46 protein-coding genes (1 of these 46 only partly in view) are annotated in these 57,671 nt (G+C 55.6%); 21 read left to right on the top strand and 25 right to left on the bottom strand.

All coding sequences use genetic code 11. From position 1 onward, the window contains the following. Together HMPREF2796_RS01695 and gnd are read left to right on the top strand one after the other, a co-directional pair. Positions 1 to 1,346: the 3' portion of a ribonuclease catalytic domain-containing protein gene (locus HMPREF2796_RS01695; protein WP_070630458.1), read on the top strand. Its footprint begins 523 nt before the window's first position; only the last 1,346 of its 1,869 coding nucleotides appear in the window; the start codon falls outside the window, past its left edge; the stop codon is at positions 1,344 to 1,346. Positions 1,347 to 1,662: 316 nt separating this feature from the next. Then, positions 1,663 to 3,129: a decarboxylating NADP(+)-dependent phosphogluconate dehydrogenase gene (gnd, locus tag HMPREF2796_RS01690; protein ID WP_070630457.1), complete on the top strand. Its 1,467-nt coding sequence runs from the start codon at positions 1,663 to 1,665 to the stop codon at positions 3,127 to 3,129. Positions 3,130 to 3,333: 204 nt separating this feature from the next. Here the strand turns inward: gnd and lpxC are convergent, their stop codons facing one another. Next, entirely contained in the window at positions 3,334 to 4,251 is a 918-nt protein-coding gene (gene lpxC, locus HMPREF2796_RS01685; RefSeq protein WP_067439975.1) for a UDP-3-O-acyl-N-acetylglucosamine deacetylase, read from the bottom strand. 196 nt (positions 4,252 to 4,447) lie between these two features. Here lpxC and waaC point away from each other — a divergent pair, with 196 nt between their 5' ends. The 12 genes from waaC (at position 4,448) to lpdA (ending at position 20,038) form a co-directional block, all read left to right on the top strand. Next, positions 4,448 to 5,437 carry a lipopolysaccharide heptosyltransferase I gene (gene waaC / locus HMPREF2796_RS01680; RefSeq protein WP_070630455.1) on the top strand — a complete coding sequence of 330 codons (990 nt, stop codon included), beginning with the start codon at positions 4,448 to 4,450 and terminating at the stop codon, positions 5,435 to 5,437. A gap of 119 nt (positions 5,438 to 5,556) precedes the next feature. Then, complete coding sequence (locus tag HMPREF2796_RS01675) at positions 5,557 to 6,306, top strand: electron transfer flavoprotein subunit beta/FixA family protein (RefSeq protein WP_070630452.1); 750 nt, start codon at positions 5,557 to 5,559, stop codon at positions 6,304 to 6,306. 10 nt (positions 6,307 to 6,316) lie between these two features. Then, positions 6,317 to 7,252 (top strand): electron transfer flavoprotein subunit alpha/FixB family protein, encoded by a 936-nt coding sequence (locus HMPREF2796_RS01670; protein ID WP_070630450.1) that lies wholly within the window; start codon positions 6,317 to 6,319, stop codon positions 7,250 to 7,252. 115 nt (positions 7,253 to 7,367) lie between these two features. Then, positions 7,368 to 8,006, top strand: coding sequence for an IMPACT family protein (locus HMPREF2796_RS01665; RefSeq protein ID WP_070630448.1), 639 nt, complete (start codon positions 7,368 to 7,370; stop codon positions 8,004 to 8,006). Positions 8,007 to 8,072: 66 nt separating this feature from the next. Next, positions 8,073 to 9,338 carry a phosphoribosylamine--glycine ligase gene (gene purD, locus HMPREF2796_RS01660; RefSeq protein WP_070630446.1) on the top strand — a complete coding sequence of 422 codons (1,266 nt, stop codon included), beginning with the start codon at positions 8,073 to 8,075 and terminating at the stop codon, positions 9,336 to 9,338. A 177-nt stretch (positions 9,339 to 9,515) separates the two neighbouring features. Then, entirely contained in the window at positions 9,516 to 14,324 is a 4,809-nt protein-coding gene (gene hrpA, locus HMPREF2796_RS01655; RefSeq protein WP_070630445.1) for an ATP-dependent RNA helicase HrpA, read from the top strand. 90 nt (positions 14,325 to 14,414) lie between these two features. Continuing rightward, positions 14,415 to 15,404: a hypothetical protein gene (locus tag HMPREF2796_RS11005; RefSeq protein WP_141749128.1), complete on the top strand. Its 990-nt coding sequence runs from the start codon at positions 14,415 to 14,417 to the stop codon at positions 15,402 to 15,404. Further along, positions 15,401 to 15,904 (top strand): hypothetical protein, encoded by a 504-nt coding sequence (locus HMPREF2796_RS01645; protein WP_070630439.1) that lies wholly within the window; start codon positions 15,401 to 15,403, stop codon positions 15,902 to 15,904. Before HMPREF2796_RS11005 ends, HMPREF2796_RS01645 begins: the two co-directional genes overlap by 4 nt. A gap of 296 nt (positions 15,905 to 16,200) precedes the next feature. Next, positions 16,201 to 16,524, top strand: a complete 324-nt coding sequence (locus tag HMPREF2796_RS11805; protein ID WP_371327457.1) for an SWIM zinc finger family protein — start codon at positions 16,201 to 16,203, stop codon at positions 16,522 to 16,524. A 169-nt stretch (positions 16,525 to 16,693) separates the two neighbouring features. Further along, entirely contained in the window at positions 16,694 to 17,455 is a 762-nt protein-coding gene (locus HMPREF2796_RS01635) for a toxin-antitoxin system YwqK family antitoxin (RefSeq protein ID WP_070630437.1), read from the top strand. 160 nt (positions 17,456 to 17,615) lie between these two features. Then, positions 17,616 to 18,503: a toxin-antitoxin system YwqK family antitoxin gene (locus tag HMPREF2796_RS01630; RefSeq protein WP_070630436.1), complete on the top strand. Its 888-nt coding sequence runs from the start codon at positions 17,616 to 17,618 to the stop codon at positions 18,501 to 18,503. A 104-nt stretch (positions 18,504 to 18,607) separates the two neighbouring features. Beyond that, a complete protein-coding gene (lpdA, locus tag HMPREF2796_RS01625; protein WP_070630434.1) occupies positions 18,608 to 20,038 on the top strand; it encodes a dihydrolipoyl dehydrogenase in 1,431 nt (476 codons plus the stop codon). 268 nt (positions 20,039 to 20,306) lie between these two features. Here lpdA and HMPREF2796_RS01620 read toward each other — a convergent pair whose 3' ends face one another. The 13 genes from HMPREF2796_RS01620 to hemA all read right to left on the bottom strand — a co-directional run bounded on the left by HMPREF2796_RS01620 (position 20,307) and on the right by hemA (position 33,513). Further along, positions 20,307 to 20,972 carry a YiiX/YebB-like N1pC/P60 family cysteine hydrolase gene (locus tag HMPREF2796_RS01620; RefSeq protein WP_070630432.1) on the bottom strand — a complete coding sequence of 222 codons (666 nt, stop codon included), beginning with the start codon at positions 20,970 to 20,972 and terminating at the stop codon, positions 20,307 to 20,309. 2 nt (positions 20,973 to 20,974) lie between these two features. After that, the gene (locus HMPREF2796_RS01615; protein ID WP_070630430.1) at positions 20,975 to 21,379 is read right to left on the bottom strand and encodes a DUF4878 domain-containing protein; all 405 of its coding nucleotides are present in this window, start codon (positions 21,377 to 21,379) and stop codon (positions 20,975 to 20,977) included. A 144-nt stretch (positions 21,380 to 21,523) separates the two neighbouring features. Beyond that, a complete protein-coding gene (locus HMPREF2796_RS01610; protein ID WP_070630429.1) occupies positions 21,524 to 22,207 on the bottom strand; it encodes a hypothetical protein in 684 nt (227 codons plus the stop codon). A 50-nt stretch (positions 22,208 to 22,257) separates the two neighbouring features. Beyond that, entirely contained in the window at positions 22,258 to 23,031 is a 774-nt protein-coding gene (locus tag HMPREF2796_RS01605; protein WP_023887486.1) for a ParA family protein, read from the bottom strand. A gap of 60 nt (positions 23,032 to 23,091) precedes the next feature. Beyond that, on the bottom strand, positions 23,092 to 23,721 hold the full coding sequence (rsmG, locus tag HMPREF2796_RS01600) for a 16S rRNA (guanine(527)-N(7))-methyltransferase RsmG (RefSeq protein ID WP_003824470.1): 630 nt from the start codon (positions 23,719 to 23,721) through the stop codon (positions 23,092 to 23,094). 123 nt (positions 23,722 to 23,844) lie between these two features. After that, positions 23,845 to 24,270, bottom strand: a complete 426-nt coding sequence (locus HMPREF2796_RS01595; RefSeq protein WP_070630427.1) for a PACE efflux transporter — start codon at positions 24,268 to 24,270, stop codon at positions 23,845 to 23,847. A gap of 56 nt (positions 24,271 to 24,326) precedes the next feature. Further along, a complete protein-coding gene (gene gluQRS, locus HMPREF2796_RS01590; protein WP_070630424.1) occupies positions 24,327 to 25,238 on the bottom strand; it encodes a tRNA glutamyl-Q(34) synthetase GluQRS in 912 nt (303 codons plus the stop codon). Positions 25,239 to 25,322: 84 nt separating this feature from the next. Beyond that, positions 25,323 to 26,567 (bottom strand): NAD(P)/FAD-dependent oxidoreductase, encoded by a 1,245-nt coding sequence (locus HMPREF2796_RS01585; protein ID WP_070630422.1) that lies wholly within the window; start codon positions 26,565 to 26,567, stop codon positions 25,323 to 25,325. A 223-nt stretch (positions 26,568 to 26,790) separates the two neighbouring features. Next, positions 26,791 to 27,288 carry an SH3 domain-containing protein gene (locus HMPREF2796_RS01580; RefSeq protein WP_070630420.1) on the bottom strand — a complete coding sequence of 166 codons (498 nt, stop codon included), beginning with the start codon at positions 27,286 to 27,288 and terminating at the stop codon, positions 26,791 to 26,793. A gap of 161 nt (positions 27,289 to 27,449) precedes the next feature. Beyond that, positions 27,450 to 29,762 (bottom strand): MMPL family transporter, encoded by a 2,313-nt coding sequence (locus HMPREF2796_RS01575; protein ID WP_070630418.1) that lies wholly within the window; start codon positions 29,760 to 29,762, stop codon positions 27,450 to 27,452. Continuing rightward, complete coding sequence (locus tag HMPREF2796_RS01570; protein WP_070630416.1) at positions 29,755 to 31,410, bottom strand: ApeI family dehydratase; 1,656 nt, start codon at positions 31,408 to 31,410, stop codon at positions 29,755 to 29,757. The genes HMPREF2796_RS01575 and HMPREF2796_RS01570 overlap by 8 nt, the downstream gene beginning before the upstream one ends. Positions 31,411 to 31,502: 92 nt before the next feature. Further along, entirely contained in the window at positions 31,503 to 32,099 is a 597-nt protein-coding gene (locus HMPREF2796_RS01565; protein ID WP_070630414.1) for a LolA family protein, read from the bottom strand. A 157-nt stretch (positions 32,100 to 32,256) separates the two neighbouring features. Further along, positions 32,257 to 33,513 (bottom strand): glutamyl-tRNA reductase, encoded by a 1,257-nt coding sequence (gene hemA / locus HMPREF2796_RS01560; RefSeq protein WP_070630412.1) that lies wholly within the window; start codon positions 33,511 to 33,513, stop codon positions 32,257 to 32,259. A 126-nt stretch (positions 33,514 to 33,639) separates the two neighbouring features. On the opposite strand from hemA, the gene pdxH reads away from it, so the two are divergent. Beyond that, complete coding sequence (pdxH, locus tag HMPREF2796_RS01555; RefSeq protein WP_049259363.1) at positions 33,640 to 34,272, top strand: pyridoxamine 5'-phosphate oxidase; 633 nt, start codon at positions 33,640 to 33,642, stop codon at positions 34,270 to 34,272. A 320-nt stretch (positions 34,273 to 34,592) separates the two neighbouring features. On the opposite strand, the gene HMPREF2796_RS01550 is transcribed toward pdxH, so the two are convergent. From HMPREF2796_RS01550 to HMPREF2796_RS01510, 9 genes are all read right to left on the bottom strand, one after another. After that, positions 34,593 to 36,173: an inorganic phosphate transporter gene (locus HMPREF2796_RS01550; RefSeq protein WP_070630410.1), complete on the bottom strand. Its 1,581-nt coding sequence runs from the start codon at positions 36,171 to 36,173 to the stop codon at positions 34,593 to 34,595. Between the two features lie 164 nt (positions 36,174 to 36,337). Continuing rightward, a complete protein-coding gene (gene galU, locus HMPREF2796_RS01545; protein ID WP_070630408.1) occupies positions 36,338 to 37,222 on the bottom strand; it encodes a UTP--glucose-1-phosphate uridylyltransferase GalU in 885 nt (294 codons plus the stop codon). 134 nt (positions 37,223 to 37,356) lie between these two features. Further along, positions 37,357 to 38,643: a glutamate-1-semialdehyde 2,1-aminomutase gene (gene hemL, locus HMPREF2796_RS01540; RefSeq protein WP_070630405.1), complete on the bottom strand. Its 1,287-nt coding sequence runs from the start codon at positions 38,641 to 38,643 to the stop codon at positions 37,357 to 37,359. 257 nt (positions 38,644 to 38,900) lie between these two features. Next, positions 38,901 to 39,218 (bottom strand): hypothetical protein, encoded by a 318-nt coding sequence (locus HMPREF2796_RS01535; protein WP_070543476.1) that lies wholly within the window; start codon positions 39,216 to 39,218, stop codon positions 38,901 to 38,903. A 128-nt stretch (positions 39,219 to 39,346) separates the two neighbouring features. Continuing rightward, complete coding sequence (locus HMPREF2796_RS01530; RefSeq protein ID WP_070630403.1) at positions 39,347 to 40,141, bottom strand: 3'-5' exonuclease; 795 nt, start codon at positions 40,139 to 40,141, stop codon at positions 39,347 to 39,349. Positions 40,142 to 40,425: 284 nt separating this feature from the next. Then, positions 40,426 to 41,433: a hypothetical protein gene (locus HMPREF2796_RS01525; protein ID WP_070630401.1), complete on the bottom strand. Its 1,008-nt coding sequence runs from the start codon at positions 41,431 to 41,433 to the stop codon at positions 40,426 to 40,428. Between the two features lie 73 nt (positions 41,434 to 41,506). Further along, on the bottom strand, positions 41,507 to 43,783 hold the full coding sequence (locus HMPREF2796_RS01520) for a Tex family protein (RefSeq protein WP_070630400.1): 2,277 nt from the start codon (positions 43,781 to 43,783) through the stop codon (positions 41,507 to 41,509). Positions 43,784 to 43,828: 45 nt separating this feature from the next. Continuing rightward, positions 43,829 to 44,566, bottom strand: a complete 738-nt coding sequence (locus tag HMPREF2796_RS01515; protein ID WP_070630398.1) for a hypothetical protein — start codon at positions 44,564 to 44,566, stop codon at positions 43,829 to 43,831. Positions 44,567 to 44,595: 29 nt separating this feature from the next. After that, positions 44,596 to 45,573, bottom strand: a complete 978-nt coding sequence (locus HMPREF2796_RS01510; protein ID WP_070630396.1) for a virulence RhuM family protein — start codon at positions 45,571 to 45,573, stop codon at positions 44,596 to 44,598. Between the two features lie 201 nt (positions 45,574 to 45,774). On the opposite strand from HMPREF2796_RS01510, the gene yjgA reads away from it, so the two are divergent. From yjgA to HMPREF2796_RS01495, 3 genes are all read left to right on the top strand, one after another. Further along, positions 45,775 to 46,332 (top strand): ribosome biogenesis factor YjgA, encoded by a 558-nt coding sequence (gene yjgA / locus HMPREF2796_RS01505; RefSeq protein ID WP_070630394.1) that lies wholly within the window; start codon positions 45,775 to 45,777, stop codon positions 46,330 to 46,332. 540 nt (positions 46,333 to 46,872) lie between these two features. After that, the gene (locus HMPREF2796_RS01500; protein ID WP_070630665.1) at positions 46,873 to 48,327 is read left to right on the top strand and encodes an AmpG family muropeptide MFS transporter; all 1,455 of its coding nucleotides are present in this window, start codon (positions 46,873 to 46,875) and stop codon (positions 48,325 to 48,327) included. 292 nt (positions 48,328 to 48,619) lie between these two features. Continuing rightward, the gene (locus HMPREF2796_RS01495; RefSeq protein WP_070630392.1) at positions 48,620 to 49,648 is read left to right on the top strand and encodes an ACP S-malonyltransferase; all 1,029 of its coding nucleotides are present in this window, start codon (positions 48,620 to 48,622) and stop codon (positions 49,646 to 49,648) included. 325 nt (positions 49,649 to 49,973) lie between these two features. On the opposite strand, the gene HMPREF2796_RS10690 is transcribed toward HMPREF2796_RS01495, so the two are convergent. Then, entirely contained in the window at positions 49,974 to 51,806 is a 1,833-nt protein-coding gene (locus HMPREF2796_RS10690; protein ID WP_083308612.1) for an AIPR family protein, read from the bottom strand. A 53-nt stretch (positions 51,807 to 51,859) separates the two neighbouring features. Continuing rightward, the gene (uvrA, locus tag HMPREF2796_RS01490) at positions 51,860 to 54,709 is read right to left on the bottom strand and encodes an excinuclease ABC subunit UvrA (RefSeq protein WP_070630391.1); all 2,850 of its coding nucleotides are present in this window, start codon (positions 54,707 to 54,709) and stop codon (positions 51,860 to 51,862) included. A gap of 61 nt (positions 54,710 to 54,770) precedes the next feature. On the opposite strand from uvrA, the gene HMPREF2796_RS11000 reads away from it, so the two are divergent. The 3 genes from HMPREF2796_RS11000 (at position 54,771) to HMPREF2796_RS01480 (ending at position 57,510) form a co-directional block, all read left to right on the top strand. Continuing rightward, positions 54,771 to 55,022 (top strand): hypothetical protein, encoded by a 252-nt coding sequence (locus HMPREF2796_RS11000; protein WP_141749127.1) that lies wholly within the window; start codon positions 54,771 to 54,773, stop codon positions 55,020 to 55,022. A gap of 29 nt (positions 55,023 to 55,051) precedes the next feature. Beyond that, a complete protein-coding gene (gene mnmG, locus HMPREF2796_RS01485; protein WP_070630389.1) occupies positions 55,052 to 56,947 on the top strand; it encodes a tRNA uridine-5-carboxymethylaminomethyl(34) synthesis enzyme MnmG in 1,896 nt (631 codons plus the stop codon). 95 nt (positions 56,948 to 57,042) lie between these two features. Beyond that, the gene (locus tag HMPREF2796_RS01480) at positions 57,043 to 57,510 is read left to right on the top strand and encodes an XAC2610-related protein (RefSeq protein WP_070630387.1); all 468 of its coding nucleotides are present in this window, start codon (positions 57,043 to 57,045) and stop codon (positions 57,508 to 57,510) included. Positions 57,511 to 57,671: the final 161 nt, after the last annotated feature.

Genomic DNA, 57,671 nt, shown 5'->3' with positions numbered 1-57,671 from the left:
TCACCTACAAAGCCTTTACCAAAGCCGCGGCCGAACTGAAAATTTCCGCCTATCAGCTGGCTCGGCAAACCGGCGGTGTCAACTCATTGCCGCAATACCTGCTTGATGGCTTCTGCTGCAAACACTTCCCGCAAGGCACTGCAGCACCGGAAATCGCCGTACCTGCTATCCCCGAACTGCCAGATGCCGCCGATTTGCTCACATTCTCCATTGATGATGCCGAAACCAGCGAAATCGATGACGCTTTATCGGTGCAGGATTTGCCAGACGGCAGCAAACGTGTCGGTATCCACATTGCTGTACCCACCTTGGCTATTACTAACGGTAGCCCGATTGAAACCCTTATCAAACAACGACAAAGCACGGCTTACTATCCTGGCGGCAAAATCACCATGCTGCCAGACAATTGGATTAAAACCTTCAGCTTAGATGAAGGCAAACGGCCGGTATTGAGCCTGTATGTAGAAGTGGATGCCGATTTTCAGGTAGCCTCCACCCCGCAAACCCGCCTCGAAAATCTAACCATCAAGCATAACCTGCGTATTCAAGACATCGAACCGCACTTCAATGCCGATACCGGCCTTGCTGAGAGCGATCCGGTGCAATTTCCCTGCCAAACACAACTGCGCTGGCTATACCGCTTTGCCATCGAACGCCAAAAACAGCGCGACCGCTACGAAGAAAACCGCGCCCCGCAATACGACTACGGCATCGAATTCAATCCCGACGGCAGCGTGCGCATCAGCCGCCGCGAGCGCGGTTCACCCATCGATACACTAGTATCTGAAATGATGATTCTGGCCAACAGCACCTGGGCGCAAATGCTGGATGAAAACGGCCTGCCCGGTTTATTCCGCGTGCAAACCAGCGGCAAAGTACGCATGAGCACCCAATCCGAGCCGCACATCGGCATGGGCGTGGCGCATTACGGCTGGTTCACCTCTCCATTGCGTCGTGCAGCCGACTGCATCAACCAGCTACAGCTGCTCAGCTTAATCGAGCCCGATTTGCCGCCGCGTTTTGAAAAAAACAGCAGCGATCTGTTCGCCGCCCTGCGCGATTTTGACGCCACCTATACTGCTTATGCCGACTTCCAACGCCAAATGGAGGCTTACTGGAGCTTAATATATCTGGAACAAGAACAATGCCGCGAGCTGACTGCCGTATTGTTGAAAGAAGACCTGGTACGCATCGATGGTCTGCCGCTGGTCAACCGCGTACACGGTATACCAATCGACATTCAACCTAAAACCCGCATGAAACTGGCCGTTACCCAATTAGATGCCGAACAGCAGCTATTGTCTTTAAAATATCTGAATGTGTTGCCGCCTGAACCAGCTGCTTAAATGATAGGGTACTGGCTCAATACAACAACGGCTTATTTCCACTATTCTCTGCGGACAAAGCAGGCAAATAATCGATTTATCCACAAACAGCCAATTAACCCAGCCACTATTCCACAACAATCCACAGTTAAATTACAACCAAACAACAAGGTTTACTTAGTCTATCTAAATGGTTTTAATGAATTTTCTGGATAATACACTATTTCTGTACTGCTCCAATATAAACAACAAAAATAAATTAGAAAATTAGATATAAAAACGACTTAGTTCAACTTACCCCGATACTAAATTTCAAACTTCGTAATCTAAAAGTATCATGCAAAACCCTCTTCACAATAAAAGCGATATTGCCGTTATCGGCCTGGCCGTTATGGGACAAAACCTGATTCTGAATATGAACGATCACGGTTTCCAAGTGAGTGCTTACAACCGCACGGCGGCCAAAACTGAACAATTCCTTAATGGCCCAGCCAATGGCACAAAAATTATCGGTGCCTACAGCTTGGAAGAACTAATTAGCCAATTGAAGCAGCCCCGCAAGGTGATGCTGATGGTGCAGGCTGGGCGGGCAGTAGACGAATTGATTGCGCAGCTGGTACCGCTCCTGGATAAGGGCGACATCATCATCGATGGTGGCAATGCCCATTATCCCGATACCGAACGGCGTACTGCTGAGCTGGCTGCACAAGGTATTTTATTTATTGGTACCGGTATTTCCGGTGGTGAAGAAGGCGCGCGCCATGGGCCGTCTATTATGCCTGGCGGCAACACGGAAGCTTGGCCGGCAGTGAAGCCGATTTTGCAGGCTGTAGCCGCCAAAACGGCCAGTGGTGAGGTATGTTGCCACTGGGTGGGCAAAAATGGTGCCGGCCATTTTGTGAAAATGGTGCACAACGGCATCGAATACGGCGATATGCAGCTTATCTGCGAAGCCTACCAGTTTATGAAAGACGGCCTGGGTATGAGCCATGCTGAGATGCAGGCTGTCTTTGCCGAATGGAATAAGACAGAGCTCAACAGCTATCTGGTTCAAATTACCGCCGATATTTTGGGTACAAACGACACAGATGGCACGCCGCTGGTAGAGAAAATCCTTGACCGTGCCGGTCAGAAAGGCACCGGGAAATGGACCGGTATCAATGCCTTGGATTTGGGCACGCCGCTCACGTTGATTACCGAAGCGGTGTTTGCTCGCTGTATTTCCGCCCTAAAAACCCAACGGGTGCAGGCTGCAACGGTTTTCGGGCATAAAATCGAGCCGGTGGCCGGAAATCGGGAAGAATGGCTGGCTGCTTTGCGCCAAGCATTGCTGGCTTCTAAAATTATTTCTTATGCCCAAGGCTTTATGCTGATGCGTCAGGCCAGTGAGCATTACGGCTGGGATTTGGATTATGGGAATACTGCTTTGTTATGGCGCGAAGGCTGCATCATCCGCAGCGCGTTTTTAGGTAATATCCGTGATGCCTATGCCGCCAATCCGGATTTGGTGTTCCTTGGCAGCGATGTCTATTTCAAAAACCTGTTGCAGCAGGCTCTGCCGGGCTGGCGGAAAGTGGCTGCCGCCGCGATGCAGCACGGTTTGCCGATGCCCTGCACCGTATCCGCCCTCTCTTTCCTCGACAGCTACACCTGCGGCCGCCTGCCTGCCAACCTGTTGCAGGCGCAACGCGACTACTTCGGTGCCCACACCTATGAGCGCATCGATCGGCCGGAAGGCGAGTTTTTCCACACCAACTGGACAGGCACCGGCGGCGATACCGCTTCCACCGCCTACAATGTTTGAGGCTACCTGAAAGCTGATGTAGCTTAGTGGCACTCCAAAATAAAAGGCTACCTGAAAACTATTTACTGGTTTTCAGGTAGCCTTTTATAGTGGGTTAAAATAAAAATGAGACAAGGCAGCGAGCTGCAAGGCGTACAGGTAGTACGTCAAGGCGAGCCAACGCCGTATCATTGCGATTTTAATCCACTATATCTGCTTGCCGGTTTATGCCGCTGCTGGCAGGGCGTGGAAAGCGGCGGGCAGGTTTTGGTTATGTGGGAAAGTGACCCATTCGTAGCTTTCCGGGTCGGCGAGAATGGCACGTAATAAGGCGTTATTGATGGCGTGGCCGGATTTGTGGCCTTCAAATGCGCCGATTATCGGTGCGCCGATGACATATAAATCGCCTACGGCATCGAGGATTTTGTGGCGCACGAATTCGTCGGGGTAGCGCAGGCCTTCCGGATTGAGCACGTCGTTGTCGTCAATCACCACGGCATTGCTCAGGTTGCCGCCTAAACCCAGGCCGTGTGCGCGCATCATTTCCACTTCCTGCATGAAGCCGAAGGTGCGGGCGCGGGCGATTTCTTCCACATAGGATGCGCCGGCGAAATCGATTTCAAAGGTCGGATTGCTGCGGTTGAACACGGGGTGGTCGAAATTGATGGTGAGGCTGACTTTAAAGCCGTCATATGGGGTGAAGCGCACCCATTTGCCTGGCTCTTGCACTTCTACCGGCTTCAAAATACGCAGGAAGCGTTTTTCGGCTTTTTGATCCACGATGCCCGCATCCTGCAGCAGATACAAAAAAGGCAGGCTGGAGCCGTCCATAATCGGGATTTCCGGCGCATTCAATTCAATCAACACGTTATCGATGCCGTAGGCGGCCAGTGCCGACATTAAATGCTCAATCGTGCCCACCCGCACGCCGTCTTCGGTAACGATGGTGGAGGAGAGGCGGGTGTCGTTGATCAGTTCGGGCACGAGCTTGATCGGGCGGCTCTGTTCGCCAGCCAAATCGGTGCGGCGGAATACGATGCCGCTGTTTTCGGCAGCCGGATGCAGGGTGAGCAAAACCCGCTCGCCGGAATGCAGGCCGACGCCGGTGGCTTGAACGGATTGGGCTAGGGTGCGTTGTTTCATAAAAACTCCGAAAAATCTGCATAAAGCAGCTGCCATCATACGGGAAATATGTTTGTCTGTCTTTCCGATTAAATTTGGCTGTGGTTTGTTTTCAGGTAGCCCCAATGAAAAAGGCTACCTGAAAATGTAATGCGGCCTATTTATCAAGCTTCATCTTGTATAATTCCACCCGTTCCAACCACAGGCTTTCCCTCCAATGAAGATCTTACTAGTGCGCCTCTCCAGCATGGGCGATCTTATCCACACCCTGCCGGCAGTGCAGGATTTGGCTCTGCATTGCCCGCAAGTGGAGCTGCATTGGCTGGCCGAGGCCGGGTTTGCCGATATTGCGCGATTACATCCGTTTGTAGCCAAGGTGATTCCGATGCGCTGGCGGCAGTGGCGCAAGCGGCTGTTTGCGGTGGATACGCGGCGGCAGATGCGCGCGCTGAAGCAGGAGTTGGCCGGTGGCGGCTATGATTTCGTGCTCGACAGCCAAGGCTTGATAAAAAGCGCATGGTTTGCCCGCCAAGCGGGTGTGCCGGTGAAGGGTTTGGACAAACACAGCGCGCGTGAGGGCTGGGCGGCGGCGTTTTATGCGCAAGGTTTTCAGGTAGCCAAAGGGCGTGATGCGGTGTGGCGCAACCGCGAGCTGTTTGCCCAAGTGTTCGGTTATCGGTTTGACGGCGCGGCGGATTTCGGCGTGCGTGTGCCGGAAGGCGCGGCGGTGCAGGGGCTACCTGAAAACTACCGTGTGGCTTTGCACGCCACCAGCCGTGAGAGCAAATTGTGGCCGGACAAATATTGGGTGGAATTGTTGAATCGGCTGCATGTAGCAGACGGTGCGGCGGTGTGGCTGCCGTGGGGCAGCGAGGTAGAACGGCAGCGCGCATTGGCCTTGGCCAATCAGATAGAGGCGGCGCAGGTGCCGGAAGAAAAGCTCGGCCTGCTGCAGGCAGCCTATGTGTTGCGTGGCGCACGCAGCGTTATCGGTGTGGACACAGGCCTGCTGCATTTGGCCAATGCGCTGGATAAGCCGCTGATCGGCATTTATACCGACAGCGATCCGGCAAAAACCGGCGTGCAACCCTCGGCTTGGGCGGAAAATATGGGCGGTATAGGCTGCCAGCCGCGGCCGGAGGAAGTGTTTGAACGTTTGCTTCTGCTGGAGCAGGCTTATCAAGACAGCAGGAAGGTTTTCAGGTAGCCTTAGAAATTTGCGGCTGTATTTTGGCCATACTTGCATTATTCCCGCCAAATCGGCACAATCAGCCCGTTTTGCCGGATAAGTGAATCACTAACTAGATAGAAGGAAAAGGAAATTTCATGAAAGCACTGGTTGCCGTAAAGCGGGTGGTGGATTACAACGTAAAAGTGCGGGTGAAGGCCGACGGTTCGGATGTGGACATCGGTAATGTGAAAATGTCGATGAACCCGTTTGACGAAATCGCCATGGAAGAGGCTGTGCGCTTGAAAGAGGCCGGAAAAATCAGCGAAATCGTGGTGGTATCGTTGGGCGTGAAGCAGTGCGAAGAAACGCTGCGCACCGCGCTGGCGATGGGCGGCGACCGCGCCATTCATGTACAGACCGATGATTATTTGGAGCCTTTGGCCGTAGCCAAACTGCTGCGCAAAATCGCCGATCGCGAGCAGCCGCAGCTGATTTTGCTGGGCAAACAGGCGATTGATGATGATGCCAACCAAACCGCGCAAATGCTGGCCGCCTTGCTCAACGCGCCGCAGGGCACGTTTGCCAGCAAGGTGGAATTGGGCGAAAACGAAGTAACCGTAGTGCGCGAAGTGGACGGCGGTTTGGAAACCGTGGCCCTGAAGCTGCCGGCAGTAGTCAGCGCTGATTTGCGTTTGAACGAGCCGCGTTATGTGAAGCTGCCAAATATTATGCAAGCCAAGAAAAAACCGCTGGAAAAGCTTGCGGTGGAAGAATTGGGTGTGGACATTACACCTAAATTGCAGCAGCAGAAAGTGGCCGAGCCCAAACCGCGCAGCGGCGGCGTGAAGGTGCAAAGCGTGGCCGAACTGGTGGCCAAATTGAAAAACGAAGCCAAAGTAATTTGAGGATAAAGCCATGACTGTATTGATTATTGCCGAACACGACAACCAACATTTGGCCACTGCCACGCGGCATGCCGTTACTGCCGGCAGCAAGCTGGGTGAAGTGCATGTATTGGTGGCCGGTAGTGGCGCGGCAGAGGTAGCCGAGCAGGCCAAACAAGTGGCCGGCGTGGCTAAAGTATTACTGGCTGATGCCGAACATTATGCCGGCGGGCTGGCCGAAGAACTGGCGCCCTTGGTGGTGAAACTGGCGGCGGATTATCGCTACGTTGCCGCCGCCGCCAGCACTTTCGGCAAAAACCTGATGCCGCGCGTGGCCGCCCTGTTGGATTGCCCGCAGGTGTCTGATTTAACCGAAATCGTAAACGGCAAAACTTTTGTGCGCCCGATTTATGCCGGCAATGCTTTTGCCACTGTTTCTAGTGATGCAGAAACCTTGGTGCTTACCTTCCGCACCACTGCTTTTGCCGAAGCTGCTGCTAGCGGTGGACAGGCCGAAGTGGTGCAGGTAGAAGCTACTCCGGCTCAGGGTTTGAGCCGTTTTATCAGCCGCGAGTTGGTGAAATCCGATCGTCCGGAGCTTACTCAAGCCAGAGTAGTAGTATCCGGCGGCCGTGCCTTAGGTAGCGTGGAGCAGTTCAACGAATTGCTGCTGCCCCTGGCTGATAAACTTGGCGCTGCCATCGGCGCTTCACGCGCGGCGGTTGATGCCGACTATGCGCCCAATGATTACCAAGTAGGCCAAACCGGCAAAGTGGTGGCACCGGAGCTGTATATCGCCATCGGTATTTCCGGCGCCATCCAACACACTGCCGGTATGCAGGACAGCAAAGTCATCGTGGCCATCAACAAAGATCCGGAAGCGGCTATTTTCAATATTGCCGACTACGGCTTGGTGGCCGACCTGTTTGAAGCCGTGCCGGAGCTGACTGCGGCATTGGGCAATTAGGCGTTTCATGCATTCGTGTTTCACGTGAAACACAGTAGGCTACCTGAAAACAATCTGCTTTCAGGTAGCCTATTTCTTATATAATCTGCCTATTTCCTGAAACCATCGCTGCCATATGTCTTCTTCTGATATCCCCTGTACTTATCGTACTTTGGCCGAACCTGGGCAAGCCGAGTTTAAAGATAAAGGCAGCCGTTTTATTGCCTTTGCTTATCCCGTGCGCACGGCGGCAGAAGTGAAAAACCATGTGGATGCCCTGCGGCAGGAACACCACAAGGCGCGGCATTGGTGTTATGCCTACCGTTTGGGCACAGATGGTTTGCAGTTTCGTGCCAACGATGATGGCGAACCTTCCGGCAGCGCCGGCCGGCCGATTTTGGGGCAGATTGATTCGGCCGGGCTAACCGATGTTTTGGTGGTGGTGGTGCGTTATTTCGGCGGCACGCTGCTGGGCGTGCCCGGCCTGATTCATGCCTACAAAACCGCTACCCAAATGGCGTTGCAGCAAACCGCGCAGGTGGAAAAAAATATTGAAAAACGGGTAACCCTGCGCTGCGATTACCCGCATTTGAGCGAGGTTTTGCGGTTGGCCAAGCAGCATGGCGTGGAAGTGTTGCAGCAGGATTTGCAACTGGATTGCCGCCTGCATTGCGCCGTGCCGCTGGCCAATTATGCTGCTTGTATTGATGCCTGGCAGAAAACACGTGCAGTGGAAATTTTAGAAGACGTGCAAGAAAACGAAGAGGCTACCTGAAAATCTGTTTTCAAGTTTCAGGTAGCCTTTATAGCCAACGAAATCTTATTTGAAAAGGACAACTTCATGAAATTACTCGTTATCGGCAGCGGCGGGCGTGAACACGCGCTGGCATGGAGGCTGGCGCAGTCGCCCAAAGTGCAAACTGTGTTTGTCGCACCCGGCAATGCCGGTACCGCGCAAGAACCCAAGCTGCAAAACTTGCCTTTGAAAACGCATCAGGAACTGATTGATTTCTGCCGCCATGAGCAGATTGCCTTCACTGTAGTCGGCCCCGAAGCGCCGCTGGCAGCCGGCATAGTGGACGATTTCCGCGCAGCCGGTCTGCCAGCGTTCGGCCCCACCCGCGCAGCTGCCCAGCTGGAAAGTTCCAAAGATTTCGCCAAGGCCTTTATGGCGCGGCACAGCATCCCTACCGCACAATATCAAACCTTTGCCGATGCGGCTGCCGCCCATGATTATGTGGCTGCCAAAGGCGCGCCGATTGTGATTAAGGCTGATGGCTTAGCTGCCGGCAAAGGCGTGGTGGTGGCGCAAACCGAAGAACAAGCACATCAAGCTATCGACCAAATGCTGCTCGACAATAAGATGGGCGATGCTGGCGCGCGCGTGGTGATTGAAGACTTTTTGCAGGGCGAGGAAGCCAGTTTTATCGTGATGGTGGACGGCACAAATGTGCTGCCGATGGCCACCAGTCAAGACCACAAACGCCTGCTCGACGGCGACCTCGGCCCGAATACCGGCGGCATGGGCGCATACAGCCCCGCACCCATCGTTACGCCCGAGGTGTATCAACGAGCCATGGAAGAAATTATCTTGCCTACCGTGCGCGGTATGCGCGAAGAAGGCCATGAGTTTACAGGATTTCTCTATGCCGGCCTGATGATTGATGCCGATGGTGCACCTTATACCGTGGAATTCAACTGCCGCTTCGGTGATCCGGAAACCCAGCCGATTATGAGCCGTTTGGACAGCGATTTGGTGGATTTGATCCAAGCCGCGCTGGATCGGAAACTGGATACGGCTAAAGTAGAATGGAAAGCGCAAAGTGCCGTGGGCGTGGTGCTGGCTTCCGCTGGCTATCCCGAACGTTCCGGCAAAGGCGACATCATCGAAGGCATCGAAGCCGCCAACCGCATCGGCAAAGTATTCCACGCCGGTACGGCCGCAGATGCCGGCCGCACCGTTACCAACGGTGGTCGTGTGCTGTGCGTGGTGGGTTTGGGCGACGATTTGGCCGCTGCCAAACAGCAGGCCTACCGCGCCGTGGCCGAGATCGATTTCCCTGGCATGCAATATCGCCGTGATATTGCTGATAAGGCTTTGCGTTAAAACGATGTTTGAAAACATAGAACGCGGCTCTGGTTGGGCCGCGTTTTTTTGCGTAGATGGACTAAGCTATAGATTAATAAGTTTCAGGTAGCCTTTATGGCCCTGTTATCTATCAAATAGCTAAGCGCTTTTTGCTATAATTATATCCTTTGTTTTCCCTAAATTTTTCTCAGCGCAATGCAACATCCCGATTTCTCCCAAACACTCTCCAAAGACCGCCACTTCCTGCAATCCGCCTTCAAAAATCCCAACAAATACGGCGGCTTGTCCAAAGTCGAAGAAAAATACCGAAAATCGCACGAAATCTTTTTGAAGCGTTTGGCCGCATTGCCCAAACCCGAGTTCGACAACACCCTGCCCGTTCACGAGAAGCTCGAGGAAATCAAAAAAACCATTGCCGAACATCAGGTAACGATTATTTGCGGCGAAACCGGTTCGGGCAAAACCACGCAGCTGCCCAAGATTTGTTTGGAACTCGGGCGCGGGGCGGCAGGCTTGATCGGGCATACCCAGCCGCGCCGTTTGGCCGCGCGCTCGGTGGCAGAGCGGATTGCCGAAGAGCTGAAATCGGAAATCGGCAGCGCGGTGGGCTATAAGGTGCGCTTTACCGACCACACCTCGCGCGATGCCTGCGTCAAGCTGATGACCGACGGCATCCTGCTGGCGGAAACGCAAACCGACCGTTATCTCGCCACCTACGACACCATCATCATCGACGAAGCGCACGAGCGCAGCCTGAACATCGACTTCCTCTTGGGCTACCTGAAACAGCTGCTGCCGCGCCGTCCCGATTTGAAAGTCATCATCACATCGGCAACCATAGACGCAGAACGCTTCTCCCAACACTTCAACGGCGCGCCTGTGCTGGAAGTGAGCGGGCGTACCTATCCCGTCGAAATCCTCTACCGCCCGCTGACCAGCAAAGACGAAGACGACGCAGAAGTCGAGCTGACCGACGCGATTGTCGATGCGGCGGACGAATTGGCGCGACACGGCGAAGGCGATATTTTGGTGTTCCTGCCGGGCGAACGCGAAATCCGCGAAGCCGCCGAAGCACTGCGCAAATCCACGCTGCGCCGCAACGACGAAATCCTGCCCCTGTTCGCACGCCTGTCGCACGCCGAGCAGCACAAAATCTTCCACCCCTCAGGCGCGAAACGCCGCATCGTGTTAGCAACCAACGTCGCCGAAACCTCGCTTACTGTGCCGGGCATCAAATACGTCATCGACACCGGCCTCGCGCGTGTCAAACGCTATTCCGCACGGGCGAAAGTGGAGCAGCTTCATGTAGAAAAAATCTCCCAAGCCGCCGCACGCCAACGCTCCGGCCGCTGCGGACGCGTCTCCGCAGGCGTGTGTATCCGACTGTTTTCAGAAGAAGATTTCAACAGCCGCCCTGAATTCACCGACCCCGAAATCGCCCGCAGCAACCTCGCCGCCGTCATCCTGCGCATGGCAGCGTTGAAACTGGGCGATGTGGCAGCATTCCCGTTTTTAGAAATGCCCGATTCGCGGTATATCAATGATGGGTTTCAGGTGTTATTGGAATTGGGGGCGGTTAATGAACACAACGGACTGACCAAACTCGGCGAACAAATGGCGCGCCTGCCCATCGACCCGAAAATCGCGCGTATTTTGTTGGCGGCAAAGAAACACGACTGCATGGCGGAAATATTGGTGATTGCGTCCGCGCTGTCGATTCAAGACCCGCGCGAGCGGCCGCTGGAAGCGCGTGATGCCGCTGCCAAGGCGCATGAACGCTTTACCGACAAGCAGTCTGATTTCCTTGCCTATCTGAACATTTGGGACAGCTTCCAGCGCGAGCGCGACAAAGGCTTGTCCAACAAGCAGTTGGTGCAGTGGTGCCGCCAATATTTCCTGTCGCACCTGCGGATGCGCGAGTGGCGCGAGTTGCACCACCAGCTTGCCCAAACCGCGATTGAAATGGGTTTGACCACCAAGGAAGCCGCTTTCAGACGACCTCCCGAAGTCAGGCAGCTCACGTCGTCTGAAAATGCAGGCGACCAAGACTTATCTGCCAAACTCAAACAAAAACAACTGGATAAGAAACAACACCGCGCCCAAATCCGCGCCGCCAAAGAAGCGGGCTACGAACAAATCCACCGCGCCCTGCTTACCGGCCTCATCGCCAACGTCGGCATGAAATCGCCCGACGGCAACGACTACACCGGCGCGCGCGGCAGCCGCTTCCACCTTTTCCCAGCCTCTGCCCTGTTCAAGGCGAAGCCTAAATGGGTGATGGCGGCAGAACTCATTGAAACGACAAAACTTTATGCCCGCGACGTGGCCGCCATCCAGCCCGAATGGATCGAGCAGGAAGCGCCGCACCTCGTCCGCTACCACTATTTCGAACCGCACTGGGAACAAAAACGCGGCGAAGTCATCGCCAGCGAACGGGTAACGCTCTACGGCCTGACCGTCTTGCCGCGCCGCCCCGTGTCCTACGGCAGAATCGCCCCCGAAGAAGCCCGCGAAATCTTTATCCGCAGCGCACTCGTCGCCCAAGAAGTTGCGGATTTCAACGCGCCGTTTTTCGTGCACAACCAAAAATTGATACGCGAAATCGCCGAGCTGGAACACAAATCGCGCCGCCAAGATGTGCTGGTGGACGAAGAAGCCCTGTTCGCTTTTTACGATGCGCGGCTGCCGAAAGCGGTGTTTAAAGAGCGCGGCGAGATTGTCGGGCAGGCTGGAAACGGACAAAGGTCGTCTGAAAACCTGATGCCATCTGAAACCGTAGGTCGGATTCTTGAATCCGACAGCCGCGCCACATCCGCCGTTTCATCGGATACAAGTATCCGACCTACACACTTTTCAGGTAGCCTAAAAGACAACAGGCAGCCTGAAAACCACCTTTCAGACGACCTCAAAGGCAGCCTGAAACCCCATATCCGCCCCGCCACAACTAGCGATACCACCGCCGTTGCCGAATTATTCCGCCGCGCCGTGCAGCACATTTCAAACCGCCATTACAGCGAACAGGAAAAAAGCGCGTGGCTGCAAGGCGCGGACAATGCCGATTTCTGGCAAAAACGCATTGACGGCGGTAATGTCCGCGTGGCAACGCATAACGGGCGCATGCTCGGTTTTATTGAATACCAGCCCGAACAAAGCCACCTAAACTGTCTCTTTACCGACCCGAGCCACCAGCGGCAAGGTATTGCCACCACGCTGCTGAATGCCGTTTTGCCATCGGCAGACAGCAGCAAAACCATAACGGTAGACGCATCCAAAGCCGCATTGGCATTTTTCCAAAAACAAGGCTTTGTGCGGCAACACGAAAACCAAATCCCGCGCAACGGCTTGGTTTTGACCAATTACCGCATGGTTCGTCAGGCAAACCATGCCCAAAAGCAGCCTGAAACCGTAGGTCGGATTCTTGAATCCGACAAAACTTTTGACGCTGCACAAACGTCGGATACGAGTATCCGACCTACACGCCTTTCAGGCAGCCTGAAACCCCAAACGCCGTCTGAAAAACCCCTCGCCGACATCCGCACCTTCCAAGCCTGGCTCAAAACCGCCGAGCGCGACAACCCGCGCCTGTTGTTCCTCAGCCGCGACGACCTCATGCAGCACGCCGCCGCGCACATCACCGAAGAACAATTCCCCAAACACTGGCAAACCGCAGACGGCAAATTCAAACTCAGCTACCGCTTCGAGCCGCACCACCCGCTCGACGGCGTTACCCTCACCCTGCCGCTCACCGTGCTCAACCGCATCAGCCCCGCCGCCCTCGAATGGCTCGTACCCGGCATGATACGCGAGAAAATCCAGTTGCAAATCAAAGCGCTGCCCAAGCAAATCCGCCGCATCTGCGTGCCCGTGCCCGAATTCATCACCCAATTTTTAAGCCAAAACCCCGACCGCAACGCCCCCATCCTGCCCCAGCTCGCCCAAGTGATCGCCAAAACCGCAGGCGACATCCGCATACTCGAGCAAATCAACCAAGACGAATGGGCCGTGTTCAGGCTGCCCGAACACTGCTATTTCAACCTCCGCATCATCGACGACGGCGGACAAGAATTAGCCATGGGGCGCGATTTAATTAAAATCCAACAACAACTTGGCAAAGCCGCCGCCACCACCTTCCGCGACAACACCCAAGAATTCGAACGCGACAACGTTACCGCATGGGACATCGGCACCCTGCCCGAATCCATCAAATTCGCCCGCGGCAAACAACAGCTTACCGGCTATCTCGGCCTGCAAAAAGAAAAAGACGGCCGCATCGCCCTGCGCCTGTTCGACACGTCTGCCGCCGCCGAACAAGCCCACAGACTAGGCGTCATCGAACTCATGAAACTACAACTAAAAGAACAGGTTAAAGACCTGAACAAAGGCATCCAAGGCTTCACCCAAGCCGCCATGCTGCTCAAACACATCAACGCCGACACCCTGCGCGACGACCTCACCCAAGCCGTCTGCGACCGCGCCTTTATCGGCGAAGACGAGCTGCCGCGCAACGAAAAAGCCTTCAAAGAACAAATCAAACGCGCCCGCAGCCGCCTGCCCGCCGTCAAAGAAGCCCTCAGCCGCTACCTGCAGGAAACCGCAGCCGCCTACGCCGAACTGAACGGCAAACTCGGCAAACACCCGCTCACCCACCTCCTGCGCCAACGCCTGCAAACCCTGCTCGCCGCCGGCTTCGCCACCCGCACCCCGTGGGCACAATGGCCGCGCCTCCCCATCTACCTCAAAGCCATGACCCTGCGCCTCGAAAAATACAGCAGCAACCCCGCCCGCGACGCAGCCCGCGAAGCCGATATTCAAGAACTGGAACAAATGTGGCAGGAAAAAACCGACAGCCTGATCAAGCAAGGCCTCCCCATTTCAGACGGCCTTGCAGGGTTTAAATGGATGATTGAAGAATTGAGGGTGTCGCTGTTTGCGCAGGAATTGAAGACACCGTATCCGGTGTCGGTGAAGAGGTTGTTGAAGGAGTGGGAGGGGTTGAACAGGTAGGCCGGATATATCTGATATTGTCTTATCTGTTTTTTGTTTATAAATTTGCTACAATTATCACCTACTAAACAATCTATAATGGAAAATATTATGAAGAAAACTCATAAAAATATTCACTATTTGCGAGCGAAACAAGACGATGAGCTTTTTGATTTGGAGACTGCCTTACGTAGATTATTGCCTGTATTGCCATCTGCAAATCATACAGGAATCACACAGTATGGCATGATTTCTCGAATTCAATATCGCAATTTAGAATTTGTTTTACGCGAGAGTACACAAACTCAACCAGAATTTAAACAAGGTATTGCCCTTTATATTGTTCAAAGTGTAGAAAATGAACATATGCGAACTATGAACAATAATGCACCTAGTGAAAATGATGCAGGGGGAAGCTCTCCACCACCTAATGGACAATCATTTGTCCAAAAAGAAGCCTATCTTTATATCAATAAACACCATGTTCTTTTTGTAGGTAATGGCATAATTCGTTATGATAATATTTGCTTTTATTTAAACCAGTTGAATAATCAAACTGCCAATAACTCACAGGGAAAACTATCAAAAATAGATTGCTCATTCAAACCTGTTGCTAACTTTGATAAGTTACAGTTAATTAGGGAACATGGTGCTAAAAAATTACATTTAAATGCGTCTGCCTATCAATTATCTGTAGCTAATTTAGTCTCAACAAAAACAAGCCTTTTAGCAGATGCATTTAAAGGTATTGGTAACTTATTTAGAAAACTGTCTGAAGCAGAATCAACGCAAGAGGAGATAAATGCTGCTGAAGATATCCATGTTTGCTTGGCATTAAACCTAGAAGGAAATACTAGAGCCATCCAGCAAGCACAGGATTTCATGCGAGAACAGGCTGAAGCAGTTGCGGAAGAAATGAATGATGGATTTTTTATTGAAACTCAACGTGGTGAGAAAATTAGTCCAAATGATGTTAAGCTATTCAAGAGAATTACAGTTAAGAAATTTGAACAAACTAATGCGCTTGGACAAAATGAAGTATTTGATGAAATACGAAAGTATTTTAATGAGTTATTAAATTCAAGATTAATTGAGCTATGAAGAATAAAGCCCCACTTATACGATTTATCTTAATTTCTATTTTATCTGCATTTCTGGCTTATGTGGGGCAACCATTTGTTCATGAAAATGAAAAAGCTATTGATTTAATTATAAATGTATTTTCAATTTTATCAGGTTTTCTGATAGCAATTATGACGTTGTTTACAGACATGAAATTTGATGAAGATGCAAATTGGCGGCAGTTGAAATTGCAAGAGAATTTACAGGAGCAGCGATATACCAAACATTCTTTCTTATTTTATGTATATTTATGTGTATTAGTTTTTGTATTCCTCGTTGTTTTACTTAAGAACAACAAAGAATATGCGAATGGAACTTTAATCAAGTTTTTTGAGTTTTTATATTTATGTATAGCAGCAGGAGCTTTTATATATTCTGCATTTTTACCAAGTAAGCTAATGAAAAATAGGAAGGAAAAACTAGATAAACTTATGAAAAAGAAAGCTCCACAATCTGAAATGAATAGGGAAAAGCATTAGTAAGCTATAGCCTACCTGCATCTAACCACGTACGTGCTTTTCGATACACACCCCACCTACAAATCACGCAAAACTTGGAATCCGTGTGTAGCAAGTGTAGCCCGCATCAAAGCCTCCACGCACACACGCGGTTTTTCTAAACTACTCCCCTTTCCACCCACCCCAAAGGTCGTCTGAAACCCTTTTTCAGACGACCTTTGGCCACTTTGCAAAGCAAATCTTCCCGCCTCCATCTCCCCAAACGTCGCCCGAACCAGTAAACTTCCCATGTTTCAACAAATTCTTGGAAGCAAACCATGTCCGGTATCTACCTACCCCGCCTATTTCCGCCCCACATCATCGAACGCGGTCTGCTGTATTTTCAGCAGGGCAAGGTTCGCGATGTCCAAAAAACTTCCGCCGGGCGTTATCGGGCGGAGGTGTGCGGTTCGGAAAACTATTCGGTATGGCTGAAGCTGGATAGTGATTTGTACATTAAGGACGGGGGCTGCGATTGTCCTTATGGCGGGGCGTGCAAGCATATGGTGGCGTTGTGGTACGCGGTGCGCGCTCAAACTCAGGGTGCTAGGATAATGTGCCCGAGACATAGATTCGCAATAGGCTCAATATCTTTCAGGTAGCCTCAAACGAAGAAAGGCTACCTGAAAATCGAAATCCCAACAAACCCAATCTTGATTGGCTAAAAATATTGATACAAAACAAGCTGCAATATTCCCGCGTAGACACGCCGCCCGCCTTTTGGTGTAGACTGCGCGCCACCCAGCGTTTTTATTTAGGAGCAAACCCATTATGCTGAAAAATATTCTTACCGCCGCTGTATTCTCTGCCTTGCTTGGCGCCTGCGCCGCTACCGGCAGCGACAATGCCTTCCCCGCCCGTGCCGACCAGCTTTCCGCCCGCACCGAGCAGGCCGCTGCCGCCGTTCGCCAGCGCGAAGCGCAAGAAAATATTATTGCCTACTACGATGCCGACGGCGATGCTGCCGACCGTCCGATGAAAGGCGGCTACTACCGCGTGCTGCTCGGCCGCACCGCTGAAGGCCGCGCCGTGGTGCAGGATTTCTACCAAGACAGCCGCACCAAGCAGATTAACCCCGTTATCATCGGCAAAGACAGCGAGTTGAAAAACTTCAGTTCCGACGTGATTGAAGGCTTGGTGGTGTGGTACACCCCCGAAGGCCGCCTCACTAATTTTGCCGAAATTCATGACGGCAAATCGCAACGTGCCGGCATGTATGCCGAAAACGGCCAGCTGGTGCTGAGCATTGCGGGCGAGCCGGATGTGAAAGACATGCCCTTTGAAATGAGAGGTTTCTACGAAAACGGCAAACCGATGTTTGAGCTAATCGACAACCACACTGAAAACGGCTTGGTGCGCACCTACTACTACGCCAACGGCAATAAGCTGATGCAGAGCGTGGGCAAAGAGGATGCAGTGAAAACCGAATTCTGGAAGGAAGACGGCAGCAGCGCCACGGCAGAGGAGGTGCAAACCCAGCTGCGTGAAGGCCTCCAACGCGTGAATTATCTGATGAGCAAACACCTGCGCTAAGGCCGGTGTAATCCATCTAAAGGCTACCTGAAGGTTTTCAGGTAGCCTTTTGCTATGGTGCTGCGGGCAGCATCCCGTATGGAAAAATAATGTGTTTGGCTATAGAATTGCATCAATCTGCCAATCGCGCGGATACTCACCAATTCCAATGGGGAACTCTATGAACAAACTCTTCGCCACTGTGGCTGCGGCCCTATTGCTGGCCGCCTGCAATCCCAATCAAAACAACAGCCAAAACAATGCAGCATCTGCGCCGCCGGCTGCTTCCAACTCCGCTGCCGGCCAAGCCGAAGGCCAACAGGCGCCTGCTATGGCTCTGCCTGCTGATGCAACAGAGCTTGAAGCCGCTGCCGCCAAAGCCGTGGAAGGCTATCAGCCGGCAGCTGAGAAGCAGGTGGTTTATTTTGACAAAGACTCCCAACCCACCGATAAACCCAGCCCCGGCGGCTATTACCGCGAAGTGTTGGGTACCATGCCCGATAGTCGCCTAGTGGTGCAGGACTTCTACCAAGACAGCGGCAAACCGCAGATTCTGCCCGCCATTCTCTCTAAAGATGGCGATCCGAAAAATTTCTCCACCGATGTGAACGATAGCCTGGTGGTGTGGAAAGAGGAAGACGGCACCATATCTTCCGCCGGTAAATTTACCCAAGGCAAACTGGACGGCTGGCTGGGGGTGTATCGCAACGGCCGCTTGGTTATCCAAGGCCGTGACAGCGAGTCTGATTTAGAAGGCGAAGTGGTGTTTTTCTATAACGACGGCAAACCGATGATGTGGGTGCGCCCTGCTGCCGACAAACAGCACGTTATCCTCAGCACCTACTACCCGGGCAGCGGCAGAATCCTATTCAGTGCCATCCATAATGCGAATGGTGAAGGAGATCCCGTGATGTCTGCATGGGATAAACAAGGCAAACCTACCGAACTGCCTGCCGTTCGGGCGGATTTGGAAGCTGTGCAGGCTGCCATGACCGAGCTGCAGGAATACGCAAACCAGAATGAATCCTTTAAGGACAACAGTGGGCAATCCGCTTCCGCACCTAAATAATCTTGACTTTACAGCCGCTTAACGCAGAGTAATACCAACACTTTCCCATGCTAGGCGGCTGATTCTTTCTCCACCCCCGCTTTTCACACATAAAGGAGCTTCAAATGTCTCAATTCGACGTAGTGGTAATCGGCGCCGGCCCCGGCGGTTATGTTGCCGCCATCCGCGCCGCACAGCTGGGTTTTAAAACCGCCTGTATCGATGCCGGCGTGAACAAGGCCGGTGATGCCCCCGCTTTGGGCGGCACCTGCCTGAATGTGGGCTGCATTCCTTCCAAAGCCCTGTTGCAATCATCCGAGCATTTCCATGCTGCCCAGCACGACTTTGCCGAACACGGCATCACCGTGGGTAATGTGCAGTTTGACGCCGCCAAGATGATCGAGCGCAAAGACGGCATCGTTACCAAGCTCACCGGCGGGATTAAATTCCTATTTCAGAAAAACAAAGTAACTAGCCTGTTCGGCACGGCCTCTTTCGTGGGCAAAAACGGCGATTTCTGGCAGCTGGAAGTGGATAACAAAGGCGAAAAAACCACGGTTGAAGGCAAGCACATCATCGTGGCCACCGGCTCCACCCCGCGCGCGCTGCCCCTGGTGGACATCGACAACGTGAACGTGCTGGATAACGAAGGCGCGTTGAATCTGACCCAAGTGCCGGCCAAGCTCGGCGTTATCGGCGCCGGTGTCATCGGTTTGGAAATGGGCTCGGTGTGGAAACGCGTGGGTGCGGAAGTCACCATTTTGGAAGCCTCCCCCGTGTTCCTTGGCGCCGCCGACCAGCAGATTGCCAAAGAAGCGTTCAAATACTTCACCCGCGAGCAAGGCTTGAACATCCAGCTGGGCGTGAAACTGAACAAAATCACCAGCGGCAGCAAAGTGGTGGTGGAATACAACAATGCCAAAGGTGAAGCGCAAACTGCCGAGTTCGATAAGCTCATTGTGGCCATCGGCCGCGTGCCCAACACCCACGGCCTGAATGCCGAAGCGGTCGGCCTGCAAAAAGACGAGCGCGGCTTCATCGTGGTAGACGGCGAATGCCGCACCAACCTGCCTAACGTATGGGCTATCGGCGACGTGGTGCGTGGCCCGATGCTGGCACACAAAGCCAGCGACGAAGGCGTGGCCGTGGCCGAACGCATTGCCGGCCAGAAACCGCACCTCGATTTCAACACCATCCCGTGGGTCATCTACACCGACCCCGAAATCGCTTGGGTGGGCAAAACCGAAGAGCAGCTCAAAGCCGAAGGCGTGGACTACAAAAAAGGCACGTCCGGCTTTGCCGCCAACGGCCGCGCCATGGGCTTGGGCAAAGCCAAAGGTACGGTTAAAGTGTTGGCCGATGCCAAAACCGACCGCATCTTGGGCGTGCACATGATCGGCCCGATGGTGAGCGAGCTGATTAGCGAAGGCGTGGTGGGCATGGAATTCTGCGCCAGTAGCGAAGACATCGCCCGCATCGTCCACGCCCACCCGACCCTGTCGGAAGTGGTGCACGAAGCCGCCCTGGCCGCCGACAAACGCGCCCTGCACGGCTAATCCCGCCGCCTGCCTGCCTTGGGTGAAATTGCGCGCAGGGCAGGCAGAGTGTGATGAAGGCTACCTGAAATGGTTTGCAGATTTCAGGTAGCCTTTTGTATGCCTGTGCGTTATTAAGTAGATTGGGAGGGTGAGAAAGTGTATTGTGATGGATTGGGCGTAATCCTTATGCTGCGTGGGTGCAGCAAGACTGATTGGTTGATTTTTTCAGGTAGCCTCAAAGCGGGATGAGGCTACCTGAAAACATGTGGCAGGCAGGTTTGCGGCTTTAGCGGGCATCGGCAGCGGCTTGGGCGGGGATGACGGCGAGCCATTCGATGTCGCTTTGGGCGAAGGCTTCGGGGAAGAGGTATTCGCCGCGAAATACGGCCAGGTCGATATGTTGCCAAGGCGGATTGAAGACTGGCTCTTGGGTGCGTACGGCATCGAGCAGGAGGATGGTGCAGTAGTAGGGCTGTTCGGCGCGGGCGGTGAGGCGGAAGGGGCGACCGGCCTGGGCGGCGGCATGGAGGGCGCTGGCGCGGCGTTGTTCGGGGCTGAGGAAGCGGGGGCGGGCATAGGCGGTTTGCCGGGAGAGGCGGGGCGCGGCGAATTCGGCCAGCGGGGTGAGCAGGACTTGGTTGGGACGGGCGGGATCGTCGTCAGTGGTGGCGTGGGCAATCCATACTTCGGGCCGGGTTTGCACTACGATGCCGATGTGGGAAAAGCGGCTGCGGCTGAGCTCGCGGATGAGGCGGCTGTCGGTGGCGGTGCCGTGGCGGAATACCCAGTCGCCTTCCTGCAGGAGGCCGTTCGGGGGCAGGATGGCGGTGCGGGCAGGCAGCGGCGTATCGGCGCTGGGGCTACCTGAAAAGGCCGGGCGGCCGGCAAAAAAGATTGCCGCACACGCTGCAATCAGCAGGCAGGTGGCAATCGGGATGAGGCGGCGGCGCATGGTTAGAAGACTTGTACTTTCCAGTTGCCGTCTATTTTAATTAGCCTTACACGGTCGGTGGTGGATTCGCCGTTGCCGAATTCGATGGTGAGCTTCACGCGGGCGCGGTTTGGGTCTTGCTGGTCGATTTCGGCGGGTTCGGCGGTGATGTTTTTCACGCCGCCGCGTGTTTCGGCTTTGGCTTTCACTTCGGCGGCCGAGGAGCGCATTTTGCCTTCCACCATTTCTTTTTCGCCGGGTTTGGCATCGGCGGGGATATAGAGCATGGCCACCACGGCGTCGCCGTTGCCGTTGTAGGCGTTGCGGATAAATTGTTCGGCGTTTTTTTCGGGCGTGCCGCCGCCGGAACAGGCGGCAATAAACAGGGTAAGGGCGAAGGCGGCAAGGGCTTTAAACAGGGTGCGCATGGGCATCTCCGTGATGGTGGTGGGAAAATGGGACTTTACAAAGTGGGGTGAGGCTTGTCAAACGGGGTTTCAGGTAGCCTGTTATGTTTACGAGGCTACCTGAAAGTGTTGTAGCCATGGGGTTGTAAAGGGGTATGGCTGCCGCTAAAGAAAAACCATCTGGTGTTGCTGGAAAAAATAATGCTTTCCCACCTGCACTTTGGCTTGGTCGGAAATCCAAAAATTCGGTTTAAGGAGCAGTTCGCCCTTCATCAGTTTGGCTTTATGGCTGGTTTTCTTGATGTTTTTAACGATGTCTTGGAAGATGGCACACATCGGGTAGGCATCGGTGGAATAGTTGCCACGCAGATTGTCGTTTTTATCGGTCAGGCTGATGGTTTTGGGGTAGCTCAGTTGTAGGCCGAAAGCATTTTGGCTTTCGAAGTAGGCGGTGGAGAGTTGCTGCTTGCCTTGCTGATAGAGCAGATAGAAGGGATCGAGCTCCATAAAGGGCTCTTTGCTCCGCACGAGTTTGTATTCTTTCGATACCTTGCCGCCGAGCACCACTTCCGAGAAAGCCAGCTTACTGGTTTGGTCGATCATCCCCTGCCGCATTGTGTCTACGATGGCATTCAGCGTTTTATGGTCATATTCTGCTGCATTGAGCAGTATTTTCTCGAAATACAAGCGATAGGCAGCGAAGATTTCCTGCTTTTCGGTGTGGGTGTAATCGATGCCCACGCGGGTGTTGTGGATGACAAACTCATAATCATCCCGGCCGAATATGGCCTCAAACTCTTGTGGGGTGATCACGAAGTTAAATTTGTGCCAAGTATTTGCGAAGTACATGGATCACGCGATATTGAGAGGGCAGGTTTCAGGTAGCCTGCGCTGTTGGCTTAAGCCGCTTTGCAGCGGGCGATGACTTCGTCGGCCAGTTCCAGATAGGCGATGCTGCCTTTGGCTTTTGGGTCGTAGGCCAGGGCGGGCATGCCGTGGCTGGGGGCTTCGGCCAGGCGCACGTTGCGCGGGATGATGGTGTTGAACACGAGGCGGGAGAAGTGTTTTTCCAGCTGCTCGCCCACTTCCAGCGACAGGCGGCTTTGCGGGTTGTACATGGTGCGCACGATGCCGAGGATGTCGAGCTTGGGATTGATGGCTTTGCGGATTTTGCGCACGGTGGCGATGAGGTCGGAAATGCCTTCGAGGGCATAATATTCGCACACCATGGGCACGATGAGGCGGTCGGCGGCCACCAAGCCGTTGAGGGTAAGCAGGGTGAGGGTGGGCGGGCAGTCGATGAGGATGTAGTCGTATTCGGGCAAAAGCGGTTTGATGGCGGTTTTGAGGCGCATCTCGCGGGCAATTTCCTGAATCAGCTCCACTTCGGCGCCGGCCAGGGAGCGGTTGGCGCCAAGGATGTGGTAGCGGCCGTGCGGGCTTTTGAGGCGGGAATCGGCGGCTGCGGCCTGCTCGAGCAGCACTTGATAAGTGCCGCTGCGCAGGCTGCTTTTGTCGATGCCGCTGCCGGTGGTGGCGTTGCCCTGCGGGTCAAGATCAACCACCAGCACGCGCTGTTTGCGTTCGGCTAGGGAAGCGGCCAGATTGACGGCGGTGGTGGTTTTGCCCACGCCGCCTTTTTGGTTGGCTATGGCGATAACGGTAGCGCTCATCATCTGGCCTTTCTATGGGAAGGGGTTGGGGGAAACTGAAAATTCAGGCTAAGTGCGATTTCATGCACGCTTGGGGCGCATGATCACCATATGCCGCTCGGCCTCCAGCATGGGCACGTCGAGCTTATCGGCAGAGACCACTTCGATATTCGCGGGCAACTGCTCGATTTCTTCGTAGGGATACACGCCTTTCATGGCGGCCCAATAGCCGTTTTCATTGAGCAGGTGTTTGGTGAGCGCGGCAAAATCGGCCAGCTCGGCAAAGGCGCGGCTGGTGACCACGTCTACTTTTTTATCGTAGATGGTTTCCACACGGCCGGCGGCTACGGTAACGTTGCTCAAGCCCAGCTCGATCACGGTTTGCTGCAGGAATGCGGTTTTTTTGGTGTTGGCATCGAGCAGGGTGATTTGCAGGTCGGGTCGGCAGATGGCGGTGGGAATGCCGGGCATGCCGCCGCCGGAGCCTACGTCCATCAGGGTTTTTGCCTCTTTCACATAGGGCAGCAGGGTGAGGCTGTCGAGAATGTGGCGGCTGATGATTTGGTCGTTTCGGCGCAGGGCGGTGAGGTTGTAAGTGCGGTTCCACTTTTGCAGCAACGAAGCGTGTTCGAGCAGCAAAAGCTGCTGGGCGGTGGAAAGGTTGAGGCCGAGGGCGGCAAGGCCTTCTTGCAGTTGTTGTTTGTTGTCCATAATTGTGTGTTTGAATTTTGGATAAAGATTAGGGCTACCTGAAAAGGGTTTGGCTGTTTCAGGTAGCCTGTTGGAATGTTGGGCGGATTTTACTCCATCTATACAAAGAATAAAATCTGGCGGCTAGGAAACCTTGTGCCGACTGGCCAGCCAATAGGCATGGATGTGGTCGAACGCCCAGTTGTAGACCAGGGAGTAGAGCACAATCAAGAGGGTGAGGCTGATGTCGGTGAGCAGTGCCTGCCACAGCGTAATTTGCAGGAACCAGGCAATCAGCGGCGTGGTGAAAAACAGCAGCCCGCCTTCAAACGCGCCGGTTTGCAACATCCTCACGCCCCAACCGCGCCGCTCGCGCCGGCCGGTGAAGATTTTGTCGAACCCCCAGTTGAACAGGAAATTCCACACCATCGCCGTTACCGACACCGCCACGCTCATGCCAAACGCCGTGCCGGCATGGGAAAGCCCAAACAGCAGCACGGCCACGGCAGAAATCAGCACCGCGCCGGTTTCAAACAGCAAGGCATGGATAAAACGCTCGAAAAAGCTCACGATTCGGCTCGCGTGGGGGAGAGGAAATATTATAACGCAGAGGCTACCTGAAAGTTTCAGGTGGCCTTATCTGTTGCTGACTCAGCCACTATCGGCCGGGTGGGCACGGCTTGCAGCTGCCAGTGTTGCACGGCCCAATCCAGCAGCTCTTGCGGTTTATCCACTGCAGGCGCGGGCGGCAGTTTCAGGTAGCCCATTACTTGCCGCAGCAGGGCTTCTTTGTGTTGCAAATCCAGCGCGGGGGCGAGGGTTTGTTTCGACCATTTCTGCCCTTCGGCATTGGTGAGCAGGGGCAGGTGGGCGTAGTGCGGGGTGGGGAGGCCGAGGCAGCGTTGTAGCCAGATTTGGCGCGGGGTGGAGACGAGCAAATCCTGCCCGCGCACGATGTGGGTGATGCCCTGTTCGGCGTCGTCGGCCACCACGGCGAGCTGGTAGGCCCACAGGCCGTCGGCGCGCAGGAGGACGAAATCGCCGATGTCGCGGGCGAGGTTTTGCGCATAATGGCCAACGATGCCGTCGGTGAAGGCGATGGTTTCATCGGGCACGCGCAGCCGCCAGGCGGGCACTCTGCCGGCGGCTTCGGGCGGCGGGGCGGCCAGCCGTGCACAGGCGCCGTTGTAAACGAAGCCGTCTGCGCCCTGCCGCGCTTGGGCATGCCATTGTTTGCGGCTGCAATAGCAGGGGTAGGCGAGGCCGCTTTGCTGCAGGCTGTGCAGGGCAGCGCGGTAGAGAGGGTGGCGGCGGCTTTGGTAGGCCACTTCGCCGTCCCATTCAAAGCCGAATGCTTCGAGGGTGCGCAGGATATGGGCGGCGGCGCCGGGCATTTCGCGCGGCGGATCGAGGTCTTCCATGCGCACCAGCCAGCGCCCGCCCGCCGCCCGGGCATCGGCGTAAGAAGCCAAGGCGGTGAGCAGCGAGCCGATGTGCAAGAGGCCGGTGGGGCTGGGGGCGAAGCGTCCGATATACATGGGGAGGGCTTGGTTTAATAGCGTTAAAACTGGATTTTCAGGTAGCCTCTGTGTGGGATGCAGGCTACCTGAAAGTTCATCCGCTTATTCGCACTGCTGCACGCCCACGGTTTCGGCCAGGGCTTTGAGGCGGCGTTCGGATTTTTCCACGTAGGGGTTGTTGCTGTCCCAGGCGTAGCCGGCGAGGATGGAGCTGATCATGCGGCTGATTTCGGGGTTGCGGTTGGGGGCGTAGATGGCGTCTTGGAAGCTGCCGTCATACCAGCCGTTCACATAGGTACGGAAGGCGTTGACGCCCGTCATCAGGGGTTCGGCGAATTCGCGCTGCCAATCGGCTTCTTGGCCTTTGAGTTGGCGGGCGAGCAGGTCGGCGGCGAGTTTGGCCGAGTGCATGGCGATGGTGACGCCGGAGGAGAAGACGGGGTCGAGGAATTCGGCGGCGTTGCCCAAGAGGGCGAAGTGGCGGCCGTGCAGGGTTTTGACGTTGGCGGAATAGCCTTTGATGTGGCGGAAGGGGAAGTCGTTTTCCCATTGGGCGTTGCCCAAAATGCGCGCGAGCATGGGGATTTCGGCGGCATAGCGGCGCAGGATGGCTTCGGAATCGCTCAGGCCGGCGAAGCGTTCGGGCAGGCCGACCACGCCGATGGAGCAGCGGTTGTCGCCGAAGGGGATGAGCCAGAGCCATACGTCGCGGTGCACCGGGTGGGTGGAGATAAGGATTTTGCTGCGGTCGAAATCGGGGTCGGCGATGTTGTCGTCGATGTGGGTGAAGTGGGCTTCGCGCATGGGCAGGTCGGACGGGGTGTCGAGGCTGAGCAGGCGGGGGAGGACGCGTCCGTAGCCGCTGGCGTCGAGCACGAAGCGGGCGGTGAGCTCGTAGGCTTCGCCATTGTCGGTTTTCACGCTGAGGCGGGCGGTGTCGCCGCTGTTATCGAAGGCGGTAACGGCGTGGCCGAAGCGCACGTCCGCGCCTTGTTTGGCGGCTTCGTCGATCAGGATTTTATCGAAGATTTCGCGGCGCACTTGGTAGGTGGTGCCGGGGCCGGGGGTGAATTTGTCGGTGAAGTCGAAATAGGTGTAGCGGCTGCCCCAGGTGAAGGCGGCGCCGTTTTTAAATTGGAAGCTGGGCTCGGCCTCTACGGCGGGCAGGAAGCCGGCTTCTTCGATGAATTCCATGCAGTGCGGCAACAGGCTTTCGCCGATTACGAAGCGGGGGAAATGCTGCTTTTCGAGCACGCACACGGAAAAGCCGTGTTTGAGCAGTAGGGCGGCGGCGACTGCGCCGGAGGGGCCGGCGCCGATGATGGCGATATCGTAGGATTGGGACATGTTTGGTCTCCTTAAGGATGGGGGTGTGGGTTTCAGGTAGCCTTTCAGACGGCCTGGAAGGCTACCTGAAAATCGTGGGATAAGGTTTGCGCGGCATCAATGTATAAAACCGTATGGGTTTAAGTTTCAGACGGCCTTTTTATATTAGGCGGGCAGCAGAAGAGGAAAGAGAAGTTCTGTCACGGCGGGGTTTCCTTTGAGGTTGGATTGGGGTGCAGGCTGCCTAATCGGCGCGGCGCAGCTGGCTTTTGTGGATATAGCCTTGAAATGCGGCATCAACGTTTTCGGTGTATGCGCCCTGATTGTCGTAGAGCAGCCAGCTGCCTTTGCTCGAACCCGGCACAATCTGCACGCGCATGCCGTTGGGCAGCGTTTTGATGACAGGGGCGCGGCCGACGGGGTAGCCAGGATCGATGCTGCGGACGTTGGCCGCGCCGTCGGGGCTGGCGACAATATAGTTCTGCACGATATAGCCCTGGCTTTGGTGGACGTAGCCCGTGCGGCCGTTGTTCAGCCGGATATGAAACCAGCCGCCCTGCCTACCGAGGATTTCGCGTTGCGGGCTACGGTAATCCAGCACGGTGAGGATTTTGCTGTGCGTGTCGGGTGCGGCGCGGACGTTGGCGCTGCCGTCGGCTTCGGTGTAAGGCAGGAAGTAGTCGGCGGCTTGGGCGGGCAGCATGGCGGCGGCGAACAGGAGGGGGAAGAGAAGTTTTTTCATGGTGGGCTTTCCTTTGAAGTTGGGGTACAGGCTGCTTTTTGCGGCTAAATGGCCGAAAGGCAGTGTTGGTCTGAAAGAGAGGTGGCAAAACCGCGCCGAAGAAATAGCGTGCCGAAGCCTTCTCGCCCGTTAGGCGTGGATTCCCATGTTCTGCCACGCTTTCAGACGGCCTCCCGCCCCGCGCCTTCCTTCTTCAGCAGCCAGGCCGAGAGTAACACGTTCAGTCCCACGCCGAGCGATACGGTGATGCCGAAGGCGGCGACGGCGGGGGTGGTGCTGATGGCGAGCAGCAGGAAGGAGATGGCGGTGGTGAGGGCGGCGAGGAGGATGCCGCCGAGTTTGGCGGCGGGGGTTTCGCGGGCGGTGAGGGCGTAGACGGCGTAGTCCGCGCCCACGGCGGCCACCAAGAGCAGGCCGAACATGGCGAACAGGCTGACGGGCAGGCCGAGCCAGCCGAGCAGGCCGACGGTGGCGGCGGCGGAAATCAGCGGCACGGCGAGGATGAGGCTGCCGCGCCGTGCGCCGAAGATGCGCCACAGCACGAGCCAGGCCAGGGCGAAGGAGGCGAGTTTGAGCCAGGCGGCGTGGTTGCGGGTGTGGCGGAAGAGTTCGTTCAGCCGGGCGCGTTTGTCCACCAGCCGGGCGCAGGTGCCGGCTTGGTTACAGGGCAGCGCGGAGAGTGCGGTTTGCACGGCGGCGGCATCGTTCAGGCCTTGCACGCGCACGAGGGCGGCTTCTTGGTCTTGGATGTTGCCCAGATAGAGGCTGCGCCAGGCTTCGGCGGTTTGCCCGCTTAAGGCTTGATCAAGCGGGACGACGGGCTGGGCGGCGGCCTGTTGCAGGGCGGTTTGGATGGTGTCGGGCTTCAGGCCGAGCTGGAGCATGGGCTCGGCCGACGGGGCGGGCTGTTCGGCCAGGCGGCGCAGTTGGGCGAGCAGAGCTTGCTGCTCTTCGGCGGGCAGCAGCCATTGGTTGAGCGACTGCACACCGCCAATTTTGCCTTTGCTTGCCAAGGGTTGCAGGGCGGCTTCCACTTGCGCGCTGCGGCGCAAGAGTTCGTCTGCGTTGTCGGCCTGCACGAGGATGTTGCGGCCGCCGGTGTCGTTGCCGCTGATGTCGGCCACTTGGCGCATTTCGGCGATGAGCCGGGGCGACAGGGCCGCCCAGTCGCGGATGTCGTCGCGCCAATCGGTTTTCAGGTAGCCTGCGGCGGCCAGCGGCAGGACGGGCAGGAGCAGCCAGTGCAGGCGGGCGGCGGCGAGTTTGTGCATGGCGGCGGCAAACCGGGCGGCGCGGGGGCGGTAGCCGTGGAACAGCGGCGGCAGCAGGAGCACGGTGGCGGCAAACGCGCCGCCGAGCGCGGCCACGGAAAACACGGCGGTTTGGCGCAGCACGGGCAGCGGGGTGAAGGCGAGCAGCAGGTAGCCGGTGGCGGTGATGCCTAGTCCGGCGAGGAAGGCGGGCAGGACGCGGCGCATGGCTTCTTTGGCCGCCCAGTCGGGAGAGAACACCGAGGGCGTGAGCCAGTGCAGCGGGAAGTCCACCAGCATCCCCACCAGGCTGGTGCCGATCACGACGGTGAGGATGTGAATCTGCCCGAACGCGCCCACCACCGCCGCCGCGCCGAGCAGCATGCCCGCACCCAGCGGCAGCACCAGCGCAAACACGCGCGGGCTGCGGAACACGGCAAGCAGCAGGGCGAAGGTGAGCGACAGGCCGATGGCGGACATCAGGCCGCTTTCGCGTTCGGATTGGGTTTTGGCCTCGGCGGCAAACAATGCGCCGCCGGCAGCCAGCAGGCGGTAGCCGCCGCGTTCGGCTTGGGCGCGGGAATCGGCCAAGAGCGGCAGCAGGCGTTCGGCCTGATCGGCGGCGGCTTTTTCAGGTAGCCTGGCGCGCAGCCACACCCAAGTGATGCCGTCTTGTTCGCTATACATCATGCCGTTGCCGCTGTGCCATTGCAGGCGGCTGGAAGGCTGTTTTTGCTGCACGAAGCGGGCGAAGCCGAGCCAGTCGTCTTCCAGCGGCACGATTTGCGCGGCAAACGGGTTGGCCGCGTCTTCGGCACGTTGTTGGAAATAGGCGGCGGGGTCGTGCAAGAGCAGCTGCTGCTGTTCGCGCGGCAGGGCGTTCACGCCGAGGCGGCGGATTTCCTGCCGCAGTTGTGCCAAATCGGGGTTTAAGCGGCTGTCCACCGCGGCAAACAGGCCGCTGTTCCGCCAGCGGTCGGCCACCTGTTCGGCGGCCGCGAAGGCGCGGTCGGCATCTTCGCTGCCCACCAAGAGCAGGATTTGGCCGTTGAGCTGTTTTTCGCCCGCTTCGTCTGCCGCGCGCCACACCGCGTCCATCTGCGCGTCGGCGGGCAGAAGCGCGGTGAGGTCGGTTTGCAGACGGCCTCCCTGCGCTATCCCCCAGCCCAGCCACGCGGCGGCGAAGGCCAGCAGCAGGGCATACAGCCACGCGAGCCTAGTCATGCAGCGCCACCCTGCCCGAAGCGCAAGGCGTGTCGCCCTGCCTGATGGCGAAATGGATTTTGTTTTTCGCCGCGTCGTGCCGCAGCGTGAGCTGCACGGTGTCGTGCGGGCGCACAAAGTGCTGGTATTTCAGGTTTTCGATGTGTTGCACCGCCTTTCTGCCCCAGTCGAAGCGTGCCGCCAAATCCATCGCCCACTGCACTTCAATCACGCCGGGCACCAGCGGGAAATCGGCGAAATGGCCGCCGAAATAAGCCAAATCCAGCGGCACCGTGCCTTCAAACGCATATTCGCGCGTTTCTGCGTTTGCGTGCAGCACAGCCCATTGCGGCGCGGTTTGCGGCACGGTAAAGGCCGTCTGAAAATCCTGTTCGCGGATTTTTGCCTGCGGGTTGCGCGGCAGCGCGGCGGCGAAACGCCAATAGCGCGGCTGCGCGGCGGTGTCTTGCGTTTTGGCCAGATGCTGTTTCAGGGTTTGCACCACGGCGGCGCGCCCCTGCTCGCGCAGCGCGGCAATGCCCTCGGCGGAAAGTGCCGCCCAGGCGGCAATCCGGCCGTGCTGCGGATGGCGGGCGCAATGCGCGTCGGCCACCCAGGCATGGGCGAGCAAATCGTGCTCCAGCTGCGCCAGCGACACGCGCTTGTCTTCCAGCTTGATGATGCGGTCTTGGCGGCCGAGCAGCTCCAGCCGTCGGCCGTCCAGCCGCACCGCATCGGCGGTTTGCCGCACCCCGCCGCTCCACGGCGAGGCTACCTGAAAAATGTTTTCTGCGTTCACCGAAGCCTCCACTGCGGGCAGCAGCTCCCAATCGCCGCCCTGCCGCAGCGCGATCACGCCGGTTTCCGTGCTACCGTACACATCGTGCGGCGCAAAGCCCAGCTTCTCTTGCAGCAGCGCGGCGGTGGCCTCCGGCAGCATCCCGCCCGCGCTGATGATGCCGCGCACATTCTGCCGCAGCCGCGCCCAATCGCGCCCTTCGCCCAAGCGGTTCAACAGCGCGGGGCTGGCAATCCACACGCATTCGCGGCACGAATCGGCCAGCAGCAATTCGGGATACACGCACTGCCGCCGCCCGATTGCCCAGCCCGTCGCCAGCGACACGAACACGCGGAAAGTCAGCCCGTATAAATGCTGCGGGCTCACGCTGCCCACGGCAGCCAAGCCGTGCCAGCTTTCAGGCAGCTTTTCGGCCACCGCCGCCGCTTCGGCCAGCATCTGCGCGCGCGTTTTGGTTTCCACCTTCGCCTCGCCCGAAGAGCCGGAAGTTTTCAGATACAGCACGTTTTCAGACGGCCATTCCAATGCTTCCGCCGGCGCGGCCGCCTGCTCCGCCGCCCCGTCGTACAGCCAGAGGCCGTCTGAAACTTCCGGCACGTCGCTCAGCCACACCGCCCCGCCGGCTTCCGCCCAACGGCGGTTTTCCTCCGCCAGATTCGGCGGCAGATACACCTCCGCCCCCGCCAGCCACGCGGCCAGCAGCGCGGAAGCAAACCGCGCCGCATCGTCAAACCACAGCGCGGCAGCCCGCACATTGTGTGCACGCAAACGCGCGGCCAGCGAGAGCGTAGCGGCGGAAAACTGCGAGGCTGTCCAGCCTTCGGCCAACAGGGAATCGGGGGAGCGGTTTAAAAGCGGGAGTATGGGCATGGTTTCGGATTGGATGTTGGATAAGGAGAAGTGGCCTTTCAGGTAGCCTTAAAGGCTACCCGAAAATATAAACTCGGCAATTGCAGGTTGGTTTATTCGCCCAAGGCCTGCTGGGCGGCGGGGCTGAGCGGCTGGTTGGTTTGCAGCTGGTTAAACTGCATCACCGTGCGGTCGCCCTGTTTTTCGTCCAGCTCCACTTTCTGCACCAGCTGGCCGCCGTTGATAACGATTTTGTTGAACACCTGCCGCATCACGGTGGTTTTTGGGGTGAGGGTGAGCTGCCATTGTTGGGCGTTGCCGGAAAGGGCGAGGTTGAAGTGGCGCTGCAATTCGGCGGTGTCGCCGCCGAGCACGGCCATGAAGAGTTTCACTTGTGCCGCTTGCGCGGTTTGGCTGCCGTTGGCGCGCCACTGCCCTTGCGCGTCTTGGCGGCTGATGCCGTCGCGGCGGACGCGCAGTTTCATGTCAAACGGTTTTTGCAGGTGCCAAAACAAGCCGCGGCCGGGGCGCAGGGCAAAACGGCCGCTGGTTTGCACGGGTTTGTCCATCGAGCGTAAAAAACGCTGCTGGGTAAACCCGCCCTGCACGCTCTGCGGGGCTTGCAGCTGAGTGGTGAGCTCGGCAGTGCTGAAGGCGAGCGCAGGGAGGGCGGCAAGGGAGATGAGGAGGCTGAGGAGGAATTTTTTCATGGTTCCGGGGTTATGCGTGGAGTGGGAAGAGAGTCGTAGTATAGTGGATTTGCGGGCAATGCGTGTGGGAGCTTGCCTGAAAATGCAATGGTTTTGCATATGTAAAGAGGCTACCTGAAATTTTTCAGGTAGCCTCTTCTGACCGGCAACCAAGCCTTTAAGAACGCGGCTTATCCAAGCCATACACTTGCACTAGGGCCTCGGTGAGGTGGGCGGTTTGATTGTCTACTTTGGAAAGCGCGCTGGTGGGAGCGTGCAGGAGTTTGTTGGTGAGCTGTACCGAAAGCCGCTCGAGCACTTCTTCGGTAGGCACGCCTTTGGCCAGCAGACGGGTGGCGTTGTCGAGCACTTGTTGGCGGGCGCGTTCGCCTTCATCGCGTAGGGAGCGGATCAGCGGCACGCTTTGGCGGCGGCGCTGCCAGCTCATGAATTCGGCCACTTTGCTATCCACCATCTGCTCGGCTTCGGCGGCGGCGCGCTGCCGGGCGGCCTGACCGCTGCTCACCACCTGCATCATGTCGTCTACAGTATAAAGATAGGCATCGCCCAAATCGGCCACTTCGGCTTCGATATCGCGCGGCACGGCCAAATCGAGCAGGAAAACGGGGCGGTGGCGGCGTTCGCGCAGGGCGCGTTCCACCATGCCTTTGCCGATAATCGGCAGCTGGCTGGCGGTGGAAGACACAATCACGTCGTATTGATGCAACCGCTGCGGCAGTTCGCTCAAAGGGCAGGCGGAGGCAGGCGAGGCCAGCTTGTTGCACAATTCTTGAGCACGCTCGGCAGTGCGGTTAGCCACGGTGATGCCGCGTGGCGATTTGGCAGCGAAATGGGTGGCCACCAGCTCAATCATCTCGCCCGCGCCCACGAATAAAATATTCAATTCACCGATATCGGGAAAAATGCGGGCGGCCATTTTCACGGCGGCAGCAGCCATGCTCACCGAATTTTCGCCCACTGCTGTGCTGGTGCGCACTTCTTTGGCAATGGCGAAGGTTTTTTGAAACAGGGCATGCAGATTGGAAGCTAAAGTTTGCTGTTCCTGCGCCACGCGCACGGCATTTTTGATTTGACCGAGAATCTGCGGCTCGCCCAGCACCATGCTGTCGAGTCCGCAAGATACGCGGAAGGCGTGGCGCACGGCCGCTTCGGTTTGGTAGCGGTAGAGGTAGGGTTCCAGCGTGCTGTTGGGAATCTTGCGGTAGTCGGCCAGCCAGCGCACAATATCGTCCGGCTCGCCCACGCAATAGAGTTCGGTGCGGTTGCAGGTGGACAAAATCACGGCTTCTTCAGCCGTGCGGCTGCCCACCAGCTCACGCAATGCTTCAGGCAGCGTGGCGGCAGCAAAAGCCAACCGCTCGCGTATGCTTAACGGAGCGGTTTGGTGGTTCAAGCCGATGGCGGTAAGCTGCATGGCGGATTATCCCAAAAACCGAAACTGCGCTATTATAGCCAAACCGCACCGGATGGTGAATAAAATCTTTTAATAACTTCAAGATGATAGTATTTATCAGTTAGCAATTTGAGAAAGGAGAAACCGATGGATTTGCACAATATCCGCGAAGACTACAGCAAACAGGAGCTTTCTAAGGCCGATTGCGCCAATACGCCGCTGCCGCAGTTTGAAAAGTGGCTGAACGAAGCTATTCATTCCGCCGCCAAAGAGCCCACCGCCATGAGCGTGGCCACGGTGGATGAGGCCGGCCGGCCCAACAGCCGTATCCTGTTGTTGAAAGAGGTAAACGACCGGGGCTTTGTGTTTTTCTCCAACTATCAAAGCCGCAAAGGCCGCGCGCTGGCGGCACATCCGTTTGCCGCGCTCACCTTTTTCTGGCCGGAGCTGGAACGGCAGGTGCGCGCCGAAGGGCGGGTGGAAAAACTGGATGCCAAATCTTCAGACGAATACTTCGCCAGCCGCCCCTACACCAGCCGCTTAGGCGCGTGGGCTAGCGAGCAGAGCAGCGTGATTGCCGGCAAAAGCATCATCGTGGCACGCGCAGCGGCCGAAGCGGTGAAACACCCCCTGCACGTACCGCGTCCGCCACACTGGGGCGGTTATCTGCTGATTCCCGACCGGGTGGAATTCTGGCAAGGCCGCCCCAGCCGCCTGCACGACCGTATCCAATACCGCCTGGAGGGCGATAAGTGGATTAAAGAGCGACTTGCGCCATAGTTTGGTTGTATGGCGGATTAATCAATTTTTGCGATATGAGATAAAGGCTACCTGAAAGTGGGTTCGCTGTTTTCAGGTAGTCTTTATTGGGTTGGTTGCAGACGGCATCGCTCGGTTGTTTTGCTCTATGGCTGTTTGGGCATAGACAATGCTTGGTATGACAACCGATGGATGAGAAAAACCGCACCCTCCAACTGCATGGAGAGCATATCGATAAAATGATTAGTCAATTCTGATGGAATACATTCTTGGCCGAAATTAAAAGAGGCTACCTGAAAATGTCCTACTATATTTTCAGGTAGCCTCTTTTACGAAAACACTTAAAACACTGCGTTCAGCACAATAAAGCAAATCGACGCCAGCAGGCCGGCGGCTGGTACGGTAATTACCCAAGCTAAGGCGATTGGTTTCATCAGCCGCCAGTTGGCATTGCGGTTGACCAGCCCGATGCCAAGCACGGCGCCCACGAGGATGTGGGTGCTGGATACGGGCAGCCCCAGCGCGGAGGCCAGCATCACGACGGTGGCGGCGGATAGCTCGGCCACGAAGCCGGAAGAGGGGTGCATTTTGGCCAGGTTTTCACCCACGGTGGCGATCACTTCCCGCCCGATAAACCACAGCCCCACCACCAGCGACACACCGAAGGTGAGCATGGTAATCGGCGGAATGTCGCCGCTGCTGCCGATGGTGCCGCTGCGCAGCACGTCCATGATGGCGGCAAACGGGCCGATGGCGTTGGCGATGTCGTTTGAGCCGTGGCTGAAGGCGAAACAGCAGGCGGTGAATACTTGCAGCCAGCTGAACATGATGAAGGTGGCGCGGTCGAGGTTGGTACCGGTTTTCAGGGTGCGGGCGTAGGCAAATGTACCCATCCACAATACTGCGCCCACCATGCCGACGATTAACAGATTATCCAGCGTATCCAGGCCTAAGTTGAGGTGTTTTAGGCCTTTAAACAGCAGCATCGCGGCCATCATCATGCCGCCCACTGCGCCCGCCAGCGGCACCCACAGGCGCAGGGCGCGGAAGGCATTGATTTCGTCTTTGCGGCAGTCGATTTCGTGCAGGCCGCGATAGTAGTCGGACACCAGCTCTTCAGGCTGGTAGTTGCCTTCGTTATAAAGTTGGGCATCGCGCACGATGGTGGCGGTGTAGGCCATCTGCTGCAATTCGCTCATCTGCTCGAAGCGAGTTTTGTGTTCTTTTTTGTAGTCCAATTTCTGCTTGCGCAGGCGTTGCACATGGCGGCTGGAGGCCACGTTGTAGCCCAGGATATAGGTTTTGATGTTTTTAAACACCAAATAGGAAGTTACCCCACCCAAGAGCGGCGAGAGCACCCAGGAAATGGCAATTTCGCCGATTTTTTCCCAGCGAACCATGTTCAAGCCAGCCAAGCCGCTGTTGTAAAAGCCTAAAACCATTGCTGCGCCCACAATGCCGCCAATGATGGAATGCGTGGTGGACACCGGCAAGCCTTTTTGCGAGGCAAATAGCAGCCACAGCGAGGCGGCAGCTAGCGCGGCCATCATGATGTAGACAAATTGCACCGGCTCCAGCGACATACTGCCCAAATCCACAATGCCGTTGCGGATGGTGTCGGTTACGCCGCCGCCGGCCAGCATCGCGCCGCTCACTTCAAACACCGCCGCCACGGCCAGCGCCTGCGGGATGCTCAGCGTACCGGCGCCCACCGAAGTGCCGAAAGAGTTGGCCACATCGTTGCCGCCGATGTTGAATGCCATAAAGATGCCGAACAGCGCCGCAAGAATAAACAGCGCGGAATGGTGGTGTTGTATATAGCCCAGCCCCCAATAGATGAAATAGCAGGACACGCCGAACAACAAGGCCATACCGAGGAAGTTGACGCTTTTCAAACGCAGCGAGGCAGAAGAACCGGCCATGATGAAAGTCTTTACAAACAAAATGTTGAATACGGCAGCCGCAGCAATTCATGCTGCAGCCGAACAAACGGCGCAATTATACCAAACCAATTTGTGCTGCATGCAAAAACAGGCTACTTGAAAGCAGCGCTTCAGGTAGCCTGAGATGCAGAATGGGCGGATTGCTACATTTTTGCCTGACTGTATTCCTGCAATAACGTGCGGAACGCTTCCGCCGTTTCCGGGTGTTTCAGCCCGTAGGCCAGCGTGGCTTCCAGGTAGCCCAGTTTGCTGCCGCAGTCGTAGCGTTTGCCCGCAAAGGCGTGTGCCAGCACCGGTTCGTGTTCCAACAGCTTGGCGATGCCGTCGGTGAGCTGGATTTCGCCGCCCGCGCCGCGCCCTACGGTTTGCAGCAGGGAGAAAATGCGCGGCGTGAGGATGTAGCGTCCCACCACGGCCAGGTTGGACGGCGCTTCTTCCGGCTTCGGTTTTTCCACAATGCTTTGAATGCGCTGATATTGCTGCCACGGCGACACTTCCACGATGCCGTAGGAGCCGGTTTGCGAAGGCGCTACAGTTTCCACGCCCAGCACGCTGTTGCCGGTTTGGCGGTACACCTCGGCCATCTGCGCAATCGCACCCTGCGGCGCATCGATTAGGTCGTCGGCCAGAATCACGGCAAAGGGCTCGTTGCCTACTGCCGCGCGGGCACACAGCACGGCATGCCCCAAGCCCAAGGCCTCGGCCTGGCGGATATACAGGCAGGTAACATCGGGCGGCAAAATATCGCGCACATGCGAGAGCAGCGAAGTTTTGTGGCGCTGTTCCAGTTCGGTTTCCAGCTCGTAGGCCTTGTCGAAATGGTCTTCGATGCTGCGTTTGTTGCGGCCGGTAACAAACACCAATTCGGTGCAGCCGGCGGCTACGGCCTCTTCCACTGCGTATTGAATCAGCGGCTTATCCACAATCGGCAGCATTTCTTTGGGGCTGGCCTTGGTGGCTGGCAGAAAGCGCGTGCCCATCCCGGCCACTGGGAAGACGGCTTTTTTAATTGGAACGGGATTTTCCATGGTTTTGCTTCGATATAGGTTGGAAAGATGCCGCATTATAGCAGCGGCTGGACATAGGATGTTTTAAAGGCTACCTGAAAGCGTAAGATTCAACGCAGCATTTCGTTTCAGGTAGCCTTTAAACCGCATACGGATTAAGAAGCCATGTGTGCCAACACCTCTGCTGCGATTGCCACGCTTTCCGCCACCAGCTCTTCCGTGTGTGCCGCCGACACAAATGCCGCTTCGTAGGCTGAGGGGCCGAAGGCTACGCCGCGGTCGAGCATGCCGTGGAAGAAGGTTTTGAAGGCTTCGATATTGGAGGCGGCCATATCGGCATAGTTCTGCGGCAGGCTACCTGAAAAATACAGGCCAAACATGCCGCCCACGCTGTCGGCAGTAAATGCGATGCCGGCTTGTGCTGCCGCCTGTTTCAGCCCATGCACCAGTTGCTCGGTGCGGGTGGTAAGGTTTTCATAAAAACCCGGGCGCTGGATGATTTCCAGCGTTTTCAAGCCTGCCGCCACGGCCACGGGATTGCCAGAGAGCGTGCCGGCTTGATACACACCGCCCAATGGCGAGATGCAATCCATGATTTCACGCTTGCCGCCAAAGGCCGCCAGCGGCATGCCGCCGCCGATGACCTTGCCCATGGTGGTTAAATCCGGCGTGATGCCGTGCAGCGACTGCGCGCCGCCAAGTGCCACGCGGAAGCCGGTCATCACTTCGTCGTAAATCAGCACTGCGCCGTGTTTGGCCGTCAGCTCGCGCAGGGCACGGATGAATTCGCGCGTTGGGCGCACCAGGTTCATATTGCCGGCAAACGGCTCCAAAATCACACAGGCGATTTGGCTGCCGGCTTGGGCGAAGGTTTCTTCCAGCTGAGCTACATTATTGTATTCCAACACTAAAGTATGTTTGGTGAAATCGGCGGGCACACCGGCGGAGGATGGGTGGCCGAAGGTGAGCAGGCCGCTGCCGGCTTTCACGAGCAGGCTGTCGGAATGGCCGTGGTAGCAGCCTTCGAATTTCACGATTTGGTCGCGCCCTGTGTAGCCGCGTGCCAAGCGGATGGCCGACATGGTGGCCTCGGTGCCGGAGCTTACCAGCCGCAGCCGCTCTACGCTGGGCACCAAGCGGCAGATTTCTTCGGCAATTACGATTTCGGCTTCAGTGGGGGCGCCGAATGACAGCCCGCCCAAAGCCGCTTCGCGTACTGCTTCCAATACTTCCGGATGCGCGTGCCCCACGATAGCGGGCCCCCACGAGCCGACATAATCGATATAGCGTTTGCCGTTTTCGTCCCACACAAAAGCGCCCTCAGCCTTTTTGATAAAGCGTGGCACGCCGCCCACGCTGCCGAAGGCGCGCACAGGCGAATTCACGCCGCCGGGAATCACGGCTTTGGCGCGGGTGAAGAGTTGTTCGTTGCGGTCGGTCATGGGAAATCCTCGCGAGGGAAATAGAAACAGGCAGATTTTAGCAGATTACGGCGGCGGGCTTGGGCAGACTACCTGAAAGATGATACGGTAGAAGGGATTGATTCGCGAATACAAACAAGGCTACCTGAAACTTTAGCTTGGTCGGAACTCAGCCTTAGCCGGCCAAGGCATCATCCCATTTTGCTGAAGCTACATTTTCAGGTAGCCTCTTGAAAGCCATCTGCTGTTGTTCTAAGCAGACACAGCATCGGTTGGGCTCAGCGTTTCCGCCGTTTGCCAGCTTTCGGGATGGCGACGGGCGGAGTGTGCCGCAACCGCACATAATTGATGGCATGCCACAAGCAGATAATGGGCAGAGCCAGCAACATGGCCGCTATCGGGGCAAGCAGCCAGGCATACCAAACCAGCGTGCCGAAGTGCCACCGGCTTAGGGCAAGGCATAGCGGCGTAAACAGGCAGATGAGCCCGAAGGCAAGCTTCGGGTATCGGCTGAATGTGTTTTCCAGTATCCACTCAAACAGCGCCTCTATGGGGAGGAAGACGAGACGGAGCAGAAGTTCAAAGAGGAAATCCATGTGTTGGACGAGAAGTATGGGGGCGGTTTGTGGTTTTGCCGGGCATGAATCGCCGGACTATTTGGATTTATGCGAAATCATCTGACTAAAGGCTACCTGAAATTTCAGGTAGCCTTTTGGTTTGTATTTCAACGCCATGCGGCCAGGAATTCCTGCCAATGCACTTTGTCTGCTTGAGTTTTCAGGTAGCCTTTGAGCCGCCTGATTTCCATTTCGTATTCGTCGGCATCGGCGGCGCCGCTCATCAGGCGGAAGCGTTGGAACATAAGATAGGTGTTGGCGGCGTCGGTTTCGCAGTAGTTGCGGATTTCGCGCAGGCGGCCTTCGTGGAAGGCCTGCCATACCTTGCTGCCGTCCATGCCCAGCTTGCCGGGAAAGCCGCATAGCTTGGCCATGTCGTCTAAAGGCACGCTGGCGCGGGGCTGGTAGAGGGCAAGCAGATCCATCAGGTCGCAATGGCGGTTGTGGTAGCGGTTGATGTAGTTGTTCCACTTGAAGTCGCGGCTGTCGCCGAAATCGCCCTCACCGGTGTCCCAATAACGGGCGGCGGAGAGGCCGTGAATCAGGGCGCGGTAGTGCAGCACGGGAAGGTCGAAGCCGCCGCCGTTCCAGCTCACCAGCTGCGGCGTATGATTTTCGATCAGCTCGAAAAATTTGGCGATGATGGTTTCTTCGCTGTCGCCGATTTCGCCGATGGTGCCCACATGGATTTTATCGCTACCCCAGCGCATACAGCAGGAAATAGCCACCACCTGCTGCAAGTGATAGGGCATGAAATCGCTGCCGTTGTGCGTGGCGCGGCGCTGCTGCTGAGCCCAGGCCACCACGTCGGCAGCGGGCGTGTCGGCCGGCAGGCCGTGCAGCAGGCGGATGCCGTTGGCATCGGGAACGGTTTCGATATCGAAGGCGAGAATGGGGGTCATGATGGGGTGGCTTTGAGGGTAAGAACGGCATGGATTGTGGCATGAAGCTGGGGTTTCGCCAAGGCTGGCTTATAGGTTTCAGGTAGCCAGCGGCTGCTTGGCCAAATCACTGCAATAAAATTGCAGGCACGGCTTCAATTTTTAGTGAAACCTTTTATTTGTACACCCTGAATCAGCTGTGAAAAAAGAGCCGCAAATTGCTCCGCAGCTCTTGTCGATAATCACTTTAATCGCTTCAACTTCGCCAATGTATCTGCCTTCACAGAATGTGTGATTCTGCACCGCTAGATAGTTCCGTCTTTCCCATCCGATAAAATCCCTTTTGTGACCAGATATTTTGCCAGAGCGTCATCATCCAACACTTCGTCAAACTCGCTCAAATAACGGTGAGGGTTCTTGTGGTCGTATTCGGTGATGGTTGTCAGGAACTGGGAAAAATCGCGGTTTTTTTCGGCCAATTCATACATCACCGCATAATCCATTTGCTTTTTATACTGTGCGGGTGACAGGATTTCGCTTTGGCTGAGGTTGACTGAGTCCAGCAGAATGATGCCGATGCCGAAACTTTGGCTGAGTTTCTGCAAGGCTTCGCGGAACTCGCCGTCCTGCGGCACGGACAATGCCACCAAATAGCCTTCGTTCGCCCAGCTGGAATTGCTGACTGCTTGGAAAAAGTATTCTTTATAATTGCCGAAATCCAAATATTTTTTGATTTCGAACGAGAAAATCTTAATCGGCAGGCGGTCAAACTTCCGCATCCAGGCTTGCAGGCTGCCATGTTCGTAATCGGCGTATTCGAACTGCACGGCAACCATATCGGGGTAGAGCCATTTGTCCGCGCCTTTTTGGCTTTTGCCGCTTTTTTCGTGGAATATGGTGCGCGACTGTGCGGCAAAAACAGGGTGTTCTGCCAGAAACTTGCACAGCAGCGGATGCAGGTCGCGCTCGTGAAATCGGGCTCTTTTCGTTTGGATAGTGGGTGGCAGGACATCGGTGTTTTCGGGCAGCCGCAAAGCTTTCAGGCTACCTGAAAACTCCTCCTGCAGGGAGAACAGCTTGGGTCGGCTGCCCTGCGCCGTGATTTTGCCATCGGGCTTTTTCGCTTCCACATATAATGCAGCACCGACGGTTGCCCACGGCGTTTTGCCGATGGAAGCCAAACCTTGTTCTGGGTTGTAGCCGTCCAGTTCGGCGTAAAGCCGGTTTTGTTCGATAAAATCCCAAATTTCTGATGCGCCGGCGGGGTGTGCCAACTGCTGCAACGCATACAGCGCGAGTTCGTGATAGGTCATGTTTTTCCATCTTTTAAAAATATTGCCCGTTGGCTTGCAGACGGCCTGAAAAAGCAGCCTGCACTGTTTGAGTTTACCGCTTCAACTTCGCCAACGCATCCGCCATCGCCGAATTTGCAGGCTGTTTGTCGCGCTGTGGCTTGCTTGAACGGCTGTTCGTGCCGCGTTTTTCGGTTTCAGGTAGCCTTTTGCCGCGCTTCTCCGCGCTGGCCTCGTCATCCAAGCGCATGGTGAGCGCGATGCGTTTGCGTGCGGCATCGACTTCCAGCACTTTCACTTTCACCACATCGCCGGCTTTCACCACTTCGCGCGGGTCTTGGACGAACTTGTTGGACAGTGCGGAGATGTGTACCAAGCCGTCTTGATGGACGCCGATGTCCACGAACGCGCCGAAGTTGGCGACGTTGGAAACCACGCCTTCGAGTATCATGCCAACTTGCAAGTCGCTGATTTCATGGATGTCTTCGGCGAATGAGGCCGTCTGAAATTCGCCGCGCGGGTCGCGGCCGGGTTTTTCCAGCTCGGACAGGATGTCCAAAATGGTCGGCAGGCCGAAGCGTTCGTCGGTGAAGTCGGACGCTTTGATTTGTTTCACGCGTTCGCGGTTGCCGATGAGTTCGGCGGCGGTAATGCCTTGTTGCGCCAGCATTTTGGCGACGACGGGATAGGCTTCGGGGTGGACGGCGCTTGCATCCAGCGGCTCTTTGCCGCCGTTAATCCGCAAAAAGCCTGCCGCCTGTTCGAAGGTTTTTTCGCCCAAGCGCGGTACTTTCAGCAATTTTTTGCGGCTGTCGAACGCGCCGTTTTCATCGCGGTAGGCGACGATGTTTTGGGCAAGGGTTTGATTTAAACCGGAAATCCGCGCCAATAGCGGGGCGGAGGCGGTATTCACGTCCACGCCGACGGCGTTCACGCAGTCTTCGACCACCGCGTCCAGCGATTTGGCGAGCTGGCTTTGGTTCACGTCGTGCTGATACTGGCCCACGCCGATAGATTTGGGGTCGATTTTGACCAGTTCGGCAAGCGGGTCTTGCAGCCTGCGGGCTATGGACACCGCGCCGCGCAGGGAAACGTCCAAGTCGGGGAACTCGCGCGCCGCCAGTTCGGACGCGGAATAAATCGACGCGCCGGCTTCGGATACGACGATTTTGTGCAGCCCCATTTCTGGTAAACCGCGCACCAGTTCGCCCGCGAGTTTGTCGGTTTCGCGGCTGGCGGTGCCGTTGCCGATGGCGATGAGTTTCACGCCGTGTTGTTTAATCAGGCGCGCCAGCGTTGCCAACATATTGTTTTCTTGATGCAAATAGACAATGACGGTATCCAGCAGCTTGCCCGTGTCGTCCACCACGGCGCATTTCACGCCGTTGCGGTAGCCGGGGTCGAGGCCCAGCGTGGTCAGCCGTCCGGCGGGCGCGGCGAGCAGCAAGTCTTTGAGATTGCGGGCAAACACGGTAATCGCGTCGGTGTCGGCGGCTTCTTTCAGACGACCTAAGGCTTCAAGCTCCAGCGACAAAAAGATTTTCGCGCGCCAAGTCAGGCGCACGGTGTCGCGCAGCCATTTGTGGCCGTCTGAAACCTTGAAACGGCGGGCGATAATTTGCTCGTATTCGCTTTGCTGCGTAATCGGCGTGTCGTCGGGCTGGTATTTGAGCGCGATGTTCAACACGCCTTCGTTGCGGCCGCGCAAAACCGCCAGTGCGCGGTGGCTGGGCATGGTGCGGATAGGTTCGCGGTGGTCGAAATAATCGCTGAATTTTTCGCCTTCGGTTTCTTTGCCTTCAACGACTTGCGCATGGATTTCGGCTTCGTTCCACAACTTGTCGCGCAGCGTGCCGATGAGTTCCGCGTCTTCGGCAAACTGCTCCATCAGAATCGCGCGCGCGCCGTCCAGCGCGGCTTTGGTGTCGGGGACATTTTCGTTCAGGTAGCCTTGTGCGGCGGCTTCCACATCTTGCGGCTGCTCGGCAAGCAACACGTCCGCCAGCGGCTGCAAACCGTGTTCGCGCGCGATTTGCGCCTTGGTGCGGCGTTTGGGCTTGTAGGGCAGATACAGGTCTTCCAGCGCGGTTTTATTGTCGGCGGCTTCGATTTGCGCCTTGAGGTCGTCTGAAAGTTTGCCTTGCTCTTCAATGCTTTTTAAAACAACGGCTTTGCGCTCTTCCAGCTCGCGCAAGTATTGCAGCCGCTCGGCAAGCTGGCGCAACTGCGTGTCGTCCAGCCCGCCCGTGGCTTCCTTGCGGTAACGGGCGATAAACGGCACGGTCGCACCGTCGTCCAAAAGCTCGACGGCGGCGGTGATTTGCGCGGCGGTGGCGGAGAGTTCTTGAGAGAGGATTTGGGTGATGTTCATGGGGGTCCTTTGGATGGGTGCAGGCTGTTTTAGGGCTGCCTGAAATTAAGGGTTTTCTGTTTTTTCAAAATAGCCCAGATAGCCGATTGAAGGTGGCAAATCCATATTTTCCAATTCTAGAGGATTGATACTCCACAAACCCGCCAGTTGCGCGGGCGTTTCTTCATCTTGCGCGGCTATCCATTTTTCAAATACTTCGTCTTGTTCAAATTCTTCTTCGGATTCGACATATACAAGGTTTAAGGATTTTTCGGCGACGGTTTGCCCGCCAAAATTTTCCAAGATACAGCTGTCGGAAGTTTCAAAACGCCGTATCCATTTTCCATTCTCCGCTTTTGCCCATGCCAAATAATCCGTTACACGGTAAGAACCGAAATATTGAATTTCTTTGAATTGGTCTAATAACGGCTCTGTCAGCATATTGAACGGGCGCTCCGGATGGAGGTACGGCAGAGCCAAATGGCTGACAACGAACACCCAGCCGCGAATGCAGGGCGATACGAAAACGGGCTGCAGGCTGCTTTGATAGTCCGCCGCTTCCATGATTTGAAAGCTGCTTTGCCAGTTAGCCGGCTGTATATTCTGCAACGGCAGCTTTTCCAATACGGCTTCGGGCGAATCAGATTTGACCGCCAGCCAATTGGTTTTGAAACCGAATGACAGCGGCTGGTCGGGCTGTGTGTGGATTTCGGGCATCATGGTTTGGGTTGCAGCTTGGCTTTCGGTTTGGCTTGATGATGCGAAACCTAATTTGTTCAGCAATCCGGACAAAAAATTTTGCATGGTACTTTTCCCTTTCAGGCAACCTGAAACTACCGTTTCAACGCTTCTAATTCGGCAATATCTTCCGCTTCCGCCTGCCGCGCCATGTGTGCCAAACGGTTTTTCCTGAACAGCCCGTATTGTTCACCGGAAAACGCTTCCATTTGCTTGTGGCTGCGCGTGCCTTTGCCTTCCAATACAGTGAAGCCGTTGTCGGCGATGATGCTGTCTATGCGGTTTTGCCAAAACGAAAGCGTCAGGCCTTGCCGGTTTTTGGCGCGCAGTTCCGCACTTTCCAGAAAGATGACGGTCAGGCGGTTGAGCGTGTCGATTTCGTCGGTGTTCAGGTAGTTTTTGGCAATGACGATATCGGCTTTGCGCACGCGTTCGCCGCTCCAGGATGTTAGCCCCATATTGGGGGCGTTGCCGTCGGCGCGGTGGCAGACGAGTTCGGCGGCGGTTTGCTGCGTTACGGCATAAATCAGTTTGTTTTGCGCTTGGGCGAAAAACATCTGCGTGGCTTTGTCGGTGGGGTCGTAGTCGGCAGAGAGTTTGAACAGTTCGCGCACCTTTTGATAAAACCGCATTTCGCTGGCGCGGATGTCGCGGATTTTTTCCAGCAGTTCGTCAAAGTAATCCACGCGTCCGTTGGGATTTTTCAGGCGTTTGTCGTCCAGCAAGAAGCCTTTTTCCAAATAGCCCGTCAAAACCTCGTTCGCCCAACGGCGGAACTGAACGCCGCGTTTGCTACGCACTCGGAAGCCAACGGCCAAAATCATTTCCAAAGCATAATGTTTGACTTGGTATTGCTTGCCGTCTGCGGCAGTTATAAAGAAATCCTTTATAACTGAATTTCCATCTAATTCATTGTCTTCTAATATATTTTTTATGTGCAAACCGATATTTTGCACGGAGGTGTCAAAAAGTTCGGCAAGTTGGCTTTGATTGAGCCAAACGGTGTGTTCCTGCACCAGCAGATTCACTTGGGTGCGGCCGTCTTCGGTTTGGTAAATCAGGATGTCGGACATGGGTTTCCTTGGTTCGGGTGCAGGCTACCTGAAAATCGGATTATGCCATATCCACCAATCAGTTTTAGCCTTGCAGAAAGTCAGTCTCCTTACGGTAACTTTAGTTTTCAGGTAGCCTTCCTACCTAAACTCAGGCTACCTGAAAGCCGCCGTGCGCAAATTTTGCTAAAATGCCGCCAACTTTTTCTATGGAAAACCGCTATGCAACAGCAGCCAGACGACCAGCAGGAATGGGTGAGCAAAACCCGCCGCAAAAAAGAAATGCACGATTTGCAGGATTTGGGCATGCAGCTTGCCCGCCTTTCCGGCGATACCTTGAAGAAAATCGAATTGCCCGAGGAATTGCGCGAAGCCATTGCCATGTATAAGAAAATCAACAGCAACGGTGCGCTCAAGCGGCAAACGCAATACATCGGCCGCCTGATGCGCGATCTCGATCCGGAGCCGATCCGCGAGTTTCTCGACAAACTGCAGGGCAGCCACGCTGCCTACAACGCTTTCTTGCAGCGTGTGGAACAGATGCGCGAAACCCTGTTGGAAAACGACGATGCGCTCACCGACTTCCTGCGCGATTACCCCGCCGCCGAAGCCGGCCAGTTGCGCACCCTGATTCGCAACACGCGCAAGGAACGCGAACAAGCCAAGCCGCCCAAACACTTCCGCGCGCTCTACCGCTACCTGAAAGAAGCGATGGAGGCGGATAATCCCGCCGCAAATGTGTCGGAGGAGGAAGACGGGCAGGGCGTGGAGCCGGAATAAGCGGTTTGGCCCTAGCTAACAAGAAAGCCAGAAAAGGCTACCTGAAAAACGGTTTTCCAGTTTTCAGGTAGCCTTTATAGTGAATTAACAAAAATCAGGACAAGGCGACGAGCCGCAGACAGTACACACGTTACGGCAAGGCGAGGCAACGCTGTACTGGTTTTTGTTCATTCACTATATTGTGTTTGACGGTGGTGTCGGGGCGAGGTGATAGCGGATGAAAATCAAAATAGGGCAGGGCAACGCCGTATTTAATCCGCTATGCTGCGGCCAGCCGGGCTTGGTTGGGTATTGCGGTTCCATCCTTTTGATTTCGCTGTTTAGGATATGCTGAACAAGGGGAGGGCATTCATCCCGATTGTGGCTTAACCTTGCCGTTTCAGCAAACGCGTTATAATGCCGCGTTTTCCAGTTTCACCTCCGCAGCGGAGTAGCACCATGACCTTATCCAGCCAACGCCCAGCCGATTCCTCCTATGCCGACGGCCAAACGCCGCAGCGGCGCGCGTGGGCAGGCTATACCGACCGCCGCGCCATCGCCATGCTGTTGCTCGGTTTTGCGGCAGGGGTTCCGATTTTGCTGATTTTTTCCAGCCTTTCTCTATGGCTCACCGAAGCAGGCGTCGACCGCGCCACGGTGACCATGTTCAGCTGGGCGGCATTGGGCTATTCCTTCAAATTTATCTGGGCGCCGTTGATCGATGCGCTGCCGCTGCCGTGGCTCACGCGCCGTTTCGGGCAGCGGCGCGGCTGGCTGCTGCTGGCGCAGGGGCTGATTATCGCCGCGATTTTGGCGATGGCCGCGCTCAATCCGGCCAATGCGGCGGTGTTGCCGTGGATGGCGGCAGCAGCGGTGTTGCTCGGCTTTTCTTCGGCCACGCAAGACGTGGTGATTGATGCCTACCGCATCGAAAGCGCACCGGGCGATGCGGCGATGCAGTCGGTGATGTCGGCCACTTATACGGCGGGCTACCGCGTGGGCATGATTGTGGCCGGGGCGGGCGCGTTGTGGCTGGCCAGCGGCTTCGGCTCGGAAAAGGGGCATTATCTGTATGCCGCCTGGCGCAACACTTATTGGCTAATGGCGGCCACCATGGGCGCTGGTGTGCTCACCACACTGTGGGTGGCCGAGCCTGCGGTCAAGCGCGAGCGGCCGGCCGGCTTGGCGCTGGGCGACAATGCGCGGCTGGTGGGCTTGTTTGTGTGCGCGGTGGCGGCTTTTGTGCTGGTGTTCCGAGTGGTTGGCGGGTGGCTACCTGAAAACCAAGGGCCGCTGCTTTCCCTGTTGTGGGAAGGTGCGCGGCTTTCGGCGGCGCTCATGGCGGCGGTGCTGACGGGGCGGCTGTTGGTGATGTTGGGGTTGGTGCGCGGCGAAGTGGTGCGGCAAACCTGGGTGTTGCCGCTGGCCGACTTTTTCCAACGCTACGGCCGCCATGCCGCGCTGCTGTTGGCCTTAATCGGGCTATACCGTATTTCGGATATCGTGGCCGGGGTGATTGCCAATGTGTTTTATGCCGATATGGGCTTCAGCAAAGACGAGATTGCCGGGGCGGTGAAAACCTTCGGCGTGCTGATGTCGATTGCCGGCGGCTTCTTCGGCGGCCTCTTGGCGCAGCGGTTTGCCGTAATGCGCATGATGATGCTCGGCGCAGTGCTGGCTTCGGCCACCAATTTGCTGTTTATCTTGCTGTTTTGGCAGGGGCATAATCTGCCCTTCCTCTATTTGGCCGTGGCCTTCGACAATCTGGCCGGCGGGCTGGCCAGCGCCGTGTTTGTGGCCTTCCTCTCCTCGCTCACCAGCATTCGATTTACCGCCGTGCAATACGCCCTGTTCAGTTCGCTGATGACGCTACTGCCCAAAACGCTGGGCGGCTACTCCGGCAGCATCGTGAACCAAATCGGCTACGACGGCTTCTTCCTCTTCACCGCGCTCTTGGGCATACCAGTGCTCGGGCTGGTGTGGCTGGTGGGGCATAAACTGCCGCTGCAGGAGTAAGGAGTCATGCAGGCTTAATTTGCAATAAGTTGTACGCTAAATCAATCAAAGGCTACCTGAAAAATGTTTACTTCAATGAAGGCGAATATTTTTCAGGTAGCCTTTTCCCCATCCCTATTTCCCAGCCATCACCTTTTCCCTGCTCTACAAACAGCCCGATGTTTGACCTAGCACAGCACCCATTAACACAGCAGCCCGTATAGTTATCGTAAGCAGTTCATCCGCCAGCATTGATTGGCATCTTGCGGACGGCATAGCTCGTCTGAAATCCATCACTTACGGGAGCAACATCATGGCTACACAAAACCGCCTGCTTGAACAACTGCATAACGAACCCTTCGCCCTCTGCTTTTCCGGGCAGGGCTTTGATTGGATTAGCACTTTGCGCGAGGCTTTGGCCGACGGGGCGCGGGACAGGGCAAACGAAGTGGCCGCCGCTGCCGCCCGAATCTTGGTACCAGTCGCGGGGCAGATTGCGGCAGCCCGCCCGCAGGGTTTCGAGCCGATCAAATGGGCGGAAAACGGCGCGGACGGCATCGATTTGGTGCGTGCCGCCGTGAGCGCGCCCGGCATTTTTCTCTCGCAAATCGCCAATCTGCACACGCTGGAAGCGCGCGGGCTGGACAGCGGCAAGGCGGCGGGCGTGATCGGGCATTCGCAGGGCATACTCGGGCGTTATCTGATACGCGAGCCGCAGCACGCCGCCGAACTGCTGGGTTTGGCCGAATTGATTGGCGCGGCGGCCACGCTGCAAGGGCGCGCAACGGGCATGTATCTGCACGACGGCAATCATCCGATGGTGATGGTGCAGGGCGTGAGCCGCGGGCAGCTTGCCGCCGTGATTGACGAACTGTTCCCCGCAGATTCGGCCGACCGTCCGTGTATCGGCTTGCAGAACAGCGCGGACGGTTTTGTCGTCAGCGGCAAGCCCGAATCGGTGGCGCGCGTGTGCGACGTGTTGTCGGACACGGTAAAAGACGAAAACGGCCAAACGCCCGAAAACCTGCTGTGGCGGCTGGATGTGGAAGTCGGCTTCCACCACCCCGCCATGCTGCCCGCCGTAGCGCAAGTAGCCGAATGGGCGGCCGCCTGCGGTTTGGATGCGGAACAGGCGCGCAGCATCGCACACAATATCCTGATGGATCCGGTGGACTGGGTGGCCGAATGCCGCAGCATGGCCGCGCTGGGCGTGCGGCGGATTTGGGAAATCGGCCCTTCCGGCGGCGTGGCCATGCTGACGCAGGCCGTGTTGGACGGGCAAGGAATTGAAGTGCTGGATGTTTCCGGCGCGGAAGGCAAGGCGGCGTTGTTTGGCGGATAACAGCGGTTTCTGATTTTTGAAACTGCGGCTGCCGTCAAGTTAAGAAAAGGCTACCTGAAAACGAACGAAGTGAGTTTCTGTGCAGCTAAAACGAAAGAAGTGAGTTTTAACTTCGTTGAAGCTCGCGCTTTCAGGTAGCCTTTATTGATGGGAAGGCTTTATCTATATTTAAGACTGTCGAGTTTTCAGACGGCCTCTGATGCCGTCTGAAAGTGGCAGCTTCAACGGAGTTAAAAGTTGAAACGGTAAATCGTCAATTAAACATCTGCGTGCGTGCGGTACGCACGCGGTGGGTATGCAGGCTACTGTTCTCTATTAATGATAATTATGGAATATCAGCTAAGTAGTTTTTGAGATCTGAATTGATAGTTCTGCCTTTATAATAACCATCAAAATTATAGATAAAGCTACTGGGTGATGATGTTTCATCTGATTTATCCCCCCACACTTCGTAGAAATAAGAGTAATTAGTATCAAGTGATGCCACATGCCTTTCAAAATTTTTCCAATTTTCGACAATATCTAAAGTATCTTGTTCAAATGATCCTAATGATTCTTTATTTTTATATTTTATAGAAGTTATTGCTGTTACGATTGCATATTTTCCATATCTAAGTCCAAAACCATAACTACTTTCTCCTGAATCTTTAGTATATTCTTTTTCTAATTGATTTAAATATTGGAAACAAAGATATGCATAATAATATTTATAAATACAATCTTCAGAGTCTTCTAAAATTTTAGAAAAATGAGATTCTTCAAATATCTTTTTATCACTACTTCTTCTAGCCTGAGATGCTAACCCCTTACAAGCCATAGCAAGTCGCAATAATACCTCTCTATTAACAATCTGCTTTCTAGATATATATTTTTCTTTTAATCCATCAGAGTATTCACCTTTTTTTCTCTCATAATATATTCCAAAATTTTCAAAGAAATCATGTTGGATTTTAATTTGGACTGCATCATTGGATCTCCTATCTGCTTCAGATACTTGACTTTGTTGATTAGTCGCTTTGGAGATAGATTCAATCAGCTGAATCTTTTGATTTCTCTCTAAGTTATTGTCATTGAATGTTATTATTTTCAATAGGACTTCTTTATTTTCAAAGATATCTTTATTTAATTTGTTATTTAATACATCTTCGTATATTCTACTAAGAGTGAATGCTGTTTGTCCTCCATTAATTATCTGAGGATTCGTAATCCATATTTGTGCTTTGCCAATTTGCCCAATTTTTTCATTAATATTAGTTGCATCTGATAACATTGTTATACCGTTGTTATATAATGCAAATTCATTAGTTTTTCTTTGAGTTATGGTATTATAAATTTCTTTATTAACATTGTTTGTTTGCAATTCTAAATAACATCTAGGATTGTATTTTAGAATAGAATTCTTGTATTTATGTAATATCTTTGCAATTTCTTCAGTAGGGACAAATACAACGGTAATATCACAATTTTCAAATTCTGTTTGAACAGAATAATCAATTCTTGCACTCGAAGAAGACTTGGTCGATAAATTCAGAGTAATAGATAGATTTTCTTGGTTATAAAATGTACCAGTAACTACTGGAAATACTAATTCCGAATACGTTTTTTTGAAATCAAATATTTTTGTAGGCAATCCGCCCGTTAACTTTCTTAATTGGCTAGGTAAAATTTTAGAATTTATATTTGCTAAAATTATTACTTCATAAGAGTAACGGCCAATATCTTCAATATCTCTAATTTCTCGTTGCAGCTGTTTAATTTTCCCATTATATAAATTTCCTTTTTCATCTTCTTCCTCTCCATCTGTGATTCGGTCGCAATCCATACTTAATATTTCCTCTAGAGAGATGGATTTGTTTTCATAGTTTGTATTGGTTGTCCGAAATTTGGATTGTATAAAATATATTTTTTTTATATCAGTATTTATATAATATGCATCTATTCCTCCATCCTGTGAGCCATCGGTTATGAGATGCTCTCTATCTTTAAAATTTAGAATTCCAAACATTACTTTTAGGTATAGATGAATAAGTGCTCTTGATCTAGCCTGATTTTTTCCTTCAATATCATCTGGCCTTGGATAATACCTAGAGTTTTGTGGAGGTGCTTCATCACATAATTTATCTAATATATTTACCAATGTTTCATACTTGTTACTCATAATGATTCTCCTTAAGAAATTTAGTTAAATAAGGTGTTGGGAATAGGAAATTTTTATAACATTTCGTCCAGATACTTCCCAGTATAACTCCCCTTAACCTTCGCTACCTGCTCGGGGCTACCTGAAGCAATAATCCTCCCCCCACCATCGCCACCTTCCGGCCCCAAGTCCACAATCCAATCCGCGGTTTTAATCACATCCAAATTATGCTCGATAATCACAATCGAGTTGCCTTTGCCTTTCAGACGACCTATCACTTCCAGCAGCAGGGCGATGTCGGCGAAGTGTAAGCCTGTTGTCGGTTCGTCGAGAATATATAAGGTGCGGCCGGTGTCGCGTTTGGAGAGTTCTAGGGCGAGTTTGACGCGCTGGGCTTCGCCGCCGGAGAGGGTGGTGGCGGACTGGCCGAGGCGGATGTAGCCTAGGCCTACGTCCATCAGGGTTTGCAGTTTGCGCGATACGGTGGGGACGGCGTCGAAAAATTCGCGGGCTTCTTCGACGGTCATGTCGAGGACTTGGCTGATGTTTTTGCCTTTGTATTGGATTTCGAGCGTTTCGCGGTTGTAGCGTTTGCCGTGGCAGACTTCGCAGGGGACGTACACGTCGGGCAGGAAGTGCATTTCGACTTTAATCACGCCGTCGCCTTGGCAGGCTTCGCAGCGGCCGCCTTTGACGTTGAAGGAAAATCTGCCGACGCTGTAGCCGCGTTCGCGCGAGAGGGGGACGCCGGCAAAGAGTTCGCGGATGGGGGTAAACAGGCCGGTGTAGGTGGCGGGGTTGGAGCGCGGGGTGCGGCCGATGGGGGATTGGTCGACGTTGATGACTTTGTCGAGGTGTTCGAGGCCGTGGATGTCGTCGTATGGGGCGGGTTCTTCTTGGGCGCGGTTGAGTTCGCGGGCGGTGATTTTGGCGAGGGTGTCGTTAATCAGGGTGGACTTGCCGCTGCCGGATACGCCGGTGATGCAGGTAATCAAACCAAGCGGCAGCTCAAGGGTAACGTTTTTGAGGTTGTTGCCGCGCGCGCCTTTGAGGACGAGCATTCGGTCGGGATTGACGGGCGTGCGTTCAGACGGCACGGCAATGGATTTTTTGCCGCTGAGGTATTGTCCGGTAACGGATTTTTCGCATTTGGCGACGTTTTCGGGGGTGTCGGCAATCAGTACGTTGCCGCCGTGTTCGCCGGCGCCGGGGCCCATATCGACGACGAAATCGGCTTCGCGGATGGCGTCTTCGTCGTGTTCGACCACAATCACGCTGTTGCCCAAATCGCGCAGGCGTTTGAGGGTGGCGAGCAGGCGGTCGTTGTCGCGCTGGTGCAGGCCGATGGAGGGTTCGTCCAAAACGTACATCACGCCGGTCAGGCCGCTGCCGATTTGGCTGGCGAGGCGGATGCGCTGGGCTTCGCCGCCGGAAAGGGTTTCGGCGGAGCGGGAGAGATTCAGGTAATCCAGCCCGACGTTAATCAGGAAGCCGAGCCGCTCGGTGATTTCTTTGAGGATTTTTTCGGCGATTTGTTTTTTGTTGCCGTCCAAATCCAGCGTTTCGAAGAATTGGTGGGTTTTGGTCAGCGGCCAGGCGGAGACTTCGTGCAACGGCTCGCCACTGACGTAAACGTAGCGCGCTTCTTTGCGCAAACGTGCGCCGCCGCAGCTCGGGCAGGCACGGTGATTTTGGTATTCGCGCAGTTTTTCGCGCACGGTTTCGCTGTCGGTTTCGCGGTAGCGGCGTTCGAGATTGGGAATGATGCCTTCGAAGGCGTGGCTGCGGTTGAAGGTGGTGCCGCGTTCGGACAGGTAAGTGAAATCAATGACTTCTTTACCCGAGCCGTGCAACACGACTTTTTTCACTTTTTCAGGTAGCGTTTCCCAAGCAGCCTGCACATCGAAACCGTAATGCCGCGCCAGCGACTGAATCATTTGGAAATAGAACTGGTTGCGCTTGTCCCAGCCGTCAATCGCGCCCGTTGCCAGCGACAATTCGGGATGGGCGACTACTTTTTCGGGGTCGAAGAAATTGGTGTTGCCCAAGCCGTCGCAAGTGGGGCAGGAACCCATCGGGTTGTTAAACGAAAAGAGGCGCGGCTCCAGTTCGGGCAGGCTGTACGAACACACGGGGCAGGCGAAACGTGCGGAAAACCAATGTTCTTCGCCGCTGTCCATTTCCATCGCCAGCGCTCGCTCGTTGCCGTGGCGCAGCGCGGTTTCAAAACTTTCTGCCAGCCGCTGCTTGATGTCCGCCTTCACTTTCACGCGGTCGATGACCACGTCGATATTGTGCTTGATGTTTTTTTCCAGCTTCGGCACTTCGTCCAACTGATAGACCTCGCCGTCCACGCGCACGCGCGCAAAACCCTGCGCCTGCAAGTCGGCAAAGAAATCGACAAATTCGCCCTTACGCTCGCGCACCGCCGGCGCCAGAATCATCACGCGCGTGTCTTCCGGCAGCTTCAACACAGCATCGACCATCTGCGACACGGTCTGGCTGGATAGCGGCAGATTGTGTTCGGGGCAATACGGCGTGCCGACGCGGGCGTACAAAAGACGCAGGTAATCATGGATTTCCGTTACCGTGCCGACGGTGGAACGCGGGTTGTGGCTGGTGGATTTCTGCTCGATGGAAATTGCGGGCGACAGTCCTTCGATCAAATCGACGTCGGGTTTGTCCATCATCTGCAAAAACTGCCGCGCATAGGCGGACAGGCTTTCGACATAACGCCGCTGCCCTTCGGCATACAGCGTGTCAAACGCCAGCGACGATTTGCCGCTGCCCGACAGCCCCGTGACCACCACCAGCTTGTGGCGCGGAATGTCCAAATCGACGTTTTTCAAATTATGCGTGCGTGCGCCGCGGATGCGGATGGTGTCGTTGTTGCGGGTGTGGTGTGGGTGGTTGTGATTGCACATGATGAAGCCGGAAAACTCGAATAAAAAGAAACCGCGTATTGTAACACTTTCAGCCAGCTTCTTGCCCCGCGCCGCAAACCGGGAAGGCTACCTGAAAGCTGTTTCTCAAGCGCACAACTTTTCAGGTAGCCTCTATCCCAGCGCAGGCTACCTGAAAATGATTAAAGCGAATTTTGCCAAAACGAGACCTCCAAAGAAGCCTCTGTATCTACCAAGCGAAAACCCGGTTGCTGCAGGAAGGCCGGTTTCTGCCAAGCTCAAAACCCATTTCCGTTTTTCAGGTAGCCTCATCCGGCGGCAAAACCGCGTATAATCGCTTGATTTTTTACCAGCCACACAATCATGCCCACCATCCTCTACCCCAAAACCTACGACGTCATCGTCGTTGGCGGCGGCCACGCAGGCACGGAAGCCGCGCTTGCCGCCGCACGCATGGGCGCGCAGACGCTTTTGCTCACACACAACATCGAAACGCTCGGCCAAATGTCGTGCAACCCCTCCATCGGTGGTATCGGCAAAGGCCACCTCGTGCGCGAACTCGATGCATTGGGCGGCGCGATGGCGCTGGCCACCGACAAATCCGGCATCCAGTTCCGCCGCCTGAACGCCAGCAAAGGCGCGGCAGTGCGTGCCACGCGCGCGCAGGCAGACCGTATCCTGTATAAAGCCGCCATCCGTGAAATGCTGGAAAACCAAGAAAACCTCGACCTCTTCCAGCAGTCGGTTGACGACGTAACGCTCGACGGCGACCGCATCAGCGGCGTAATCACCGCGATGGGCGTGGAATTCAAAGCCCGCGCCGTCGTGCTGACCGCCGGCACGTTTTTGTCCGGCAAAATCCACATCGGTTTGGAAAACTACGAAGGCGGCCGCGCCGGCGACCCCGCCGCCAAATCGCTGGGCGGACGTTTGCGCGAATTGAACCTGCCGCAAGGTCGTCTGAAAACCGGCACACCGCCGCGCATCGACGGACGCACGATTGATTTTTCCCAGCTCACCGAACAGCCCGGCGACACGCCCGTGCCCGTCTTTTCCGTGCGCGGCAACGCCGATATGCACCCGCGCCAAGTGTCCTGCTGGATTACGCATACCAATTTGAAAACACACGAAATTATCCGTTCAGGCTTCGACCGCAGCCCCATGTTCACCGGCAAAATCGAAGGCGTCGGCCCGCGCTACTGCCCGTCTATCGAAGACAAAATCAACCGCTTCGCCGACAAAGACAGCCACCAGATTTTCCTCGAACCCGAAGGGCTGACCACCAACGAATACTACCCCAACGGCATCTCCACCAGCCTGCCGTTCGACATCCAAATCGCCCTCGTGCGCAGCATGAAAGGCCTGGAAAACGCCCACATCCTGCGCCCCGGCTACGCCATCGAATACGACTACTTCGACCCGCGCAACCTCAAAGCCAGCCTCGAAACCAAAACCATCCAAGGCCTCTTCTTCGCCGGACAAATCAACGGCACCACCGGCTACGAAGAAGCCGCCGCACAAGGCCTGCTCGCAGGCGCAAACGCCGTGCAATACGTCCGCGAACAAGACCCGCTGCTGCTGCGCCGCGAACAAGCCTACCTCGGCGTATTGGTGGACGACCTCATCACCAAAGGCGTGAACGAGCCTTACCGCATGTTCACCAGCCGCGCCGAATACCGCCTGCAACTCAGGGAAGACAACGCCGACATGCGCCTGACCGAAGACGGCCACAAAATCGGCTTGGTATCCGAAGCGCAATGGTGCATGTTCAACGAAAAACGCGAAGCCATCGAACGCGAAATCCAACGTTTGAAAACAACATGGTACACGCCGCAAAAACTCGCCGAAGACGAACAAATCCGCGTGTTTGGACAAAAACTCAGCCGCGAAGCCAACCTGCACGACCTCCTGCGCCGCCCGAACCTCGACTACGCCGCGCTGATGACGCTCGAAGGCGCAAGGTCGTCTGAAAACCTCTCCGCCGAAGTCATCGAACAAGTCGAAATCCAAGTCAAATACCAAGGCTATATCGACCGCCAAAACGAAGAAATCGACAGCCGCCGCGACATCGAAACCTTAAAGCTGCCCGACGACATCGATTACAGCAAAGTCAAAGGTTTATCCGCCGAAGTGCAGCAAAAGCTCAACCAGCACAAACCCGAAACCGTCGGACAGGCCAGCCGCATTTCCGGCGTAACCCCTGCGGCAGTGGCGTTGCTGATGGTGCATTTGAAGCGCGGGTTTAAGGGGGCGAAATAAACGACAAAGGCAGCCTGAAAAGCGTGTAAACCCTTTTCAGGCTGCCCAAACCAACCTATGATTCCCAAACCAACCTCTAAGAAAGCGAGACTCCCATGAAATCCTTTACCCTTTTTGCCCTTTGCCTAACCGCCGTATCGTTTGCCAACGCCAAACCCGCCCGCCCCTTCCCCTACCAAGTGGAAACCATAATGGGGCAAGATAACGATTACGCCATCAAAATCACCCACCGCCCCAGCGGCAAAGTGCAGATAATCAACGACCTTGCCGCCTTCAATGCAAAAGAGCTAGACCTCATCACCCTGCACGACTACAACGGCGACGGCTACCCCGACATCGCCGCCACCGATATCGGGTCATACAGTCTCAACGGTACCAATCTCTATCTCTATCAGCCCCAAACAGGGCAATTTGCCGAAGCCAACGGCATAGAAAACATGGGGCAAATAGAAGCAGACGGCAAAGGCTGCATACGCGTCAGCTACCGCATCAACAGCAGAGACTACAACGAAGACCGCTATTGCTGGGAAAAAGACCACTGGCAAACAGCCCGCAAGCGTTAAGCAACAAAAGGCAGCCTGAAAATGGAAATAACCGTTTTCAGGCTGCCTATCGCCAATCTTTTGCCAGCGCAGGCGTTTCGCCGCCTACCATGAGCAGGGGCAAGATGCTGCGCCCCATGCAGCCCCACCATTTGCATCTTAGCAAGGAATGGTTCGGCAAA

It is taken from the genome of Eikenella sp. HMSC071B05, from assembly GCF_001811325.1.
In the GTDB taxonomy this organism is placed as follows: domain Bacteria; phylum Pseudomonadota; class Gammaproteobacteria; order Burkholderiales; family Neisseriaceae; genus Eikenella; species Eikenella corrodens.
The sequence above is the reverse complement of the archived record's forward strand: the minus strand, read 5'-3'. Positions and strand labels throughout refer to the sequence as shown.

Excerpts from the sequence above, each read along its gene's own strand:
- gnd (WP_070630457.1), top strand. The coding sequence starts at position 1,663 with ATGCAAAACCCTCTTCACAATAAAAGCGATATTGCCGTTATCGGCCTG.
- lpxC (WP_067439975.1), bottom strand. The coding sequence starts at position 4,251 with ATGAAACAACGCACCCTAGCCCAATCCGTTCAAGCCACCGGCGTCGGC.
- waaC (WP_070630455.1), top strand. The coding sequence starts at position 4,448 with ATGAAGATCTTACTAGTGCGCCTCTCCAGCATGGGCGATCTTATCCAC.
- HMPREF2796_RS01675 (WP_070630452.1), top strand. The coding sequence starts at position 5,557 with ATGAAAGCACTGGTTGCCGTAAAGCGGGTGGTGGATTACAACGTAAAA.
- HMPREF2796_RS01670 (WP_070630450.1), top strand. The coding sequence starts at position 6,317 with ATGACTGTATTGATTATTGCCGAACACGACAACCAACATTTGGCCACT.
- HMPREF2796_RS01665 (WP_070630448.1), top strand. The coding sequence starts at position 7,368 with ATGTCTTCTTCTGATATCCCCTGTACTTATCGTACTTTGGCCGAACCT.
- purD (WP_070630446.1), top strand. The coding sequence starts at position 8,073 with ATGAAATTACTCGTTATCGGCAGCGGCGGGCGTGAACACGCGCTGGCA.
- hrpA (WP_070630445.1), top strand. The coding sequence starts at position 9,516 with ATGCAACATCCCGATTTCTCCCAAACACTCTCCAAAGACCGCCACTTC.
- HMPREF2796_RS11005 (WP_141749128.1), top strand. The coding sequence starts at position 14,415 with ATGAAGAAAACTCATAAAAATATTCACTATTTGCGAGCGAAACAAGAC.
- HMPREF2796_RS01645 (WP_070630439.1), top strand. The coding sequence starts at position 15,401 with ATGAAGAATAAAGCCCCACTTATACGATTTATCTTAATTTCTATTTTA.
- HMPREF2796_RS11805 (WP_371327457.1), top strand. The coding sequence starts at position 16,201 with ATGTCCGGTATCTACCTACCCCGCCTATTTCCGCCCCACATCATCGAA.
- HMPREF2796_RS01635 (WP_070630437.1), top strand. The coding sequence starts at position 16,694 with ATGCTGAAAAATATTCTTACCGCCGCTGTATTCTCTGCCTTGCTTGGC.
- HMPREF2796_RS01630 (WP_070630436.1), top strand. The coding sequence starts at position 17,616 with ATGAACAAACTCTTCGCCACTGTGGCTGCGGCCCTATTGCTGGCCGCC.
- lpdA (WP_070630434.1), top strand. The coding sequence starts at position 18,608 with ATGTCTCAATTCGACGTAGTGGTAATCGGCGCCGGCCCCGGCGGTTAT.
- HMPREF2796_RS01620 (WP_070630432.1), bottom strand. The coding sequence starts at position 20,972 with ATGCGCCGCCGCCTCATCCCGATTGCCACCTGCCTGCTGATTGCAGCG.
- HMPREF2796_RS01615 (WP_070630430.1), bottom strand. The coding sequence starts at position 21,379 with ATGCGCACCCTGTTTAAAGCCCTTGCCGCCTTCGCCCTTACCCTGTTT.
- HMPREF2796_RS01610 (WP_070630429.1), bottom strand. The coding sequence starts at position 22,207 with ATGTACTTCGCAAATACTTGGCACAAATTTAACTTCGTGATCACCCCA.
- HMPREF2796_RS01605 (WP_023887486.1), bottom strand. The coding sequence starts at position 23,031 with ATGAGCGCTACCGTTATCGCCATAGCCAACCAAAAAGGCGGCGTGGGC.
- rsmG (WP_003824470.1), bottom strand. The coding sequence starts at position 23,721 with ATGGACAACAAACAACAACTGCAAGAAGGCCTTGCCGCCCTCGGCCTC.
- gluQRS (WP_070630424.1), bottom strand. The coding sequence starts at position 25,238 with ATGTATATCGGACGCTTCGCCCCCAGCCCCACCGGCCTCTTGCACATC.
- HMPREF2796_RS01585 (WP_070630422.1), bottom strand. The coding sequence starts at position 26,567 with ATGTCCCAATCCTACGATATCGCCATCATCGGCGCCGGCCCCTCCGGC.
- HMPREF2796_RS01580 (WP_070630420.1), bottom strand. The coding sequence starts at position 27,288 with ATGAAAAAACTTCTCTTCCCCCTCCTGTTCGCCGCCGCCATGCTGCCC.
- HMPREF2796_RS01575 (WP_070630418.1), bottom strand. The coding sequence starts at position 29,762 with ATGACTAGGCTCGCGTGGCTGTATGCCCTGCTGCTGGCCTTCGCCGCC.
- HMPREF2796_RS01570 (WP_070630416.1), bottom strand. The coding sequence starts at position 31,410 with ATGCCCATACTCCCGCTTTTAAACCGCTCCCCCGATTCCCTGTTGGCC.
- HMPREF2796_RS01565 (WP_070630414.1), bottom strand. The coding sequence starts at position 32,099 with ATGAAAAAATTCCTCCTCAGCCTCCTCATCTCCCTTGCCGCCCTCCCT.
- hemA (WP_070630412.1), bottom strand. The coding sequence starts at position 33,513 with ATGCAGCTTACCGCCATCGGCTTGAACCACCAAACCGCTCCGTTAAGC.
- pdxH (WP_049259363.1), top strand. The coding sequence starts at position 33,640 with ATGGATTTGCACAATATCCGCGAAGACTACAGCAAACAGGAGCTTTCT.
- HMPREF2796_RS01550 (WP_070630410.1), bottom strand. The coding sequence starts at position 36,173 with ATGGCCGGTTCTTCTGCCTCGCTGCGTTTGAAAAGCGTCAACTTCCTC.
- galU (WP_070630408.1), bottom strand. The coding sequence starts at position 37,222 with ATGGAAAATCCCGTTCCAATTAAAAAAGCCGTCTTCCCAGTGGCCGGG.
- hemL (WP_070630405.1), bottom strand. The coding sequence starts at position 38,643 with ATGACCGACCGCAACGAACAACTCTTCACCCGCGCCAAAGCCGTGATT.
- HMPREF2796_RS01535 (WP_070543476.1), bottom strand. The coding sequence starts at position 39,218 with ATGGATTTCCTCTTTGAACTTCTGCTCCGTCTCGTCTTCCTCCCCATA.
- HMPREF2796_RS01530 (WP_070630403.1), bottom strand. The coding sequence starts at position 40,141 with ATGACCCCCATTCTCGCCTTCGATATCGAAACCGTTCCCGATGCCAAC.
- HMPREF2796_RS01525 (WP_070630401.1), bottom strand. The coding sequence starts at position 41,433 with ATGACCTATCACGAACTCGCGCTGTATGCGTTGCAGCAGTTGGCACAC.
- HMPREF2796_RS01520 (WP_070630400.1), bottom strand. The coding sequence starts at position 43,783 with ATGAACATCACCCAAATCCTCTCTCAAGAACTCTCCGCCACCGCCGCG.
- HMPREF2796_RS01515 (WP_070630398.1), bottom strand. The coding sequence starts at position 44,566 with ATGCAAAATTTTTTGTCCGGATTGCTGAACAAATTAGGTTTCGCATCA.
- HMPREF2796_RS01510 (WP_070630396.1), bottom strand. The coding sequence starts at position 45,573 with ATGTCCGACATCCTGATTTACCAAACCGAAGACGGCCGCACCCAAGTG.
- yjgA (WP_070630394.1), top strand. The coding sequence starts at position 45,775 with ATGCAACAGCAGCCAGACGACCAGCAGGAATGGGTGAGCAAAACCCGC.
- HMPREF2796_RS01500 (WP_070630665.1), top strand. The coding sequence starts at position 46,873 with ATGCTGTTGCTCGGTTTTGCGGCAGGGGTTCCGATTTTGCTGATTTTT.
- HMPREF2796_RS01495 (WP_070630392.1), top strand. The coding sequence starts at position 48,620 with ATGGCTACACAAAACCGCCTGCTTGAACAACTGCATAACGAACCCTTC.
- HMPREF2796_RS10690 (WP_083308612.1), bottom strand. The coding sequence starts at position 51,806 with ATGAGTAACAAGTATGAAACATTGGTAAATATATTAGATAAATTATGT.
- uvrA (WP_070630391.1), bottom strand. The coding sequence starts at position 54,709 with ATGTGCAATCACAACCACCCACACCACACCCGCAACAACGACACCATC.
- mnmG (WP_070630389.1), top strand. The coding sequence starts at position 55,052 with ATGCCCACCATCCTCTACCCCAAAACCTACGACGTCATCGTCGTTGGC.
- HMPREF2796_RS01480 (WP_070630387.1), top strand. The coding sequence starts at position 57,043 with ATGAAATCCTTTACCCTTTTTGCCCTTTGCCTAACCGCCGTATCGTTT.